The sequence below is a fragment of the Pseudomonas sp. F01002 genome (genome assembly GCF_004402115.1).
In the GTDB taxonomy this organism is placed as follows: Bacteria; Pseudomonadota; Gammaproteobacteria; order Pseudomonadales; family Pseudomonadaceae; genus Aquipseudomonas; species Aquipseudomonas frigoris.
The window spans coordinates 388,895-444,431 of record NZ_SOPU01000018.1 but is presented as its reverse complement, the minus strand read 5'-3'; the positions used below and the strand labels follow the sequence as shown (position 1 = coordinate 444,431).

Here is a 55,537-nt window from a genome sequence, read left to right as displayed (position 1 = left end):
CAGGAAGTTGGCCACGGTGCCGCCGAGGCTGATGACCATCACCGGTGTTGCCCGGCCGATGGCACTGGTGAAGCCGCGCAGGGCCATGAAGCTCAGGTAGCCGGGCAGGGCGAACGGCAGGATCAGCAGGAATTGCCCGGCCGCGTGGACGTTGGTTTCGGTCTGGCCGAACAGCAGCAACACCGGCTTGAGGTTCCACAGCAGCAGCCCGGCCACCAACGCCATCAACCACGCCAGCCATAACCCGGCCTGGGTCAGCCTGGCGGCGCCGACGATGTCGCCGGCACCCTGACGGATTGCCACGAGGGTGCCGACCGCGGCGATCACGCCAATGCAGAAGATCGACACGAACGAATAAGTTGCTGCGCCCAGACCGCCACCGGCCAGCGCCTCAGGACTCAGGCGCGCCATCATCAAGGTGTCGGTGAGGATCATCAGCATGTGCGCCAACTGCGAGGCAATCAACGGCCCCGCCAGCCGCAGGATGGCCCAGAGTTCGGTACGTGCTGGATGCTGCATGGTCATCACGCTCGATTATCAGAGAGGACAGGAAAGCGTCGATTCTCGGCGCTCTACGGGGTTTGCACAAAGGGATAAAAAGGATGGGTTGCATGATTCAAACTCATGCTGAAGAGTTTCTGCTAGGGTGACCGAATCCCGCTATAGGAGCTTTCCGAATGTCCCGTCGTCTTCCTCCCTTGTATGCCCTGCGCGCATTCGAAGCGGCGGCGCGGCACAGCTCGTTTACCCGTGCGGCCGAAGAGTTATCGATTACTCAAAGTGCGGTCAGTCGGCATATTCGTACGCTCGAAGAGCATTTTGCCTGTCGGCTGTTTCACCGCAGTGGGCGCAATCTGCAATTGACCGAATCGGCGCGGTTGATCCTGCCCGGTATTCGCGAAGGCTTCACCGCCCTGGAGCGGGCCTGCAATACCTTGCGCGCCGAAGATGACATCCTGCGCATGAAAGCGCCGTCAACCCTGACCATGCGTTGGCTGCTGGCCCGGCTCAGCCGCTTTCGGCACCTGCAACCGGGCAACGAGGTGCAATTGACCAGCGCCTGGATGGACGTCGACTCGGTGGACTTCAACCATGAACCGTTCGACTGCGCCGTCATCCTCAGCAATGGGCATTTTCCGCCGGACTGGGAGGCGAGTTTCCTGTTCCCGGAAGAGCTGATTCCAGTCGGCGCGCCGAATCTTTTGCAGGAGCAACCGTGGGATGTCGCACGGCTGGCCAATGCCGAACTGCTGCACCCGACACCGGATCGTCGCGACTGGCGCAGTTGGCTGGAACGCATGGGGCTGGCGGATCAGGTGTCGCTCAAGGGCGGGCAGGTGTTCGACACGCTGGAACTGGGCATGATCGCTGCCGCCCGAGGTTATGGCGTGTCCATGGGTGATCTGCTGATGGTAGCGGAAGATGTGGCTCAGGGACGTCTGAGTCTGCCGTGGCCGACGGCCGTCGCCAGCGGTGAGAAATATTACCTGGTCTGGCCGAAAACCCGCCCCGGAGGTGAACGTTTGCGCAGGCTCAGCGACTTCCTGCAAGGCGAAGCCCGAGCAATGGAATTGCCCGACGTTCAACACTTGAGCTGAATTGATAGAGCCGCCGCAATGGCGGCCTTGAGCCATATCCCGGCTAATTACTCAAGTATTCAGATTTTCCGCCGAAAATGCAGGTGGAACCTTCGTGCAGGTTCGACGCAATTCCCATTATTAGAATTTTGCTGAGTGTGCAGCCAGATCAAGGAGGATCCGGTCGCTCGGCCAGGAGCTGTCATGTCTCAACCTCGTGCCCGGATCGCCTCACAGCTTGGTCTTGCGCTTGCCGTGATACTGGCGATTGTCATCAGCGGCAGTACCGTGTTCGCCCTGCGTTCGCTGGACACCGCCAACCTCGCCACCCGCGAAGAGCACCTGGCCAGTGAAGCCCGGTTGCTGGCCGATCAGTTGAGCACCTTTCACGGCACGTTGCGTGAAAGCACCCAGCGCCTGAGCGGTCTGTTCGAGAAGCGCTTCAGCGCCGGTCTGAGCGTGCATCCGGATGAACCGGTGGCGGTAGCGGGCGCGCAGACGCCGGGCCTGCACCTGGGCAGCGAAGTGCTGAACAACAATTTCAAGGAAGTGGATGAGTTCAAGCAAATGACCGCCGGCGTGGCGACGGTGTTTGTGCGCAGCGGCGAAGACTTCATCCGGGTCAGCACGTCCCTGAGCAAACAGGATGGCACCCGAGCCATCGGCACGCTGCTCGATCACGCGAACCCGGCCTATGCCCGCTTGATGGCGGGGCAGGCCTACGTCGGTCGCGCCTTGTTGTTCGAACGCTCCTACATGACTCAGTACACCCCCGTACGTGACAGCGGCGGTAAGGTGATTGCCGTTCTGTTCGTAGGATTCGACTACACCGACGCGCAGAACGCGCAGTTTGCCAACCTCAAGCGCTTCCGTATCGGCCAGACCGGTTCCCTGGCGCTGCTGGATGAACAGAGCAAATGGCTGGTGCCGATCGCGGGCGTACAAGCGCTGGATCAAGCGACTCCGACCATCGTTGGCTTGGCGAAAACGCCGGGCAAGGGCGAGTTCTGGAGCGACAAGTCCGAAGATTTCTACAGCATTGCCGTACCGTTTGAAGGCGGCCCATGGTCGGTGGTGGCGAGCATGCCGAAAACCGAAATTCGTGCCGTGACCTGGAGTGTCGGCATTCAATTGGCGATTGGCAGTCTGCTGGCGATGTTGATCGCTGTGGGGGCGGCGGTCTGGTTGCTGCGCAGCAAACTCGCGCCGCTGGGTGATCTGGTGCGTCAGGCCGAAGCCTTGGGCGCCGGTGATTTGAGCGTGCGGCTGAACGTATCGAGCAATGACGAAATCGGTCAGCTGGCCCGTGCGTTCAACCAGATGAGCCAGGCGCTGTCGACCATGGTCGAGCACATCCGCAAGGCCTCGCAAGAGGTCAACAGCCGCGCCCAGGCCTTGTCCGGTCTGTCCGGCGGCGCCTATGAAGGGATGGAGCAGCAGTCGGGCGAAATCACCAGCATGGCCGGCGCCGTGGAAGAGTTCAGCGCCACTTCCCTGAATATTGCCGACAACATGGGTAACACCCAGCGTCTGGCTCAGGAAAACGCACAGCAAACCCAGATCGGTCGTACGTCGATGGACGAAGCGTCCTCGTCTCTGGAGCAAATCGCCGGCGCGCTGAACAGCACGGCGACGGTGATCAATACCTTGGGTCAGCGCTCCCAGGAAATCGGTGGCATCGTCGGTGTGATTACCTCGATTGCCGATCAAACCAACCTGCTGGCGCTCAACGCCGCCATCGAAGCCGCTCGTGCCGGCGAACAGGGTCGTGGCTTTGCCGTGGTCGCCGATGAGGTGCGTAACCTGGCTTCGCGTACCCGTCAGGCGACAGATGAAATTTCCGGCATGATTCAAAGCATCCAGCAGGAAACCGGTAACGCCATCAGCACCATGGAACAGGGCAATGTGTTGATGCAGGAAGGCCTGTCGCGCAACGCCAACGTCGCCAGTGCCCTGGCACGGATCGATGAGCAAAGCCATTCTGCCGGTCAGCAATTCGCGGCGATCACCACCGCGACTCAAGAGCAGAGCAGTACCGCCACCTTGCTGAGCAGCAACCTGCAAAGCATTGCCCTGGCGAACAGTGAGCAGCGCGAAGTGGTGTCCAATCTGGCGATCACTGCCAAAGAGTTGGAGAAGCTGGCGGCGGATTTGCGGCATGAGGTTGACCGGTTCCGCTGAGGCGCCGCCGCATTCTTTCTCTGCCATGAGCTGAGTTGTGTTGTTTTTAAGCTTGATGAATCGTTTCAGCAAGACTATAAAAACGACACAACTCCAAGAAAGGCTCCTGTCATGACTCCGCTCAAACTCATCATCGCTCTCGGTGCGCTGTCGGCTACCTCCCACGCCATGGCTTGGGACTACGTGTTGCTCGACACCGACAAAGCGGCCCAGAACTGGCAGATCACCAGTCAGCAACTCGGCATCAAAACCGGTAAACCCTTCTCGGTCACCCTGCGCACCTTGCACGGCGGTCGGCAGGAGGGCGTCAGCATCGTCGATATCGATAACGGCACCATGAAGCTCTCGGTGGTGCCGACCCGCGGGATGAACGTCCTGCAGGCGTCGGTCGGTGATTTGCGCATGGGTTGGGATTCGCCGGTCAAGGACGTGGTCAATCCGTCCTTCATTGAACTCAATGGTCGCGGCGGATTGGGTTGGCTGGAAGGCTTTAACGAACTGGTCGCCCGCTGTGGCTACGAGTGGGTCGGTCACCCCGGCATGGACAACGGTGAACTGCTGACGCTCCACGGCCGCGCCGCCAACATCCCGGCCAGCAAAGTCACGTTGCACATCGATGAAAAAGCGCCTTACACCATCAGCCTGCGCGGCGAGCTGAAAGAGCAGGCGTTCAAGAAAGTCGACTTCTCGGTGATGACCGAACTGGTCACCGAGCCCGGCAGCGCAGCGTTCGCCCTCAACGACACCCTCACTAACAACGGCGATTATCCAAAGGAATATCAGGCGTTGTACCACAGCAATTTCAGTACTCCATTCCTGGAGCAGGGCGCCCGTTTCGCCGCACCGGTGAAACAGGTCTCGCCGTTCAATGACAAGGCAAAAGGGGATCTGCCGGACTGGCAAACCTATCGCGCACCGACCAAGGACTACGACGAGACGGTTTACAACGTTGTGCCGTATGCCGACGCCAAGGGCGATACGCTCACCGTGTTGCATAACAAGGCCGGCAGCCTCGGGGTGTCGGTGGGTTTCAATACTCAGCAGTTGCCGGTGTTCTCCCTGTGGAAAAACACGGACACCCAAGGGCAGGGCTATGTCACGGGTCTTGAGCCAGGAACGAGCTTTTCCTACAACCGCCGGTATCAGCGGCCACTGAATCTGGTGCCAACGATTGCTGCCAAGGAGCAGAAGCAGTTCCAGATCAGCTACAGCTTGCTGGCGGACAAGGGGGCTGTGGATAACGCGTTGAAGCGAGTGAACGAGATTCAGGGCGGGCGGCAGACTGAGGTGCGGCAAACGCCGTTGGTGGATCTCACCAAGGAATAATCCCTGCTAATTTGTGCTCGGCCGGTATTGCAGCGCCTCGGCCAGATGCTCGCGGGTGATGCCATCGACATGCTCAAGGTCCGCCAGAGTGCGCGCCACTTTGAGCAGTCGATGTGCTGACCTTAGCGACAAGGTCAGTCGTTCACACGCTGTCTCCAGCCAGGTTTCGTCGGCTGTGGATAAGTTGCAATGGCGGCGCAGGCCTGGCAAATCGAGAAAGGCGTTGGCGCAGCCCTGGCGTTTGTGTTGCCGCTCTCGTGCATCGGCGACCAGAACAGCAGCAGTGGCCGTGTCGTCGCCGGCCTTCAACGCTGGATTCAAAGCCGTAGCTTCACGGGCGACGGTCAGGTGCAGGTCGATGCGATCCAGCAGTGGGCCCGACAGTTTGTTGCGGTAGCGCTGGACCATGTCTGGTGTACAACTGCATTTGCCGCTGGGTTCGCCAAGATATCCACAGGGACAGGGGTTCATCGCCGCTACCAATTGAAAGCGTGCCGGGAAGCGTACTCGATCCTTGGCGCGAGAAATCACGATGTGGCCGGACTCCAGCGGCTCCCTTAAAACCTCCAACACCTTACGATCGAATTCCGGAAGTTCGTCGAGGAACAGCACGCCATGATGGGCGAGGGTGATTTCGCCGGGCTGCGGCTTCGAACCGCCGCCCACCAACGCCGGGCCGGAGGCCGAGTGATGGGGTTGGCGGAATGGTCTTTGCGGCCAGTGGCTCAAGGGCACGCAACTGGTGACGGATTGAATGGCAGCGACTTCCAGCGCCTCGTTTTCGGCTAACGGGGGAAGCAGCCCCGGTAACCGACTCGCCAACAGTGTTTTCCCGGTCCCCGGCGGTCCGCTAAACAGCAGGTTATGAGCTCCAGCCGCCGCAATCAGCAATGCGCGCTTGGCCGAGATTTGCCCCTGCACTTCATTCAAGTCCGGATAGGGTTTACTTGCATAGAGCAACCCGTTGGAAACGTAGGGCTCGACTGGCGTATGTCCATTGAAGTGCGCAACGGCTTCCAGCAGGTGATCCACGGCAAAAACCTTCAACCCCGACGCCAGGCACGCCTCCTCGGCGTTCGCCCGCGGCACCATCAACGAACGCCCGGCCTTGCGTGCGGCGAGCGCAGCCGGCAACACGCCTCTCACGGCACGTACCGCGCCTGACAACGCCAACTCTCCCAGGCATTCAATGCCATCCAGCGTCAACGTTGGCACCTGCACACTGGCGGACAGAATCCCCAAGGCAATCGCCAGATCAAACCGTCCGCCATCCTTCGGTAAGTCCGCAGGCGCGAGATTCAGCGTGATGCGCCGCGCCGGAAATTGCAGGCCTGAATTGATGATCGCGCTACGTACCCGGTCCTTGCTTTCCTTTACTGCCGCTTCGGGTAAACCAACCATCGTCAATGAGGGCAAACCGTTGGCAAGATGGACTTCTACGGTAACGGCGGGCGCATCCACGCCAATCTGGGCGCGGCTGTGAACGATGGAGAGTGACATGGTCGTTCCTTGAGCTTTACGGGAACCGCTTCCTGCGGTTTTTTGAAGGGTAGTCGGGTAGTGCAGCGGCGCAGGTGCCAAACTTCCGCAGGATGTTGCGAGTGTCTTTCGGGTGGGGAAAAGCGTAAGGGAATGGGGATTGTCGACGTAATCAGTCGCGGGATGAGGTTGTTGTAGGACGTTGCCTGGATCGATGAAGGATGTCGGCGAAAGCTAAATCGAAGGCGAAAAAAAACCGCCTTGAGTAGGCGGTTTTTTATTTGCAGGCTTCGGTGAGGCCGAGGCCTGCGCTTCCTCAACGAAAACACTCACGATGGGAAGCCTATTCAAATTTGATCTTCCAGGCAAGCGTCAATAGCGATCTGCTTATGGTAGGAACCAATAACAGCGAGGAGATGGAAAGGACGTTCGCCACTTCATGATTTGATACAACTCGTTAGCAGATTTGAAAGGTAAGCATTGAAAGAACTGCGATAGCATTCGCCGCGATGAGGCTCGATGAGTGAGTGATTTCGAAGTGTGGCTGGGGGCGTAAAGATTTTCATGTTCCTCAACACGATGTGAGAGTCGTGCCGGCGCAGGTTTTGAGGAACCCACACCCGGCCGCCTCAGCGAACACACTCACATGTATTCCCAAAGGTGTGCGTACACCGGAAAGTGCACTGGAGGTTTGGCCTCACGCAAGGAGGGCCAAAGTATGTCTAAGTTTCTTAAACATATGTGGAGCCTCGTTAGAAACGCGCTATGGGCTTTTCGCCTGTACGAGTTTCTGCGGGACCGCTGGGATGATCCGCGGTAAGGATTGACCCGGCGGAAACCGCTCCAGCTTCGGCTGGGGCGGTTTTTGATCTGTACGAAACTTAAGAACTCCGCGTTTCGAGTAGGCACCGCTGCTCAACGCTGAATATTCATTCTTGGGGCAGGAGGCAATGGGGCGTGACGATTAAGAATGGTATGCGCCCGGTTCACCCCGGCGAGATCCTCAAAGAGGAATACCTGGAGCCTCTGAGCCTTACTGCTGCGGCTTTGGCCAGAGCATTGAGCGTTTCGACACCAACGGTGAACGACATCGTGCTCCAGCGTCGGGGTGTCAGCGCTGATATGGCTCTAAGGCTATCTATCTGTCTGGACACGACCCCGGAATTCTGGCTGAACCTGCAATCGACTTACGATTTGCGCAAAGCCGAGATTGAGCGAGGGGCCGCGATCCGGGATCAGGTTGAGCGGCTTCCGCACTGCGCCTGAGCCTCAATTCCTGAACGAACCCCACGCTGTAACGTGGGGTTTTTTTTGTCGTTCAGAATGCCTGGAGTATTCGGGAAGCACGCTTCCACCAAGGTGCATTGACTGCAGGCTGCGGCCGTTCACTATCCGCCAGCATCTGCGGAACATCCTGCAACCTAATCCACGGTTGGTTATTCCAGTGCAGCAAACTCAACGACATCTCTGGCCAGTTCAGCAGGCTCAGGATCGGGCGTTCGGTTGAGGTGGGTTGTTGGGCGTCTCTGAGGGCTGGCACTACGTTGTGGGTTAGCCATTCGCGCAGGCCTCGGTATTCGGGGCAATAGTGGTAGACGAGTAGGGCGTAGACGCCGGACTCGCTGATTAGCAGGGTGTTTTCGATGGTGCCGTGGGTGAGTATCCGTAATGACTGATGTTGGTCGGTGTCGAGTTTTCGGACGGCGCGTTCGTCGAGGTAGAGGCGTAGCAGGCGGCCCAGGTCGCGGGCGCTGAACCAGGGTTGGTTTTCCAGAAGGAGGGCGTGGAGGTGGAGTTTGTGGCGGGTGAAGACGTGTGTGGTCAGATAGTTTTCGTCCATGGTGCAGTACCCAAATTCGCTTGATAGATGACTGCCACTTATCGTCGCCAAACAATAAGGGTGGCAGCTGCGTGCGGGTTGGCGAACCGGCCAGGCGAATACCGGCAGACCCGAAGGTCTCCCACACGCAGCCGCCATAATTCGAATTGGGAGAGATATCCATAATCGAATGAGGTTGCGTGCATAGCTTGGTTCCAGGTCGCCAAACCCAGTGCTGAATATTCAGCAGAAGGTGAGCTTAGGAACCGGGGCTTTGCGGCGCAATCGGACGGCGGTGGTTTTCTTGTAGGACGCTGCCGGGGTTCTTGAGGGCTTAAAGATCAAAAGATCGCAGCCTTCGGCAGCTCCTACAGGGGTGGTCTGTCTCGTGTGGGATGGCTGGTAGACCGAGGCGACTCCATTCGCGGGCAAGCCCGCTCCCACAGGGAATGTGGTGTTATTCGGAAGGTGGATTGAGCTTCGCTTCCAGCTCCGCAACCTTCGCCTCAAGACTTTCCAACCGTGCACGAGTCCGTGCGAGCACAACCATCTGGCTATCAAACTCTTCCCGGCTCACCAGATCCAGCTTGCTGAAGCCGCTCTGCAACAGAGCCTTGAACTGGCTTTCGATTTCGCTTTTCGGCAGTGGGGTTTCGCCGCTGAAGAGGCGGGAGGTGGTGCCGCTCAGGGCATCGAGGAAGTCTTTGGGCGCGAGCATGGGTAATGTCCTGTCAACAATGGCGGGCAGTGTATCACGCAGTGTCTATAGTCAATCTCGCAGTCAGGGGTGCACGCTTTTCGCGCATGGGGACGGACGGCTGTGCACTGTTGTTGTGCGTATCCGTCGGGCCATTTTGCGCGAAGCCGCTTGCAGCAGCGGCTAAAGGCTTGAAATCAGTGGGTTTCGGCGAGATGGCAAGCTTTCTGCTTAGTCGGTAGTGACCCATGCACTGATGCAGTCGCTGTGACGAATGCAGTGCGCCAAGCGGAACGGGGGAAGTGTTTCGTGCGGAGTGGTTAGCAGGCGTCGGACGGGCAGGTAAGGCCGACGATGCGTTACAAAGCCAGGCACTGCGCTTAGACTTGAGTCGGGTTTGTTTTCCTGGGGCAAGTCCACCAATTCGGGAGAGAGTTTTCATGAAGCTAGTCACTGCCATCATCAAGCCGTTCAAACTGGACGACGTACGCGAGTCGCTGTCCGAGATCGGCGTGCAGGGCATTACCGTTACTGAAGTCAAAGGCTTCGGTCGGCAGAAGGGTCACACCGAGCTGTATCGCGGCGCGGAATACGTGGTCGATTTCCTGCCAAAGGTGAAGATCGATGTCGCCATTGACGACAAGGATCTTGACCGGGTTATCGAGGCGATAACCAAGGCTGCCAACACCGGCAAGATCGGTGACGGCAAGATCTTCGTGGTCAATCTGGAGCAGGCGATTCGCATCCGTACCGGCGAAACCGATACCGACGCAATCTAAGCCGCCACAAACCCAACGCCCCAGGAGAAAACAATATGACTCTGCGTAAATTCGCAGGGCTAGGAGCCCTGTTGTCCCTCGTAATGCCCGGCCTGGCCATGGCGGCAGACGAAGTGGCAGCCCCAGTCCTCAACTCCGGCGACACTGCCTGGATGATGACCTCGACAGCCCTCGTGCTGTTCATGACCATTCCCGGCCTCGCGCTGTTCTACGGCGGCATGGTTCGCTCCAAAAACATTCTTTCCGTGATGATGCAGTGCTTCGCCATTACCGGTCTGATCAGCATCCTGTGGGTCATTTATGGCTACAGCATCGCGTTCGACACCACCGGCATGGAACAGGGCGTCATCAACTTCAACTCGTTCTTCGGTGGCATGGGCAAGGCATTCCTCGCCGGTGTCACGCCAGCGAGCCTGACCGGGCCTGCGGCGCTGTTCCCTGAAGCGGTGTTCGTCACCTTCCAGATGACGTTCGCCATCATCACCCCTGCGCTGATCGTCGGTGCCTTCGCCGAGCGGATGAAGTTCTCCGCCATGCTGATCTTCATGGGCGTCTGGTTCACTCTGGTTTATGCACCCATCGCGCACATGGTCTGGTCCGGTAACGGCGGCCTGTTGTGGGACTGGGGCGTGCTGGACTTCGCCGGCGGCACCGTGGTGCACATCAACGCCGGTGTGGCCGGTCTGATTGCCTGCCTGGTACTGGGCAAACGTAAAGGCTTCCCGACCACCCCGATGGCGCCGCACAACCTCGGTTACACCCTGATGGGCGCTGCCATGCTGTGGGTTGGCTGGTTCGGCTTCAACGCCGGCTCCGCCGCAGCGGCCAACGGCACTGCTGGTATGGCGATGCTGGTGACCCAGATCGCAACCGCCGCCGCTGCACTGGGCTGGATGTTCGCCGAGTGGATCACTCACGGCAAACCAAGTGCCCTGGGTATCGCTTCGGGTGTTGTGGCCGGTCTGGTTGCAATCACCCCAGCCGCTGGCACCGTGGGCCCGATGGGCGCTCTGGTCATCGGTCTGGCTGCCGGCGTGGTGTGCTTCTTCTGCGCCACCACCCTGAAACGCAAACTCGGCTATGACGACTCCCTGGACGCCTTCGGCGTGCACGGTATCGGCGGTATCCTCGGCGCGATCCTGACCGGTGTCTTCGCTGCACCGTCGCTGGGTGGTTTCGGCACCGTCACCGACATCGCCGCACAAGTCTGGATTCAGTGCAAAGGCGTGGGCTTCACGGTGATCTACACCGCGATCGTCACCTTCATCATTCTCAAAGTGCTGGACGCCGTCATGGGTCTGCGTATCACTGAGGAAGAAGAGGCGGTCGGCATCGATCTGGCACTCCACAACGAACGCGGCTACAACTTGTAAGTACGCGCACAAAAAAACTTGCCCGGCTTGCCGGGCATTTTTTTGTCTGGAGTTTGTCAGTGAAGGAACTGCTGAAAGGTTTTTTCGTACACGTTTAGTGGCGTTTACGACGAGCGTTTTTCTGCGGCCAATGGCTTACATGATTGAAGGAATATTAGGGCCTTTGTTTTTTCCCAGAGCGCGCTAGAATGCGCCCCGAACGTGCGGAGAACTGTATGTGGCAACAGACTCTGATTACCCTGCGGGCGAGGCCCCGGGGCTTTCATCTGGTAACGGACGAGTTACTCGCCGGCCTGCCTGAACTCAAGGCATGTCGGGTCGGCCTGTTGCATTTGTGGCTGCAGCATACCTCGGCGTCGTTGACCATCAACGAGAACGCCGATCCGGCGGTACGTCGCGACTTCGAACGATTTTTCAATCGTCTGATCCCACAAGGAACAGACGGCTATGAGCATAACGACGAAGGCCTGGACGACCTCCCGGCGCACTTCAAGGCCAGCGTGCTTGGCTGTCAGCTCAGTTTGCCGATTTCGGCAGGCCGACTGGCGTTGGGGACCTGGCAAGGCGTTTATCTGGGCGAGCACCGTGATTTTGGCGGTGCCCGTAAAGTCCTCGCCACCGTGCACGGTGAAGAGGCATAAACCGCTGGTTGCCAGCGGTTGTAGAATTTTTTCCGGCGGCCTTCGACAGACGGCGAAGCTGGGCTATAACTAATCTGCTTTTCGCAAGTCATGAGGTAGAACATGAGCGACGATGATCTGGAAAACGACGACCTCGAAGTAGGCGACGACGACGAAACCGAAGAAGGTCTGGAAACAGCAGCGGAAGACGTTGCTGACGACGATGGCGGTGAAACGCCCGTTCCGACCGCCAAAGGCAAAGCCAAGGCAGCGGTATCGGTCGATGAACTGCCGAGCGTCGAAGCAAAAAACAAGGAGCGTGACGCTCTGGCGCGGGCCATGGATGAGTTCCTGGCCAAGGGCGGCAAGGTGCAGGAAGTGGAGGCCAATGTGGTCGCCGATCCGCCCAAGAAGCCTGACAACAAGTACGGCAGCCGGCCTATCTGAGCCTGCTACTTGCTTGCTGAAAAAGCCCGCCGTCGCTGCGGGCTTTTTTATGGGCAGTGTAAAAATCTGGAATTTGCAGTGATCCCCTGTGGGAGCGGGCTTGCTCGCGAAGGGGCCGTGTCAGTCAGCATTGATGTCGACTGACACACCGCTTTCGCGAGCAAGCCCGCTCCCACATTTGATTTTGTACTAAACAGGATCAATGTTGGGCGTTCCAGAGGGCCAACAACGCCGGCAACTCGCTCAGGCTGCGTATCTCGGCATCTGGTGCCTTCTCGGCTTCCCAAACTTTGCCCGTCGGGTTAAACCAGATCGCCCGCAAACCCGCCTGCTGGGCGCCGGCAATGTCGTCACCCGGATGATCGCCGATATGCACGGCCGTCTCGGCCGTCGCACCACCACGCTGCAACGCCTCATGAAACAGTCGCGCATCCGGCTTGCCGATGCCGATGTCTTCGGCGCACAAGGCAAACTTGAAGTAATCCGCCAGCCCTAACCGGCGCACATCGGCGTTGCCATTGGTGACCACGCCGAGCGCGTAGTGATTGGCCAGAGTCTCCAGGGTCGGTTGCACCTCCGGGAAGATGTCCAGCTGATGCCGCGCATGCAGAAACACTTCAAAACTCTTGTCGGCCAGATCTGAGGCCTGACCATGGTCGTAACCGGCCTCTTCCAGCGCGTGGAACAAGACTCGGCGGCGCAGGGCGCTGATGCGGTGCTTGAGGCCCGGCTCACCGCTCAGGATCCGTTCGCGAATCGCCCACAAATGCTCCACCGGCACGGCGCCCAGATTTGGTGCGTGTTCGGTCAGCCATTCACGCAATATGGCTTCGGCGCTGACGATCACCGGGGCGGTGTCCCACAGGGTGTCGTCGAGGTCGAAGGTGATCAATTGAATTCTCATGACTCATCGCCTTTGATGCGTTTGGCCCTTGGATGGGCGCTGTCGTAAACCGTCGCCAAGTGCTGGAAGTCCAGGTGGGTGTAGATCTGGGTGGTTTTGATGTCCGAGTGGCCGAGCAACTCCTGAACCGCTCGCAAGTCCTGGGAAGACTCCAGCAAATGGCTGGCAAAGGAGTGGCGCAGCATGTGCGGATGCAGGTTCTGTCCCAGTTCGCGCTCGCCAGCGGCTTTAACCCGCACCTGAATCGCCCGTGGGCCGAGGCGCCGGCCTTGCTGGCTGACAAACACCGCGTCGTCCGCCGGGTTGGTCATGGCCCGTAGCGGCAGCCACAGCTCCAGCGCTTCGCGAGCTTTTTTGCCGACCGGCAGCAGTCGGGTCTTGCTGCCCTTGCCGAGCACTTGAACCATGCCGTCGGCCAGGTCCAACTGATCCAGATTAAGTCCGGTCAGCTCCGACAGCCGTAAACCTGAGGAATAGAACAGCTCCAGGATCGCTTGATCCCGACGTGCCAGAAAATCATCTTCCACCGCGCCCTCAAGCAGTTGCAGCGCGCGATCGGTGTCGAGGGTTTTTGGCAGCCGACGTTCGCCCTTCGGCGGCGCCAGGCCGTTGGCCGGGTCATGGTCGCAGAGGCCTTCGCGGTTCAGATAGTGATAGAGCCCGCGCACCGCCGACAGCAGCCGCGCCAGGCTGCGCGAAGATTGGCCCTGTGAATGCAGACGAGCGATCAGGCTGCGCAGGCGCTGGATGTCCAGGGCCGCCCAACTGCTGATGTTCTGTTTGACGCACCAGCCCAGCACTTTGTCGAGGTCGCGACGGTAGGCATACAGCGTGTGAGGCGACACCTGCCGCTCACTGCGCAGGTGTTCGCAGTAAGCGTCCAGTTGCCGTTCCACGATCAGCGTACCGAGCGCAGGGAGGTGTTGACCCGTGGCAGCACGCGGCCCATGACTTCGGCGATGTAGCTGAGGAACAGCGTGCCCACCGAACTCTTGTAGTGCTGCGGGTCACGGCTGGCGATGGCCAGGACGCCGTGGATGCCTTGGTAGCTGATGGCGACGACGGCGGTGGAGCCGATCTGCTTGCGCTGTTCTTCGCCGAACAGGAAGTCCAGTTCGTGTTCACGCAGGCTGCCGCTGACGCTTTTGTCTTCCGAGAGCAAGCCGCCGATGGCCGTTTGCGCGTCGGCATGAGTGACCCAGCGGCCCACCGGCATCGGGTTGTCACCCAGCAGGATCAGGCTGACGAAGGGCACCTGGAAGTCCTGGCGCAGACTGTCTTCGACGCTGATCACCACGTCTTCCAGGCTGGTGGCGTCCATCAGCGCGAGAATCAGGCGGCGGGTCTTGTCGAAAAGACGGTCGTTGTCGCGGGCCACGTCCATCAAGTGCGAGAGGCGATGACGCAACTCGATATTGCGGTCGCGCAGGATAGTCATCTGGCGTTCGACCAGCGAAATGGTGTCGCCACGCTGGTGCGGAATGCGCAAGGTTGCGAGCAGTTCTTCGTGCTCGACGAAGAAATCCGGATGAGCCTCCAGGTACGCGGCAATAGCCGCCGCCTCAAGGCTTTCGGAAGGGGATTCGTCGGGCTGTAGGGCGGGAACCTGGGGCTTATCTTTCATGGATTCGACTCTCTCAAAGACGCACTTGTCCTTCATAAACGCGCACTGCCGGGCCGGTCATCATGACCGGTTGGCCAGGGCCTGCCCATTCAATGGACAAACGCCCGCCGGGCAGGTCGATCAAAAGCGGCGAATCCATCCACCCCTGGCTGATCGCGGCCACTGCGGCAGCGCAGGCGCCGGTTCCGCAAGCCTGAGTTTCCCCGGTCCCGCGTTCCCAGACGCGCAGCTGCGCGCGGCTCCGGTCGATGACCTGGAGAAAGCCGACATTGACCCGCGCCGGGAAGCGCGGATGGTTTTCGATTTTCGGCCCCAGTTCATGCACCGGTGCATTATTGATGTCGCTGACCCGCAGCACGGCATGGGGGTTGCCCATGGACACGGCGGCCAGTTCGACCGCAGTACCGTCGACGTCAACCTGATAACTCAGGGCCTGTTCCGGCGCGTCGAACGGAATGTCGGCCGGTACCAGGCGCGGTGCGCCCATGTTGACACCGATCTGCCCGTCGCTGCGGATATCCAGTTCGATGATGCCGCTTTTGGTCTCGACGCGGATCTGCCGCTTCGCGGTCAGGCGTTTGTCGAGCACGAAGCGTGCGAAACAGCGCGCACCGTTGCCGCACTGTTCCACTTCGGAGCCGTCGGCGTTGAAAATCCGATAGCGGAAATCCACGTCCGGGTTGCTTGGCGCTTCGACGATCAGCAACTGGTCGAAACCGATACCGGTATGCCGATCGCCCCATTGCTTGGCGTGTTTGGGCAGGATGTGCGCATGCTGGCTGACCAGGTCGAGGACCATGAAGTCATTGCCCAGGCCGTGCATCTTGGTAAAACGCAGCAGCATGGTTTTACTCCGGCAGCAGGCTTTCGCCAGCAAACAACTCGGCTACCGTCTCACGGCGACGCACTTCAAATGCCTGATCACCGTCCACCAACACTTCAGCGGCACGGCCGCGGGTGTTGTAGTTGGAACTCATGACAAACCCATAGGCACCGGCCGAATGCACGGCCAGCAGATCGCCTTCTTCCAGGGCGAGCTGACGATCCTTGGCCAGGAAGTCGCCGGTCTCGCAGATCGGCCCGACGATGTCGTAGGCACGGGCAGCGGAATTGCGCGGGCGCACGGCGGTGACGTCCATCCAGGCCTGGTACAGCGCCGGGCGGATCAGGTCGTTCATGGCCGCGTCGACGATGGCGAAGTCTTTGTGTTCGGTGTGCTTGAGGTACTCGACCTGGGTCAGCAGCACGCCGGCGTTGGCGACGATGAAGCGGCCCGGCTCGAACACCAGCGCCAGGTCACGACCGTCGAGACGCTCGCGTACGGCTTTGATGTAGTCGGCAGCCAATGGCGGCTCTTCATCGCGATAACGCACGCCCAAACCACCACCGAGATCGATGTGGCGCAGGTAAATGCCGCAATCGCCGAGGCGGTCGACCAGGCCCAGTAGGCGGTCGAGGGCGTCGATGAAGGGCGGCAGGGTGGTCAGTTGCGAGCCGATGTGGCAATCGACACCGACCACTTCCAGGTTTGGCAGTTGGGCGGCGCGGATGTACACGTCTTCGGCGTCGGCGATGGCGATGCCGAACTTGTTCTCTTTAAGACCGGTGGAAATGTACGGGTGGGTGCCGGCGTCGACATCCGGGTTCACTCGCAGCGAGATCGGTGCGCGAACGCCCAGCTCGGCGGCGACCACTTGCAGACGTTCCAGCTCATCGGTGGATTCGACATTGAAGCAATGCACGCCGACTTCCAGGGCGCGACGCATGTCGTCACGGGTCTTGCCGACACCGGAGAAGACGATCTTGTCGGCGCTGCCGCCAGCGGCCAGTACGCGTTCCAGTTCGCCACGTGAGACGATGTCGAAACCGGCGCCCAAACGCGCCAGGACATTCAGTACACCCAGGTTGGAGTTGGCCTTGACCGCAAAGCAGACTAGGTGCGGCATGCCGACCAGCGCATCGGCGTAAGCCAGGTACTGGGCTTCGATGTGCGCACGGGAGTAGACGTAGGTCGGTGTGCCAAAGCGTTCGGCGATGGCGGACAGGGCAACACCTTCCGCGAACAGCTCGCCGTCACGGTAGTTAAAAGCGTCCATGGCGTTCCCTTATTGGTAGACGTCGTGCTTGTGTGCTTTCGACGCAGGCTGCTTTTGCGAGGACTTGGCTTGCTCGGCAGGGTCCTGGCTATCGTCAGGCAGGTACAGCGGGCCTTTTTGACCACAGGCCGATAATAAGCTGACAAAAGCGACGAGCGAAGCGAGCGCAGCAAGGGAAGAGATCAGGCGCTTCATGGCGAAATCCTTGAAAATGCATTAATTGCGCCGGAGTATACCGGCCACCCGGCAGCTTGCCTATGCGACGGGGCTCCCGTCCGGCGGGGCTTGGCATGATGTCGGCGAGTTATATGCAATAGATGTGGGAGCGGGCTTGCTCCGGGCGGCGTTCCGACGAATGCGGTGGTTCAGTCAACAAACATGTTGGATGTGTCGGCCTCTTCGCGAGCAAGTCGGGTCGCCGCATCGCCGCTCCCACAGGTACAGCGCTACCATATCGATATCGACGCTTGATCGTTATCCTTTGCAATCACCGGGGCTCGCCCGTATCTTGCGGCGCTTGAGCGTGAGTAGACACTTTTTGAGGTTCCCGCAATGAGTTTGACTGAAGCCCGTTTCCACGATCTGGTCGATGCCACCCAGCAAGCGCTGGAGGATATTTTTGACGAGTGTGACCTGGATATCGATCTGGAGAGCTCGGCCGGTGTGCTCACCGTCAAGTTCGAAAACGGCAGCCAGTTGATTTTCAGCCGTCAGGAACCCCTGCGGCAGCTGTGGCTGGCGGCCGTGTCCGGCGGGTTTCACTTCGATTACGACGAAGAGAGCGAGCGCTGGATGTGCGACAAGAGCGAAGAGCAACTGGGCGAAATGCTCGAGCGCATCGTCAAGCAGCAAGCTGACGCCGAGCTCGATTTCGAAGGCCTGTGAGATCGTGACTCAGCCTGCGCCCGTTCGACCGCCAAAACCGCTCTACAGCAATGTCAGCCCGGCGGTAGCTTCGCCATGCAGCGGTGTGTGTCGGCTGGATGAACAGAAGGTCTGCCTTGGGTGTTTTCGCCATGTCGAAGACATCCGCGAATGGCGCTCGGCCGATGACGATCGGCGGCGAGTGATTTGCGCGCAGGCCACGCATCGCAAAATCACCGCAAATCCCCTGTAGGAGCTGCCGAAGGCTGCGATCTTTTGATCTTGCTCATCGGCAGTCTTCGGTGCCACCAAAAGATCGCAGCCTGCGGCAGCTCCTACAGAGGGGCGCAAAGCCGTCCGCCGCCCCTGACTTGTATATTTATTGAGCTGTGATAGTGTCGAGAAACGCCTCAACCCATCGAGGCTCGTGAAAACCCCGCCTTTTTCTGGCGGGGTTTTGCTTTTTCTGTGCAGAAGAAAGGAGTCTGCCCAAATCATGACCGCACCTTCAATCACCCTTACCCGTCTGGACGTGCAACGTCTGGAGCGCCTGATCGACAGCCTGGATGACACGCTGCCGGGCGTTATCGCGCTGCAAACCGAACTGGATCGCGCCGATACCCTGGTCGGTCACGATGAAGTGCCCGCCGATGTCGTAACCATGAATTCCCGTGTGCATTGCCGCGAAGAAGGCAGCGGCAAGGACTATCACTTGACGCTGGTTTATCCGAAGGATGCCAATGCCGACGAAGGCAAGATTTCCATTCTGGCGCCGGTCGGCAGCGCACTGCTCGGTCTCAAGGTTGGTCAGCACATCGACTGGCCGGCACCGGGTGGCAAGACACTGAAACTGACCCTGCTGGAAGTTGAATCGCAGCCGGCCGAGGGCGGCCACTTTCCGGAATAACCCCCTCAGACCTGCTCGAGCGCCTCGTTCAGTGCGCGCTCCAGGTCCGCCTTGTAGCGCAAATACAAAATGCTTGAACTCTGACCATCACCGAGCAGGCCCGACAGGTCCAGGTCGGTGATGTAGCAGCGATAGCGTTCGGTTTCACGGCGCTGCTCGACGATTTCCCGGGCGACCACGCTGAACAGTTGGTCGCCATGCTCCAGCTCTGAAAACTCCCGCTGATTGCAATACAACGTGACCTGCACCTGTCCCGGTGCGGCTTTACCGACAATCGCCTGCACGTCGTAGAACGGTTTGTTGACCGGGGTTTGCGGCGCTGGCCGAGCTTCGACCCGACGCGCCCGCACGGGGCCGGAGGGCAGCAGTTGGTAATACAAGATGTCCAGGCTCAGCGGCTGGGCGACGTCCATCGGCAGCAAGGCGTCGCGCCGGTACTGGATCGATTGCAGGAAACGTTGCAGCGGCACCAGCAGGCTTTGCTCGTCGTGGTAGGGCAAGCGCTGCTGCCACAGGGCATTGAATTCATCCAGCACGTACAGGTCGGCGCGGTACTCGTTGATCCGGTAGAACACCTGAATGCAATCGGGCTGGCCCATCGGCAGGACCAGCGCCAGGTCGTGGTCTTCCAGCGCCATCGGGTCCAGGTGCAGCGGGCTGTAGCTTGCCAGCTCTTCGCCCAGGTAATCGACCAGCGCCGGCAGCGTGGCGAGGGCGACATGATTGACCTGGCCGGGCACCAATTCCAGCACGTGGTAGTGCTGCTGGACCTGAATCAGGTAGCGATGATTGAGTTTGCTCAACAGCAGGTTCTGCGCGGTGTCGAGGATCTCTTCGACCCTCCGGGCGATGAACTGTGCGCGGTTGTGGCAGAAGCAACGAACCCGCAACGTGGGTTGTTGTAGCCCGCCGGGCAGGTTGTTGAGGTAATCGCGCACGCAGTCGAGCAGCGCGTGAGGGCCGTCGAAGCGGTTGACCAGCACTTCGTTCCAACTGTTGAGCGTGACCTGATCCAGGGTCAGCACCAGGTTTTCCCGGACGCCGGCGTAACTGAGGGAATCAGTGCGCTCGGTGGTCATCAGGATGTTCAGGTCGCGGTGGTGCTTGAGTGGATCGACGCCGACGTTCACCAGGATAAGCACTTCACTCGGCACGCTGGCGCGCAGTAACGGTTCTTCGGCGACGGTCGTCAGCGGCAGGGCGATGCTCTGTTGCAGGCTGCCGAGCAGGTTGAACAGTTCGAACTCGCTCAGGTCGCTGCTGCCGGGATGCAAGGCCAGGCGAGTGCTGCTGTCGATCACGCCATTGCGGTGACACCAGGTCAGCAGTTCCAGCAATTGGCGGCTGCGCTTGATCGGTGCGAAATGCTCCCATTCGAGGGCCGTCAGGCTACCGTTGTACAAACCCCACTGAGTTTGACCCGATTCTTTTTTGTTCGGCGCGTGCACCAGCGTGAGGGTATCTTCGGCCAGATCCGGGGCGATGCCAGGGTTGATGAACTCGACCTTGTCGGCCTTGCGCTCGAAGGCCGCGTACAACCGGCGACCCAGCACGTTGAGGTCGCGCTTGTTGATCAGGCTGACGGTCTGTTCGTTGCGGGCGAACTGGGTCAGGAAGCGATAGCTGTAATTGAGCTCGTTGACCAAGGCCCTGCGTTCAGAACCGACCTGACGGACTTTCCACTGGCTGCGGCTATCGAGCAGGGCCAGTTGACGATGATCCCACTGCCATTCGTGGGCCAGGCGTTTGAGCAACGAACGCTGCCAGCTCTGAGTGCGACTGTTGCTGCCGGTGAGTTTGCGATTGACCTTCAGGTACAACGCCCGGCGTACCAGCTCCAGCCGTTCCGGCTCGCCACGGGCGGTCAGGTATTCCTCGATGCGCCGGTAGACCACGACGTACGGATCCAGCTCATCAAGGTCGAGCCGATTGGCAAACACCGCTTGCTTGAAGCGCAGGCTCAGGCAATGAACCTTGGGGTGTTCGCTGGCATAGACCTCGATCAGCAGCAGTTTGAGGACCGATTTGTACGGCGATTCGATGCCCTTGAACAACTGCCAGAGTCCGGCGCCGATGAACTCCCCCGGCGGGATATAGGCCAGATGGCCCAGGTCCAGGGTTTCATCGGCACGGATGAAGCGCTTGGACATCAGCGTGTGGGTGTAACGGTCGTAGCTCGCTTCTTCGTAGACCGGCACCAACCACCAGATGGGCGTGCGTCCGGCCAGCCAGATTGCGGTGCGGTAAAACTCGTCCAGTAGCAGATAGTGCTGGGTGGTGCCGCAGTCTTCCGAGCTCAGTTGCGTATCACGTTCGCCGCGTACGAAACGGGTCGGGTCGATCAGGAAGAAATGCGCCTCGGCGCCCTGACTGGCGGCCCAAATTTCGAGGAGTTGGCATTTTTTGCGCAGTTCAGCGAGGTCGCTTTCGCTCAAGTCCGGCCCGTGACAAACCCACACGTCCATGTCGCTCTGGTCGGCCTGGGCGAGAGTGCCGAGGCTGCCCATCAGGAACAGGCCGTGAATCGGTCGCGGCGGATTGCTGCCGTGGCGGGGCTTATAGGAAAACGAGCGGGTCAGGCGTTGGGCTTCGGCGAGGGTGTTGGCGTCGGGTTCGTAATTCGACAGCCCGGCCGGCGTACTGCCCGAAACGTACCCTGGCAACAGCGGATGATTGACGTGGAAAAACAGCGGCAACAAGGTCAGCACCGCTTGCTGGCGGGTCGACAACCCTTCCATGGCGCGGGCCATACGGCCTTCATTGAGCTTCAGAAAACGTGCGCGCAGTTGGCTGAGAACCTTGCGGTCGATTCCCTCGTCCAGATCGGGGCGGATTTCATGGGTGCGGGTCATGTCAGCTCAAACCGGCTCGCAGGGCTCAGACGTGGGTGTCTGCGGATGAGGGGCAGTTTAGCGCCTCGGCTCCAGGACTTTTAAGCTGATTTTGTTTTTCTGGCGTCAGATTTTTATCGCGGGGCGACGGCAGGCAACAGGGCCGGTAACGAAATGTGCCCGCGGAAATCCCGTAGCAGGGGTTTCCGTGGGCGCTACGGTAATGCTCAGGCAGTTTCCCGGACGTTGAGAATGGTCAGAACGGTTTGCACATTTTGCGCGGCGTCACGACCGAGGCTGGTCAGATAACCACCATCTGGCTGGGTGATCAGTTCTTTGTCGAACAGTCTTTGGGCGGCGGCAATGGCTTTCGGGGCAGCGGTCTGATGAATTTTCAAACCTTCCTGGGAACTGTCCAGGTTGAAGAGTGCGAGGATTTCCAGTTCGGCAACCAACTCAGGGGTAAGCGACATAAGGACTCCAGACTTTCTAGGAATTGGACGATAGCGCCCCTAAGGTGATCCCACTCGGGCGGCATGTCCAGTGCTCGCGACAGGGTTTTTTCGCCTTGGGAAGCATTCCCCGGTGGGTGGTGCGGCAGCGGGGTGGATTCAGTGTAGTCAGGGTCTGAGAAACGGTTGCCTGAATTGAAAAAGATCGCAGCCTTCGACAGGTGCGATCTTTTGATTTTATTTCTTTTCCGGCGGCAACTCTGGCAATGCACGCAACGCAGCTTCATACCATTCGGAGTTGAACGCGCGGTCTTCTTCGAGGATCGCGTCAATTTCCACTGCCAGAACGTGGGCCATCAGATTGAGAATTTCTTCACGCTCGTAACCCACCAATGTCAGCTTGTTGAAGGTCGCCTTGGCGGCCGGCGGGTTGTCGCTTTCGATCTGGTTTTCGATGGCTTCGACCAGGGTATTTTCGGCGAACTCTTCTTCGTCGATGTCGATATCAGTTGGCTCGCTCATGGCAGGCTCCTCAAGTTAAGGCGGCCAGTTTACCTGCATTCAGCGCTGTGATGCTGCTGGCAAGAAACGTCGCGACGTTCTATAAAAGGCACCTGCCAACCCTGCCAACCCTGCACGGCCTGGAGGCTATGTGATGCTCAAGCTTTATGGATTTTCCGTCAGCAACTACTACAACATGGTCAAGCTGGCGCTGCTGGAGAAGGGACTGCCGTTCGAAGAAGTATTGTTTTACCCGGGGCCGAGCCCCGAGGCATTAGCCATCAGCCCGCGCGGGAAGGTGCCGGTGCTGGGTGTCGAACAGGGTTTCGTCAACGAAACCAGCGTGATTCTCGAATACCTCGAACACAGCCAGAAAGGCACGCCGCTGTTGCCAAGCGATCCCTTTGAGCGTTCGCAGGTCCTGGCACTGGCCAAGGAAATCGAGCTGTACATCGAATTGCCGGGGCGTGCCTGCTACGCCGAAGCATTTTTCGGCATGACTGTGCCGGATGCGATCAAGGACAAGACCAAAGCCGAGTTGCTGCTGGGGTTCGCTTCACTGGGCAGGCACGGCAAGTTCGCCCCTTATGTGGCAGGCGACAGCCTGAGCATTGCGGATTTGTATTTCCTCTACAGCGTGCCGCTGGCCTGTGCGGTGGCGCAGAAGCTGTTTGACCTGGATTTGCTGGCTGAGATGCCGGCGGCCAAGGCGCTGCTGGAGCGTCTGGAACAGAATCCGCATGTGCAGCGGATTGCGGCGGACAAGGATGCGGCAATGCCAGCGTTTTTGGCGATGGTCGCGTCCAAGAAGTAGGTATTTTTAGCGCCTTCAAGACCGCTTTCGCGAGCAAGTCGAATCGTCGCACCGCCGCTCCCACAGGGGAACGCATTCCAAATGTGGGAGCGGGCTTGCTCCGGGCGGCGTTCCGACGAAGCTTTTGACGGTTTAGCGGCTGGCGAGCAATGCCTGGCCGCGAGCCACAGCCTTCTTGACCTGTGCCGGCGCAGTCCCGCCGATATGGTCACGGGCATTCACCGAGCCTTCCAGGGTCAGCACGGCAAACACGTCCTGATCGATCTGGTCGCTGAACTTGCGCAGCTCTTCAAGGCTCATTTCCGCCAGGTCTTTACCGCTTTCCACGCCGTACTTCACGGCATGGCCAACGATTTCGTGGCAGTCACGGAACGGCAGGCCACGACGTACGAGGTAGTCGGCCAGGTCGGTGGCGGTGGAGAAGCCGCGCAGGGCTGCTTCACGCATCATCGTGTGCTTGGGTTTGATCGCCGGGATCATGTCGGCAAAGGCCCGCAGCGAGTCGCGCAACGTGTCGGCAGCGTCGAACAGTGGCTCTTTATCTTCCTGGTTGTCCTTGTTGTAGGCCAGTGGCTGGCCTTTCATCAGGGTCAGCAGCCCCATCAGCGCGCCGAATACGCGACCGGTCTTGCCACGCACCAGCTCCGGAACGTCCGGGTTTTTCTTTTGCGGCATGATCGAGCTGCCGGTGCAGAAACGGTCCGGCAGATCGATGAACTGGAATTGCGCGCTGGTCCACAGCACCAGCTCTTCGGAGAAGCGCGACAAGTGCATCATCGCGATGCTCGCGGCCGAGCAGAACTCGATGGCGAAGTCACGATCGGACACGTTGTCCAGCGAGTTACCGCCGACGGCGTCGAAGCCCAACAGTTGGGCGGTGAATTCGCGGTCGATCGGGTAGGTGGTACCGGCCAGTGCGGCGCTGCCCAGCGGCATGCGGTTAGTGCGCTTGCGGCAGTCGACCAGACGCTCGTAGTCGCGGCTGAGCATCTCGAACCAGGCCAGCATGTGGTGCCCGAAGGTTACCGGCTGTGCGGTTTGCAGGTGGGTGAAGCCCGGCATGATGCTGCCGGCTTCGCGCTCGGCCTGCTCCAGCAAGCCTTTTTGCAGGCGGGTGATTTCGCTCAGGATCAGGTCGATCTCGTCACGCAGCCACAGGCGGATGTCGGTGGCGACCTGGTCGTTACGGCTGCGGCCGGTGTGCAGCTTTTTACCGGTGACGCCGATGCGGTCGGTCAGACGCGCCTCGATATTCATGTGCACGTCTTCGAGGTCGATGCGCCAGTCGAACTGGCCGGCCTCGATTTCACCCTGGATGGTCTTCAGGCCATCAGTGATGCTGTCGCGCTCGGCATCGGTCAGCACGCCGACCTTGGCCAGCATCGTGGCGTGAGCGATCGAGCCCATGATGTCGTGGCGATACAGGCGCTGGTCGAAAGTGACGGAGGCGGTGAAGCGGGCGACGAAGGCGTCGACGGGTTCACTGAAGCGGCCGCCCCAGGACTGATTGGTCTTGTCAGTGCTCATGAATTCGCTCGTGTCGGCTGAAGAAAGATGGCGTAGAAAGCTGTCGCGGATAATAACAGGGTTGCCAATCCTGTCGCTGACACTGGTCGATACGTTTTTTTCTCATGCTGCGGTCCATACTCGAATCAACGCCGAGGGGATTTGCGCAACGATATTTTTCAATTGAGCAATATCGTGCCGGCAACCGTCTACAGTTGGACAATAGGATCAGCGCCGTTCCAGACGCTGCAGCTGACTATAAGAAGAGGGGGTGTTCATATTGTGTATCAACAAACCCTACGGCGATGCCTCGCCAACGCGGGCCTGGGCCGCCAAACGCACGACAGATGAAAATTTAGCCGTCGGTCGGGCGGCACTTTTTGGCCCTCGCGCTAGTCTTAGCGTGGATCGCGGTGACGGACGTCACTTCACCTGTCTACGCTATCCTTGTGCGAGACTCACGCAGGAATCCAGCGCAATATGAATGTCCTGATCGTTGATGACGAACCCCTTGCCCGCGAGCGCCTGAGCCGAATGGTTGGCGAACTCGAGGGATACAGTGTCCTGGAGCCTAGCGCCACGAACGGCGATGAGGCGTTGGCTCTGATCGACAGCCACAAACCCGATATCGTGCTGCTCGATATCGGCATGCCGGGCCTCGATGGCCTGCAAGTGGCTGCACGATTGTGCGAACGCGAAACCCCGCCCGCCGTGGTGTTTTGCACAGGGTCCGATGAATTTGCCGTGGAAGCCTTACAGGCCAGCGCCGTAGGCTATCTGGTGAAACCTGTGCGTACAGAACAATTGCATGAAGCGTTGAAAAAAGCCGAGCGGCCCAATCGCGTCCAGCTCGCGGCCCTGACCCGTCCCGCCGCCGAAAGTGGCAGCGGTCCGCGCAGCCACATCAGCGCCCGTACCCGTAAAGGTATCGAACTGATCCCGTTGGGTCAGGTGGTCTACTTCATTGCGGATCACAAATACGTGACCTTGCGCCACGAAGGCGGCGAAGTGCTGCTGGATGAGCCGCTCAAGGCCCTTGAAGATGAATTTGGCGACCGCTTCGTGCGAATCCACCGCAACGCGCTGGTCGCCCGCGAACGCATCGAACGCCTGCAACGCACGCCTCTGGGGCATTTTCAGCTGTTCCTCAAAGGCTTGAACGGCGATGCCCTGATCGTCAGCCGGCGGCATGTGGCCGGCGTGCGCAAGATGATGCAACAGCTTTAATCCGCCATTTACGGGCGGGTTTCATCCCGATTGCTGGATGTCTGAGGCCAGGGAGGCCACGCGGTTTCTGATACAAGTCAAAGTGGATTTGGCTGAGCTGTTATTATCCGCCGTATCTATTCAGTACGGATTGATCCATGTCCTCTCGCGAAATCCGCATCGCCACCCGTAAAAGTGCACTCGCCCTGTGGCAGGCCGAATACGTCAAAGCTCGTCTGGAAGAGGCCCATCCGGGTCTGCTCGTGACGTTGGTGCCCATGGTCAGTCGCGGTGACAAATTGCTCGACTCGCCACTGTCGAAAATCGGCGGCAAGGGCCTGTTCGTCAAAGAACTGGAAACCGCGCTGCTGGAAAACGAAGCCGACATCGCCGTGCACTCGATGAAGGACGTGCCGATGGACTTCCCCGAAGGCCTCGGTCTGTTCTGCATCTGCGAGCGAGAAGACCCGCGCGATGCCTTCGTTTCCAATACCTACGCCAGCCTGGACGAATTGCCGCAAGGCAGCATCGTTGGCACCTCCAGCCTGCGCCGTCAGGCTCAGTTGCTGACCCGTCGTCCGGACCTGGAAATTCGCTTCCTTCGCGGCAACGTCAACACTCGGCTGGCCAAGCTCGATGCCGGCGAATACGACGCCATTATCCTCGCTGCTGCCGGCCTGATTCGTCTCGGCTTTGAAGATCGGATTACCTCGGCCATCAGCGTCGACGACAGTCTGCCGGCCGGTGGCCAAGGCGCGGTGGGTATCGAATGCCGCAGCGTCGACAGCGAAATTCACGCGCTGTTGGCACCGCTGCACCATCAGGACACCGCCACCCGCGTGACCGCCGAACGTGCTCTCAACAAACATTTGAATGGCGGCTGCCAAGTGCCGATCGCCTGCTATGCCGTGCTTGAAGGCGAGCAGATCTGGTTGCGTGGTCTTGTCGGTGATCCGAACGGCGGTCTGCTGCTCAGCGCCGAGGCTCGTGCGCCACGTAGCGAAGCCGAAGCCTTGGGCGTGCAAGTGGCTGAAGACCTGCTGAGTCAAGGCGCCAACGACATCCTGAAAGCAGTTTACGGCGAGGCAGGTCACGAGTGACGGGCTGGCGCCTGCTGCTGACGCGTCCCTCGGATGAGTCGGCGGCGCTGAGCATTCTTTTGGCCGAAAAGGGGATTTTCAGCAGCAGTTTGCCGCTTTTGGAGATCGAGCCGATTCCTGCCTCTGACACAATGCGCGAGGTGATGCAGGGTCTGGATCGCTATTGCGCGGTGATCGTGGTCAGTAAACCAGCCGCCAGAATTGCTGTGGAACTGCTCGACAGGTATCGGCCGCAACCCCCTCGTTTGAAGTGGTTTAGCGTGGGCGCAGCCACCGCGCAGATCCTGGAGGATCACGGGTTGGACATCAGCTTTCCGGTGGATGGCGATGACAGTGAGGCCTTGCTTGAACTTCCTCAGTTGCGCGAGGCAATCGCGCGGCCCGGTCCACGCGTGCTGATCATGCGCGGGGAGGGCGGGCGCGAGTTGCTGGCTGAGCGTTTGCGCGAGCTTGGTGCTAGTGTCGAGTATCTGGAATTGTACCGCCGCGACCTGCCGCATTACCCGCCGGCGGCGCTGCCTGACCTGATCGAAGCGGAACGCTTGAACGGGCTGGTGGTCAGCAGTGGACAGGGTTTTGAGCACCTGCATCGATTGGCCGGCGATGCCTGGCCGCAATTGGCGCGGTTGCCGTTGTTTGTTCCAAGCCCCAGGGTCGCCGAGCTGGCATGTGCCGCCGGGGCCCAAACAGTTGTGGATTGTCGTGGCGCCAGTGCCGCGGCTTTGCTGGCGGCGTTACGGGAGCATCCCGGACCCGTTTTCTAATGCAAAGGATGGATACGTGAGCGAAACAGCCTTGCCTAAAGATGACGTCCAGCCAGTGCTCGATGCACCGGTTGAAGCACCGGTTGAAGCCGGACCACCTGCCGCAGTGCAGCGCCGAGGCAATGGGCTGGCAATCGTCGCGCTGCTGCTGGGCGCTGCCGGTGTCGCCGTGGCCGGTTGGGGAGTCTGGCAGGTGCGTCACCTGCAAGCCAATACTCAGCAACAGTTGAGTCAGGTCCAGGCATTGAACGATCAGGCACAGGACCTGAAGCTCAATGAACAACGCCTGACTGCTCGCCTGGAACAAATGCCTGCCGCCGCCGAGCTCGACGCGCGCAGTCGTTTGGTCACTCAACTTCAAGGTGATCAGCAACGCTTGAATCAACGTCTGGAAACGGTTCTCGGCGCCAGCCGCAAGGATTGGCGTCTGGCCGAGGCCGAGCACCTGCTGCGTCTGGCCAGCCTGCGTCTTTCCGCGTTGCAGGACATCAGCAGTGCCCAGGCTTTGGTGCAGGGCGCCGATGAAATTCTGCGAGAACAGAACGACCCGGGCTCCTTTGCCGCTCGCGAGCAAGTGGCCAAAACCCTGGTGGCATTGCGTAGCACCCAACAGCCGGATCGCACCGGTCTGTTCCTGCGGCTGGGGGCGCTACGCGATCAGGTAATCAGCCTCACCGAGCTGGCACCCGAGTACAAGGACCGTGGCGAATCCCTGTTGGGTCTCACCGCCGATGGCGACGGCGCCAGTCGCTGGGCGCAATGGTGGGATCAGGTCTCGCGCTACATCCGCATCGACTTCAACGCCGACAAGAATGTGCGTCCGTTGCTGGCCGGGCAGAGCCTGAGCCAGGTGCGCCTGGCCCTGAGCCTGGCGCTGGAGCAGGCGCAATGGGCCGCGCTCAATGGCCAGGCCACGGTTTATACCCAGGCGCTGGCCGAAGCGCGGGACGTGCTCAAGGGCAACTTCAACCCGGACAACCCTCAGAGCAAAGTGATGCTTGAGCAGGTTGGCGAGTTGAGCAAGCAACCGGTCACCGTCATCACGCCAGACCTGACCGGCACGCTGAGTGCGGTTCAGGGGTATCTGGCGCGGCGTAATGTCAACGCCGAGGACTCGATCAAACCGATGGCCAAACCTGCCGCGGACACCGCTCAGGAGGCGACGCCATGAAACGCCTCTATGTGATCGTGTTCCTGGTGATCGCCGCGGCTGCCGCGCTGGGGCTGGCGATTGCCGAGCATTCCGGTTACGTGCTGATCGCCTACAAAAGCTTTCGTTATGAATCGAGCCTGTGGGCAACCCTGGCGTTGGTCGCCGTGCTCTGGCTGGTGTTCTGGGGCATCAAGGCGTTGATCGAATTGGTGACGACCTCCAGCGGCGTGGTCAATCCCTGGTCGCGGCGCAATCGCAGTCGCCGTGTGCAGGTGGCAATTGAACACGGTCAGCTGGATCTGGCCGAAGGTCGCTGGGCCAGTGCGCAGCGTCATCTGCATCGGGCAGCGGAAGCCGAGCGCCAGCCTTTGCTTTACTACCTCGGCGCTGCCCGGGCAGCGAACGAACAAGGTCAATACGAGGAAAGCGACAACCTGCTCGAGCGCGCTCTAGAGCGACAGCCCCAGGCAGAGTTGGCAATTGCCCTGAGCCACGCACAATTGCAGACCGACCGCGGCGATACCGAAGGCGCCCTGGTGACCCTGCAAGCCATGCACGAGCGTCATCCTCATAACGTCCAGACCTTGCGCCAGTTGCAGCGCTTGCACCAACAGCGGGGCGACTGGTCTGCCGTGATTCGCCTGCTGCCGGAGCTACGAAAGGACAAGGTCCTGCCACCGGCCGAGCTGGCCGAACTGGAACGCCGGGCCTGGGGTGAGAACCTGTCCCTGGCGGCGCATCAGGAAGAAGACGGGACGGTCGGCTTGCAAGCGCTCAATCGCGCCTGGCAGCAGTTGACCTCAGCTCAGCGTCAGGAGCCGCAACTGGTGCTCGCTTATGCCGAGCAACTACGGCAACTGGGTGCTCAGGTCGAAGCCGAAGAGATCCTGCGAGCGGCGCTCAAGCGCAACTACGACAGTCATCTGGCGCGCCTCTACGGACTCGTTCGCGGCAGCGATCCGGCACGTCAACTGCACACCGCCGAGAGCTGGCTCAAGGAACATCCGGCTGACCCAAGCCTGTTGCTGACCCTGGGGCGCTTGTGTCTGCAAAGCAGCCTTTGGGGCAAGGCCCGGGACTATCTGGAAAGCAGCCTGCGAGTGCAGCGCAACCCGGAAGCCTGCGCGGAACTGGCGCGGCTGCTGGCGCAGCTGGGTGACACAGAACGCAGCAATCAGTTGTTCCAGGAGGGGTTGGGCTTGTTGGACGAGCGCTTGCTGGCGGCACCGTTGCCGGTTCCTGTTCACGCGTGATTCCTGCCCCTGTAGCAGCTGGCGCAGCCTGCGTTCGGCTGCGCAGCAGTCGCAAAACAGACACCACGGTTTGGTCAGGCGAGTCGCATAAACTTGGACGACTGCTGCGCAGCCGAACGCAGGCTGCGCCAGCTGCTACAGGGGGCGGGAATCGCTTCGAATCCGCCACTGTTTCAGCGTTGTAATCCTTCGCCGGCAAAGTCCTACAGAGGACTACACCTAATCCTCTCGTTCCTGTCGGGATTTCCCTACACTTCTGTTGAAGTGTCCCCGCTGGCCTGCCTTGAAAGGCTGCAGCGCTTTCCTCTACCGTAACCGCCTGTCTCTACTGTTACGGAAATGCCATGTCTTTGGCCTGCTCACGCTCCTTGTTTTTCATGGCTTTCATTGCCGGTGCCCTGGCCCTGGGCGTGTCCTATTACCTGGAATATGCGGTCGGCCTCAAGCCTTGCGGGTTGTGCCTGTTGCAGCGCTTTTGCCTCGCGTTGCTCACGGGTATCTGCCTGGTGGCTTCGGTGCATGGGCCGGGCCGCTTCGGGTCTTTCCTGTATTGGATGCTCGGGCTGTTTTGCAGTCTGGCGGGTACGGTCACGGCGTGGCGACAGGTGTTGCTGCAGAGCGATCCAATGCATCAGCTGTTGACGTGCTCGCCCAATCTGGCAGTTCAGTACGAGGACATGCCTTGGTTGTGTCAGGCCACGCAGATGTTTAAAGGGGAGGCGGAGTGCGCGGAGATTTCCTGGACACTGTTCGACCTGAGCATTCCTGAATGGAGTCTGCTGTTCTTCATGGCGATGACAATTCTGGGAATTTATCAGCTGCTGCGCGTTGTCTGGAAAGCCTGTCTGCGACCGCTCAGCGGCGGTTCGTCGCACCGGGCGCTGGCGGGTGATTAAACACTTGTATGAACTTTATCTCCTGCGTACCTTGAAGCCATTGTCGCGCGGGCATAATCTGGCCCGCACGTGTCATTGGAATTATGTTGCTCGAATGACGCTCTGCCTGGCCGATACTTGACCTTCAAGTGTGGCGACGGGTGTAGGGCAGCATGACCCACAAGGGAAGAGAGATCACCATGCTCGAAAGTTGTCAGAATGCTCAGGAACGTTGGGGTGGAGTGCATCTGCTGATCGATCGCTGGTTGCAGGAGCGTCACGAACTGGTTCGGGCCTATGATGCTCTCGGCGCCAAGCCTGAGGCACTGGGTGAGAACCGTAAGCCGTTGCAGGAATTCTGCGGCGTGCTGGTCGATTACGTGTCTGCCGGGCACTTCGAGATCTACGAACAGCTGACCGGCGAAGCCAAGGCGTTTGGCGACACTCGCGGGCTTGAGCTGGCCGAGACCATCTACCCTCGCATCGACGTCATCACCGAGAAGCTGCTCGCGTTCAACGACCTGTGTGATGCAGGTCAGTGCGTGGCGGAGAAATTCAAAGAGCTGGGCGGCCTGTTGCACGAGCGCTTCGAACTGGAAGACTGCTTGATCGAAGTGCTGCACACCGCTCACAAGGAAGAGGACTCGGTTCAGGCCTGAACCCCCTTCCTGCAAGACCTCCAAAAACGGTGCGCTATGCGCGCCGTTTTTCGTTTCCGGTATTCAGCTTGTAGCACCGCGCAATTCGACTTCGAATACCAGCGGTGTGAACGGTGCAATCAGGTCGCCGGCACCCTCGGCGCCATAGGCTTCGGCCGATGGAATCACCAGACGCCATTTTGCCCCGACCGGCATTTGCTGCAGCGCACTGCGCCATCCGCTGATCACACTGTCGAGACTGAACCACTGCGGCTGACTGTTCTGATCGAACACTGTGCCGTCGGGAAGGCGACCGATATACAGCACCTGGACTTTGCCGTTGGGGCCAGCTTTGACGCCAGTGCCTGGCACCAACTCCGTTAGCAATATTCCATCTGCCAGTTCACGAACGCCCGGTCTGGCTTTTTCCTCGGCGAGAAAGGCCCGCTCTTTTTCGAGGGCGATTTCACTTTGCGGCGTGCTCGGTTGCAAGGCGGCCTGGGCTTCGTGCTCGGCAAGTATCTGTTCGATTTGCTCATCTTTCAGCGCCAGGGGTTTGCCTTGATAGGCTTGTTGCAAACCTTCGATCAGCGCCTGAAGTTGCAGATCGGGAACCTCCTGGCGCAGGCGTTCGCCGAGACTTGCGCCCAGGCTGTAAGAGAGATCATGAGTGTCATTTTCTTTGGTTTTTTCGGCGGCCTGGGCCACGGAAAAAAACACGCACAGTGATAAAAAAAGGTAGCGCGACATGGGCACTCTCCGACCTGAGATGCGGGGGATTATGCCAGTGTGAATGTGCTCTACGGTGAACTGGTTTTGCGCAAGCGCAGAAGAATTTCAATCCGTTGCAACGCAGCGCTTTGGATACTGTCAACATGCCCTAGCGGCGGTAGCAGCAGAGGTCTAGTATGAGCCGCACCCACGTCAGCCAGGAGGTAAACCATGTCGGCCACCAAGAAGCCTGTAAATACTCCGTTGCACTTACTCCAACAACTCTCGGGCAGCTTGCTCGAGCACCTGGAAAACGCTTGTTCCCAAGCCTTGGCTGATGCTGAAAAACTGCTCGCCAAACTGGAAAAGCAACGCGGAAAAGCGCAAGAAAAACTGCACAAATCCCGTACCAAATTGCAGGACGCTGCGGCGGCCGGCAAGGCCAAGGCACAAGCCAAAGCCAAGGGCGCGGTGAAGGAGCTTGAGGACTTGCTCGATGCCCTCAAGGATCGTCAATCCGAAACTCGCAGCTACATTCTGCAACTCAAGCGCGATGCTCAAGAAAGCCTGAAACTGGCCCAGGGCATCGGTCGTGTACAAGAGGCTGTCGGCAAGGCGTTGTCCCTGCGTTCGGCCAAGCCTGCTGCGGCTCCTGCCAAGAAAGCCGCTGCCAAACCGGCTGCTGCAAAAGCACCCGTCAAGCCTGCCACCAAACCGGCCGCCAAAGCACCGGTGAAAGCCGCAGCAAAACCTGCCGCTAAACCTGCGGCAAAAAAACCAGTCGCTGCTAGCGCTGCAAAACCGGCTGCTAAAACAGCCACTGCCAAACCTGCCGCCAAGGCAGCCGCTGCCAAAACAGCTGCCGCTAAACCGGCTGCAAGAACCGCTGCTGCTAAACCCGCGGTGGCGAAAACTGCAGCGGCGAAAGCAGCTGCCAAACCGGCCGCAAAACCAGCTGCAAAACCAGCCGCAAAACCGGCTGCAAAAACTGCCGCTGCGAAACCTGCTGCCAAGCCTGCCGCGAAATCAGTCGCGACTAAAACTGCTGCCAAGCCAGCTGCAAAACCAGCTGCAAAAGCTGCAGCCAAACCGGCTGCCAAAACTGCTGCTGCAAAACCTGCCGCAGCCAAGCCAGCCACTGCTGCAAAACCTGCTGCAAAACCTGCTGCAGCGAAACCAGCAGCCAAACCTGCCGCTGCCAAACCAGCGGTGAAAAAACCGGTTGCCGCCAAGCAGGCCGCCGCGCCAGTTGCCAAGCCGGCCGCCGCGCCAGTTGCCAAGCCAGCCAACCCGGCTCCGGTAGCAACGTCTGCTTTAGCAGCAGCCACCTCGACAGCCACGCCAGCGCCAACGCCGGCCGCCGCATCGATCGCAGCAACCACCCCAACCAGCGCTTCCTAAGTGCTGCTTACCGCGACGCGCAGCTGATGCAGCGCGTCGCGGTCCAGGTGGGCGGCGCCTGCCGTTACACCTTCCAGCCAGGCCGATAGATCGGTCGCCTCACCTTGCGGCCAACTCTGCGCCGATCGTTCCAGTCGCAACAACAGATGTCGCTCGGCTTCCAGTTCGAGTGCCTTCACTTGCTCGCGCAAAGCATTCAGTTCGCCATCGTCGGCGGCGACGACTTTCCAATTCACCCGCAAGGCTCGCAGCGGACGCACCACGTCTGCGTCCCACGGCTCGGCCATGCTACGCAGTTGCTGCAATCGGTGTTCGTTACAGGCGACGCCACGTTCTCCCAGCCACAGCCCGCAGAGCAGCAAGCACACATTGATACCCGCCGACTGCAATTGCAGGCATGCGGGTTCAACGCCGGGACGGGCGTAAGTACTAAGGGAAAAGCTCCACAGGTCAGAGGACATAGTGCTACTCGCGCCAGTTGCGAGCGAAGCTGGTAGACTCCGCCGCCATTATGATTCGACTTCAGAACCTGACTTTACAGCGTGGCCCTCAACGTCTGCTAGAAGACGCCGAGCTGACCCTGCACGCCGGCCACAAAGCCGGCCTCATCGGTGCCAACGGCGCCGGCAAATCGAGCCTGTTCGCCTTGCTTCTGGGTGACCTGCACCCGGACTCGGGTGATTGCTTCCTGCCGGCGGACTGGCGCATCGCCCACATGCGCCAGGAGATCGACACCCTCGATCGCGTGGCGGTCGACTATGTGCTTGATGGCGACCTGCGCCTGCGCGAGGTGCAACGCGACCTCGCGGCAGCCGAAGCGGCCCATGACGGTACCGCTCAGGCCCGCCTGCACTCGGAACTCGACAGCGCCGACGGTTACACCGCCGATGCCCGGGCCCGAAAGCTGCTGGCCGGCCTTGGGTTTACCAATGAACAGATGGATCGCCAGGTAGGAGATTTCTCTGGAGGTTGGCGGATGCGTCTGAACCTGGCGCAGGCTTTGATGTGTCCCTCGGACTTGTTGTTGCTCGACGAACCGACCAACCACTTGGACCTCGACGCCATCATCTGGCTCGAAGAATGGCTGAAAAGCTATCCCGGCACCTTGATGCTGATTTCCCACGACCGGGACTTCCTCGATGCCGTGGTCGATCACGTGGCCCACGTCGATCAGCGCAAGATCACTCTGTACCGCGGTGGTTACAGCGCCTTCGAACGCGCCCGTGCCGAACGTCTGGCCCAGCAACAGCAGGCTTACGAGAAGCAGCAGGCGCAACGTGCGCACATGGAAAGCTACATCGCCCGCTTCAAGGCCCAGGCCACCAAGGCCCGTCAGGCCCAGAGCCGGATCAAGGCGCTGGAGCGGATGGAAGAGCTGTCCGCCGCTCACGTTGATTCGCCATTCGATTTCGTTTTCCGCGAATCAGTGAAAATCTCCAGCCCGTTAATCGACCTCTCCGACGCCCGACTGGGTTACGGCGAGCGAGCCGTGCTGGAGAAGGTCAAGCTGCAACTGACCCCCGGTGCGCGGATCGGTTTGCTTGGCCCGAACGGTGCCGGTAAATCGACCCTGATCAAAAACCTTGCCGGTGAACTTGAGCCGTTGTCCGGCCGACTGACCCGCGGCGAGAACACCGTCGTTGGCTACTTCGCCCAGCATCAGCTGGACTCACTCGACTCCAAGGCCAGCCCGTTGCTGCACATGCAGCGCCTGGCGCCGACCGAGCGCGAGCAGACGCTGCGCGACTTCCTCGGTGGTTTCGACTTCCGCGGCGCGCGGATCGATGAGCCGGTGCTGAACTTCTCCGGTGGCGAAAAGGCGCGCCTGGCGCTGGCGCTGATCGCTTGGGGCCGGCCGAACCTGCTGCTGCTCGACGAACCGACCAACCACCTGGACCTGGAAATGCGCCTGGCGCTGACCATGGCCCTACAGGAATTCAGCGGCGCGGTACTGGTGGTCTCCCACGATCGCCATTTGCTCAAAAGCACCACCGACAATTTCTATCTGGTGGCGGACGGCAAGGTCGAGGAGTTCGACGGCGACCTGGAAGACTACACCCGTTGGCTGGTGGACTACCGCCAGCGCAACGCCCCGGTCAGCAATACGCCGGTCAATCCGGACAAGACCGACAAGAAGGCCCAGCGTCAGGCCGCCGCTGCGTTGCGTCAGCAACTGGCGCCGCACAAGCGCGAGGCTGACAAGCTCGAAGCCGAGCTGGGCAAGCTGCACGAGAAACTGGCGAAGATCGATACCAGCCTCGGCGACAGCGACATTTACGAGCCGGCGCGCAAGAACGACTTGCGTGATCTGCTGGCCGAACAGGCCAAGCTGAAGGTCCGTGAAGCGGAGCTGGAAGAAGCCTGGATGGAAGCGCTGGAACTGCTCGAAAGCATGCAGGCGGAGCTAGAGGCTCTGTCCTGATGGAAGCCTTCAAGCTGCCATTGCCTGCCGTGTTGATCGAGCCGATCTGGCTCTTCGTGCAGATCCTGCTGATTCTGTTGGCCGGATATGTTGCCCAGCGCTGCGTCGCCAAGTGCCTGACTCGCCTGGGTGAACGTTATCCGTTGCCGCCACAATTGCTGATGCCGCTGCGCGGTGGTCTGCGCTGGCTGATTATGGGCAGCGCGCTGATCTTCGTGCTGGAGCGCCTCGGGGTATCGGCAACGGTGCTCTGGACCGCATTGTCCGGGTTTGTCGCGGTAGCGGCAGTGGCGTTCTTCGCCATGTGGAGCGTGCTCTCCAATCTGCTTTGCGCAATCCTGATCTTCACCGTCGGCCCGTTTCGCCTCGGCGACGTGGTCGAGTTGGTGGACACCACCGACAAGCCAGGCGTCAAAGGCCGGGTGGTGGCGATCAATCTGCTCTACACCACGCTGATCGAAGCCGAAGAACTCGGCACCGGCAGCGCCATGGTGCAAGTGCCCAACAGCCTGTTCTTCCAGCGCTCGGTTCGACGCTGGCGCGGCAGCGATGTATTCCCTTCCAACGGTTTTGAAAAGTAAGACTTCTGTTGCCTGATAGACCGCTTTCGCGAGCAAGCCCGCTCCCACATGGGATCTGCGGCGTACACAAATCAAATGTGTGTGGAGCTTGCTCGCGATAGGGCCGGCAGCCATAAACGCTGGTCGGCAGTCCGCCCTGTCCTGCAAAAAATCGGTAGTCATCGGCCCAAAGCCGCATTAGCTTAGACGTCTGTCACGAGTCTGAGTCGAGGTGTGCGATGGTGCTTCAAACATGGCTGGCGTTTTTTGCCGCCTGCTGGGTGATCAGTCTGTCTCCCGGTGCCGGCGCCATTGCGTCGATGTCTAGTGGTCTGCGATACGGTTTCTGGCGCGGTTACTGGAACGCCCTGGGCCTGCAACTGGGTCTTGCGTTACAGATTGCAATTGTCGCCGCCGGCGTCGGTGCAATCCTCGCGGCGTCGGCCACCGCTTTCTACGCGATCAAATGGTTTGGCGTGGCCTATCTGGTTTACCTGGCGGTCAAGCAATGGCGCGCGCTGCCCCATGACATGAGCGACGACGCGGCCGTCCGGCAAATCGGCAAGCCGCTGGCGCTGGTGTTCCGGGGTTTCCTGGTGAACGTCAGCAACCCCAAGGCGTTGGTGTTCATGCTCGCGGTGTTGCCGCAATTCATTGATCCGCATGCACCGTTGGTGGCGCAGTACCTGATCCTCGGTGTGACCATGATCTGCGTCGACCTGATTGTCATGGCCGGTTACACCGGGCTGGCTTCCAAGGTGTTGCGCCTGTTGCGCACGCCCAAGCAGCAAAAACGCATGAACCGCACCTTTGCCGGGCTGTTCATCGGTGCGGCGGCGTTCATGGCGACCCTTCGCAAAGCAGTGGTGTAAAACCGGCAGGCACAAAAAAGGCGACCCTTGGGGTCGCCTTTTTAGTTTCAGGGTTCAGCGAGACACGGATGTCCCGATGGTTCATTAGCTTGGTGTCCTGACCTTCGTCCATCCACTCGGCCAGATCAACGTCAATCAATTGCGGGCTGAATTTGTAGAAGACGTCCTTGTAGTCGCTAATGCGCTTGACGATCGAGCTGATCGAACCTTCGATACGGTATTTGGCGGCGATCATGTTGCCAGTCTTGGCCATCGTGTTCTTCTTGATGTTGGCCTCCTGCCAATTCCTCAAAACAAGAGGAACCGCACAACAAAGCTTGAGTGAAAGTCATTGGAAGTGAACAATGTGTTACTTCGTATTTCCAATTGAGATTCATTCATGACTGCCCCGTCCCGTTTCCTGGCCTGGCTGGTATTGCCGCTGTTTGCCCTGTGCAGTTTCAACCTGCTGGCCGACACCGTGGAAGGCGCGCCGCAAGCGCTGCATTTGCTCGATTACATCGGCGCGGATTACCCGGAAACGGTGCAAGCGGGCAAGGTCATTAATGAGTCCGAGTACCAAGAGCAGTTGGCATCCATCAAGGCGCTGCAAGGCTTGATCGCCGCGATGCCGGCCAAACCGGAAAAAGCCGGGCTGGAGCAGGACGTCAGCACGGTGCGCAACGCGATCACTGCGCGTCAGGACGGCGCGGATGTCGGCCGTCAGGCACGGCAACTCGGCGCCAAGTTGGCCGTGACCTATGAAGTCACCCAGGCACCGATCATTACGCCGGATCCGACCCGTGGTGCGCCGCTGTACGCTCAGCATTGTTCGGTTTGCCACGGCGACGCGGGTGCCGGGGATGGTCCGGCGGGTGTCGGTCTGACGCCGCCGCCGTCCAATCTGCGTGATGCGGCGCGGCTGGATCACCTGAGCCTCTACGCGATCTACAGCACCTTGGGCCTCGGCGTCGAAGGCACCGACATGCCAGCCTTCGCCGATCAGCTGGACGATCGTCAGCGTTGGGACCTGGCGACCTACATCGCCAGCTTCAGCGCCGATCCGGCTGCTGCAAAATCCGAAAAGACCTACAACATCGCCGACCTGGCCCGTCAGACTCCCGCAGAAGTGCAGGTTGCCGAGGGGCCGCAAGCTGCGGCGACCTTCCGTGAGCAGCGAGCGCAACCGCCGCAGGTCAAGCGTGGCCCGGCGCAGTTGCTCGACTACACCGCCGCAACGCTGGACAAGAGCATCGCTGCTTATCGTACGGGTGATCACGATCAGGCCTATGACCTGTCGGTGGCGGCGTATCTGGAAGGTTTCGAACTGGTCGAAAGTTCTCTGGATAATGTCGATGCCAACGTGCGCAAAGACACTGAAAAATCGCTGATGGCTTACCGTCAGTCGTTGCAGGACGGTTTGCCGGTGGCTCAGGTCCAGCAGCGTCTGGACGCGGCCAAGGCCAAGTTGAAGACGTCTGCCGGCCTGCTGGGCAGCGATGGCTTGAGCTGGTCTTTGAGCTACATCTCCGGTTTGTTGATTCTGTTGCGTGAAGGTCTGGAAGCGATTCTGGTGCTGGCGGCAGTTCTCGCGTTCCTGCGAAACACCGGCCAGCAATCGGCGGTACGCAGCGTCAACGTCGGCTGGGGTCTGGCGCTGCTGGCCGGTCTCGGGACTTGGGCGTTGGCGGCGTATGTGATCGATGTCAGCGGCTCGCAACGCGAATTGCTGGAAGGTGCGACGGCGTTGTTTGCCAGCGTCATGGTGCTTTGGCTCGGCGTGTGGATGCATGACCGTCGTCACGCGGCGGCCTGGCAGGATTACATCAAGAGCAGCCTGGTGGGTGGCGGTGGGCGTTTCGGGTTTGCGACGTTGGCGTTCTTCTCGGTGTATCGCGAGCTGTTTGAAGTGATTTTGTTCTACGAGACCTTGTGGCTGCAGGCAGGTCCAGCGGGCCATAACGCGGTACTGGCAGGTGGTGCGACGGCGTTGGTGTTGCTGGTCGGTCTGGCTTGGGTGATTCTGCGTGGCTCGGCGAAGCTGCCGCTGTCGCTGTTTTTCAGTATCAACGCCGGCCTGCTGTGTGCGTTGTCGGTGGTGTTTGCCGGGCATGGCGTGAAGGCGTTGCAGGAAGCCGGGATTTTCGGCACCCGGCCTGTGCCGTTCTTTGACTTCGACTGGCTGGGGATTCATGCGGATGCGTATTCGCTGACTGCGCAGGCGGTGGCGATTATCGCGATCATCGTGCTGTATAGCCGTAGTCGGCTGGCTGAGAAGCGTCGGGTGCAGGTTTCTTAAAAGCATTCGCTGCGCTCACAATCGCGAGCAAGCTCGCTCCCACAGGTTTAGCGCTAACCTTGTGGGAGCGGCGGTGCGGCGATCCGACTTGCCCGCGATGCTTTTCAACAGAGGAAAACACAATGCGTGTGTGGATCGATGCCGACGCCTGCCCGCGGGCGGCCAAGGATCTGGTGGTGAAGTTCGCCCTCAAGCGCCAGTTCGAAGTGGTGTTGGTGGCCGGACAGCCGCAGATCAAGCCGGGCTTGGCCCTTGTGAAGCTGATCGTGGTGCCGAGTGGTCCGGATGCCGCCGACGACTATCTGGTGGAATACGCGGTCCCCGGCGAATTGGTGATCTGCAGCGATGTGCCGCTGGCCGACCGTCTGGTGAAAAAGGGCGTTGCGGCGCTGGATCCACGGGGCAAAGAGTTCGATGCGCAGAACATGGGCGATCGATTGGCGGTGCGTAACCTGTTCACCGATTTGCGTGAACAGGGGCAGATGAGCGGCGGGCCGGCGCCGTTTGGTGAGCGTGAGAAGCAGGCGTTTGCCAATGCGCTGGACCGGATCCTCACGCGACTTTCCCGAAAAGCCTGAGCCTTGCCCAGTTCAATGTGGGAGCGGCGGTGCGACGATTCGACTTGCTCGCGAATGGCGGTGTGTCATTCAGCATTGATGTCGACTGATACACCGCATTCGCGAGCAAGTCGAATCGTCGCACCGCCGCTCCCACATTAAATCGGGTCAGGCGTCGTTTTCGTGGGTCAGTTCGAGTACCCGGTCGACCAGTTTGTTGATGCCCGAAGCCGCTTCACTGATGCTCTGCGCCAGCATGTACGCCGGGGTGCTGACCAGTTTGCGTGCTTTGTCTTCAACGATGTCAGTTACCGCGCAGTCTGCGTGTGTAGCGCCCATCTTGTTCATGGCGGCAGCAGTATCGGCGTCGTTGCCGATGGTGCAGGTCACGCCCGGTCCATAGATCTTCGCCGCGAGCGCCGGTGAGATGCAGATCAGCCCGACCGGTTTGCGGGCCTCGGCAAAGGCTTCAGCCAGCGCCAGGACTTCCGGTTGCACGGTGCAGCCGGCGCCTTCGACGGCGAAGTTCGACAGGTTCTTGGCTGCCCCGAAACCGCCCGGAACAATCAGCGCATCGAAGTCTTCGGCGTTGGCTTCGCGGATATCCTTGATGTTGCCTCGGGCGATCCGCGCCGATTCCACCAGTACGTTGCGCGACTCGGGCATTTCTTCGCCGGTCAGGTGATTGATCACATGTAGCTGCGCGATGTTAGGTGCGAAACACTGCACCTGAGCCCCCCGCTGGTCCAGGCGCAGCAGGGTGATCACGCTTTCGTGGATCTCGGCGCCGTCGTACACGCCACAGCCGGATAGGATCACTGCAATTTTTTTGCTCATGGGCTTTTCTCCAGATTCATGGCGTTAAATGTCCACTAATTTGTCACTCGTTGCCATAGGGTTAATTCGCGGCTACACATAGGATCTGTCCTCAAGATTCCGATCAGGGCGCGTCATGGACTTCATTCTGTATGCGGTGCCGTTTTTCTTTGTGCTGATTGCCGTCGAACTGCTGGCCGACCGTTGGCGCGGAGTGAGCAATTATCGTGTGGCTGACGCGATCAACAGCATGAGCACCGGCGTGCTGTCGACCACCACCGGCCTGTTGACCAAAGGCGTCGGCCTGGTGACGTATGCATTTGCCCTCAAGCACCTGGCGCTGTTTGAACTCTCCGCCGACAGCGTTTGGGTCTGGATTTTCGCCTTTGTCCTCTACGACTTCTGCTACTACTGGCTGCATCGCATGGGCCACGAACGCAACATCCTCTGGGCAGCGCACTCGGTGCATCACCAGAGCGAGGATTACAACCTGTCCACGGCGTTGCGCCAGACCAGTACCGGCTTCCTGTTGAGCTGGATCTTCTACCTGCCGATGGCCGTGCTCGGCGTGCCGCTGCTGGTGTTCATAAGCGTCGCCTCGCTGAACTTGCTGTACCAATTCTGGGTGCATACCAAACACATTCCCAAGCTCGGCTGGTTCGAGTGGTTCTTCGTCACGCCGTCCAATCATCGGGCTCACCATGCACAGAACGCTCTCTACATGGATCGTAACTACGGCGGGGTGTTCATTATTTGGGACCGTCTATTCGGCTCGTTCCAGGAAGAGGACGATAACGAACCGGTGATTTTCGGTGTCACTACGCCGCTCGCGAGCTGGAATCCGGTGTGGGCGAACGTGCAGTTCTACGCGCAGCTGTGGGATGACGCGCGGCGTGCGCAAAGCAAATGGGACAAGCTGCGCATCTGGTTCATGCGCACCGGTTGGCGGCCGGCGGACGTGGCGGCCAGGTACCCGATGAACAAGCCAGACCTGAGTCAGTTCCGTAAATTCGAAGTGCCGCTGGACGGGCGTCAGCATTTGTATGTCGTGTTGCAGTTCTGCGTCTACATCGCGCTGGGTAGCTATTTGATGAACCTGGAGCACAGGTTGCCAACCGCCGCGCTGGTGCTCGGCTGGAGTGCCGTGGCGTTGGGTTTGTTTACGTTGGGCGTGGCCCTGGAGAATCGTCCGTGGGCGCTGAAGCTGGAGCTGCTGCGCCTGGCGTCGAATGTGCCGCTGGTGTGGCTGGCGCCGGTCGTTGGACTGTGGCCTGCCAGCGCGGCAGGCTGGGTCGGCCTGCTGAGTTACAGCCTGCTCAGCGGAATCGGTCTCTACTGTTGCAGAAACCGTTTCACTCGCCTGGCGTCTTAGTCTCGGCAGATTTGGCCAGTTCAGCCTGCTCGTCGGCGTAGATCTTCTTCGCCAGACGGGCGTTCTTGAAGCGTCGGCGCAACCACAGGAAAAAACCAAGTATCAGTAGGGCGCCGAGCACCCACAGCTCGTACTTCTTGACGCTGCCAAGCAGGCCTTCGAGCACCGCCCCGAAGTGATAAGCGGCAGCAGCCAGTGCCGCGGCCCAGATCGCGGCACCAATCCCGTTGAGCAGCAGATAACGTCCTGGCGGATAGCCCGACAGGCCGATCGCCACCGGCATCACCGTGCGCAGGCCATAGACAAAGCGGAAGCTCAGCACCCAGATGTCCGGGTGCTTGCGGATGTGTTCCAGTGCCCGATCACCCATCATTTGCCAGCGCGGTTTGCGCGCCAGCAACTTGCGGCCGTGCTTGCGCCCCAGGAAATACCAGAGCTGATCACCGGCATAACTGCCGAGGAACGCCACGATCATGACCACTTTGAGGTCCATGTATCCGCGGAACGCGAGGAAGCCTGCGAGCACCAGAATGGTTTCGCCTTCGAAAAACGTGCCGAGAAAGAGGGCGAAGTAGCCGAATTCCTGAAGAAATTGTTGGAGCATTGTCTGGATGCTGGCGAAATGAACGCGCAGCCTAACCCTTCGGGAACATTCATGAAAGTGTCCAAATGTGTCTCGACGTGAACATTTCCTACAAGGACAATGGAATGCGGCTGCGTGTCACAGGGCTAAGCACAACTGTCATCTGTTCGTCATAATGCCCGCTTATAACTGTCACGCTCGCCCGCCAGTGCGGGCTCAGGAGTCTGCCGTGAGCTTTACCCCCGCCAACCGTTTGTTTCCTGCAACCCGCCTGCGTCGCAATCGCCGTGATGATTTTTCGCGTCGACTGGTCCGTGAAAACGTTCTGACCGTCGACGATCTGATCCTGCCGGTGTTCGTGCTGGACGGTGAAAACCGTCGCGAAGCGGTGGCGTCGATGCCAGGCGTCGAGCGCCTGACCATCGATCTGTTGCTTGAAGAAGCGGCCAGGTGGGTCGAGCTGGGGATTCCGGCCTTGGCGTTGTTCCCGGTGACGCCGCCGGAGCTCAAGTCCCTGGACGCCGCCGAAGCCTGGAACCCGAACGGGATTGCCCAGCGCGCCACCCGCGCATTGCGGGCGCAGTTTCCTGAACTGGGTGTGATCACTGACGTCGCCCTGGACCCGTTCACCACCCACGGGCAGGACGGTATCCTCGACGAAGAAGGCTACGTGCAGAACGACATCACCGTCGACGCACTGGTCAAGCAGGCGCTGTCCCACGCCGAAGCCGGCGCTCAGGTGGTGGCCCCGTCGGACATGATGGACGGTCGCATCCAGGCGATCCGCGAAGCGCTTGAACTGGCCGATCACGTCAACGTGCGGATCATGGCCTACTCGGCGAAGTACGCCAGCGCCTATTACGGCCCGTTCCGCGATGCGGTCGGTTCGGCGCTGAACCTGGGCAAGGCCAACAAGGCCTCCTATCAGATGGACCCGGCCAACAGCAACGAAGCCCTGCACGAAGTGGCGGCGGACTTGTCAGAAGGCGCGGACATGGTCATGGTCAAGCCAGGCATGCCGTATCTGGACATCCTCTACCGGGTCAAAGAAGAATTTAAAGTGCCGACCTTTGTTTATCAGGTCAGCGGTGAATATGCCATGCACATGGCGGCGATCCAGAATGGCTGGTTGAGCGAAGGGGTTATCCTCGAATCCCTGACCGCTTTTAAACGTGCAGGCGCTGATGGCATCCTGACTTACTTTGCCGTCCGTGCCGCTCAATTGTTACGAGAGCAAAAATAGCCCTCCCAGGAACATTCGATGAATACCGAAGGACTCACTGAAGTTGCCGTAAAAGATGCTCAACCTGTGGTGGAGCAAATCGCCGAAACCCCGCCGGAACTGGAGCCTGCTCCATCCGCGGTGGTGGCCGAGACCGCAATAGCGGCGCCAGCGATTGCCATTCCCGGCCTGGATGACAGCAGCCTGTACATCCATCGCGAGCTCTCGCAACTGCAGTTCAACATCCGCGTGCTGGAGCAGGCGCTGGATGAGTCCTACCCGTTGCTGGAGCGGCTGAAGTTTCTGCTGATCTTCTCCAGCAACCTGGACGAGTTCTTCGAAATTCGTGTGGCCGGCCTGAAGAAGCAGATCACCTTCGCCCGTGAACAGGCTGGCGCCGATGGCCTGCAACCGCACCAGGCCCTGGCTCGCATCAGCGAACTGGTGCACGGTCACGTCGACCGCCAGTACGCGATCCTCAACGACATTCTGTTGCCGGAACTGGAAAAGCATCAGGTTCGCTTCATCCGCCGGCGTCACTGGACCACCAAGATCAAAACCTGGGTGCGCCGCTATTTCCGCGACGAGATCGCGCCGATCATTACCCCGATCGGCCTCGACCCGACGCACCCGTTCCCGTTGCTGGTCAACAAGAGCTTGAACTTCATCGTCGAGCTCGAAGGTATCGATGCCTTTGGCCGCGATTCCGGTCTGGCGATCATCCCGGCGCCACGTTTGCTGCCGCGCGTCATCAAGCTGCCGGAAGAAGTGGGCGGCTCGGGCGACAACTACGTGTTCCTGTCGTCGATGATCCACGCTCACGCCGATGACCTGTTCCAGGGCATGAAGGTCAAGGGCTGCTACCAGTTCCGTCTGACCCGAAACGCCGACCTCGCCGTCGACACCGAAGATGTAGAAGACCTAGCCCGCGCCCTGCGCGGCGAGTTGTTCTCGCGTCGCTACGGTGACGCGGTGCGTCTGGAAGTCGCTGACACCTGCCCGAAACACCTGTCCGACTACTTGCTCAAGCAGTTCAACCTGCACGAGACCGAGCTGTATCAGGTCAACGGTCCGGTCAACCTGACCCGCCTGTTCAGCATCACCGGTCTGGACAGTCAGCGAGCGCTGCAATACACGCCGTTCACCCCACAGATCCCGAAACTGCTGCAGAACAGCGAGAACATCTTCAGCGTGATCAGCAAGCAGGACATCCTGTTGCTGCACCCGTTCGAGTCATTCACCCCGGTGGTCGACCTGCTGCGCCAGGCTGCCAAGGACCCGCATGTATTGGCGGTCCGTCAGACCCTGTACCGCTCCGGCGCCAACTCGGAAATCGTCGATGCGCTGGTTGATGCTGCGCGTAACGGCAAGGAAGTCACTGCGGTGATCGAGTTGCGTGCGCGGTTCGACGAAGAGTCCAACCTGCAACTGGCCAGCCGTCTGCAAGCGGCCGGTGCGGTGGTAATTTACGGCGTGGTCGGTTTCAAGACCCACGCCAAGATGATGCTGATCTTGCGTCGTGAGGCTGGCGAGATTGTCCGTTACGCCCACTTGGGTACCGGCAACTACCACGCGGCCAACGCCCGTCTGTACACCGACTACAGCTTGCTGACCTCGGATGACGCCTTGTGTGAAGACGTTGGGAAACTGTTCAGTCAACTGATCGGCATGGGTAAAACCCTGCGCATGAAGAAGCTGCTGCACGCGCCGTTCACGTTGAAGAAGGGCATGCTCGACATGATTGCCCGGGAGACCCAGTTCGCCCTCGATGGCAAACCGGCGCACATCATCGCCAAGTTCAACTCGCTGACCGATCCGAAGATCATCCGCGCGCTGTACAAGGCCAGTCAGTCCGGGGTGCGTATCGATCTGGTGGTGCGCGGCATGTGCTGCCTGCGTCCGGGCATTGCCGGGGTTTCCCACAATATTCACGTGCGCTCGATCATCGGTCGCTTCCTGGAGCACACCCGGGTCTTCTACTTCCTCAATGGCGGCGAAGAGCAGATGTTCCTGTCCAGTGCCGACTGGATGGAGCGCAACCTCGACAAGCGCGTCGAGACTTGCTTCCCGGTCGAGGGCAAGAAGCTGATCATGCGGGTCAAGAAAGAGCTGGAGCTTTATCTCACCGATAATACTCACAGCTGGAGCCTGCAGGCGGACGGCCGTTACATCCGCAACACGCCGACGGGTAACCAGAACCCGCGTAGCGCCCAGGCGACTTTGCTGGAACGTTTGGGCAGCCCGATTCTGACCGTGCGTTAATACGCAAAACCTGTGGGAGCGGGCTTGCTCGCGAAAGCGGAGTGTCAGTCAATACTGATGTCGACTGACACACTGCATTCGCGAGCAAGCCCGCTCCCACATGGGGATTGCGTCGTCTGCTGAATTGCGGGCACAAAAAAGGCCTTCCGAAGAAGGCCTTTTTCAATTTCAGCGAACGTTAAGCACAAAGCCGACGCGGGTCAGCCACTCCGCTTCCAGGCCGAAGTCAGCCTGAGTCAGCTGGTTTTCGTCCAGCCAGTTTTCCGGGAACAACACATCCAGGCTGTCGCCATTGGCCTGTAGGACGACCTGGGGCATTTCCTGGGTGCCGCGGATGTGATGGAACAGAATCGCAAAGCGCAGCAGCACGCACAGGCGAATCAGCTTGATGCCTTCATCTCCGAAGTCGGCAAACTTGTCCCGGGGAATATTGCGTCGGTGGCCACGCACCAGTAGCGCGAGCATCAGTTGATCTTCGCGGGAGAACCCGGCCAGGTCCGAGTGCTCGATCAGGTAGGCGCCGTGCTTGTGGTAGTGATAGTGAGCGATGTCCAGGCCCACTTCATGGACCTTGGCTGCCCAGCCGAGCAATTCGCGCCAGACGCCGTCATCCAGCTCCCAATCCTCAGCCACTTGATCGAAAGCATGCAACGCCTTGCGCTCAACGCGCACCGCTTGTTCCAGATCGACGTGATAGCGCTCCATCAACGAGCTGAGGGTGCGCTCACGGACGTCTTCGTGATGATGACGGCCCAACAGGTCATAGAGCACGCCTTCGCGCAGGGCGCCTTCACAGTGGTCCATGCGTTGCAGCTCGAGCGCGTCGAAGATCGCTTCGAGAATCGCCAGGCCGGCAGGGAAGATCGCCCGGCGGTCGGGCTTGATGCCTTCGAAATCGATCTTCTCGACGTCGCCGAGTTTGAACAGCTTGCGTTTGAGCCAGGCCAGGCCTTCGGCATTGACCTCGCCGGTGCCGTGTCCGCCCGCCTTGAGCGCCAGACCGATGGCGCGAATGGTGCCCGAGGAGCCGATGGCTTCATCCCAGGTCAGGCGGTGAAGGGCGTGTTCGATGCTCATGATCTCCAGCCGCGCCGCGGTGTACGCCTGGGCGTAGCGGGCCGGGGTGATCTTGCCGTCCTTGAAATAACGCTGGGTGTAGCTGACGCAGCCCATTTGCAGGCTTTCTCGCAGCAGCGGTTCAAAGCGCTGGCCGATGATGAATTCGGTACTGCCGCCGCCGATGTCGGCCACCAGGCGTTTGCCCGGGGTGTCGGCGAGGGTGTGGGAAACGCCGAGGTAAATCAGGCGTGCTTCTTCACGACCGGAGATGACTTCCACCGGGTGGCCAAGGATTTCTTCAGCGCGGCGGATAAATTCGCCACGGTTACGGGCTTCACGCAGGGCGTTGGTGCCGACGATCCGCACGGCGCCGGGCGGCATACCGTTGATCAGTTGGGCAAAACGCTTAAGGCAATCGAGCCCGCGTTGCATGGATTCTTCACTGAGCTGGCGCTCATCGTCGATGCCTGCGGCCAGCTGAACCTTCTCCCCGAGACGCTCGAGAATACGGATTTCGCCGTTCTGGGCCTTGGCCACGACCATGTGAAAGCTGTTGGAGCCCAGGTCGATTGCGGCGATCAGGGACAGATTCTTGGCTTGGGATTGCGGCATGGTCAGGGGGTCTCGGTCGATAACCTCGACATCGTGCCACGATCAAACGCTGCCGCCAACGCGTAGGAGCTGCCGAAGGCTGCGATCTTTTACCGCGGGAATATTTGCGGTGTTGCTGATGGCCCCTTCGCGAGCAAGCCCGCTCCCACATTCAACCGAGTACCTCAGTAAGAACGCGGTCAACTGTGGGAGCGGGCTTGCTCGCGAAAGCTGCCTCGCAGGCGCCGAAGATCGATCAGCCCGCCGCCTCAACCGTCCCGATAAAATTCGCCAGCTCCGCCGTCTGCGGATTCGCGAACAGAATCTTCGGATTCCCGACCTCATGCACCTTGCCCTGATGCATGAACACCAACTTATCCCCAACCTCCCGGGCAAAGCGCATCTCATGGGTGACCATAATCAACGTCATCCCTTCCTTGGCCAGTTGCCGGACCACGCTCAGCACTTCATTGACCAGTTCCGGGTCCAGCGCCGAGGTAATCTCATCGCACAGCAAGACCTTCGGCGACATCGCCAGCGCCCGGGCAATCGCCACCCGCTGTTGCTGCCCGCCAGACAAGCGATCCGGAAAGGCATCGAATTTTTCCCCCAGCCCGACCCGTTCCAACATCTCTCGCGCCAGTTCGGCCGCTTTGGCTTTTGGCACTTTCTGCACCACTTGCGGCGCGAGCATCACGTTCTCGCCGACCGTCAGGTGCGGGAACAGGTTGAACTGCTGAAACACCATCCCGACTTTCTGTCGCAAGCTGCGCAGATCGGCACGAGCGGCGTCGAGGTATTCGCCGTCGACTTCAATCACGCCGTCGTTGATCGATTCCAGGCCATTGAGGGTGCGCAACAAGGTGGATTTGCCCGAGCCGCTGCGGCCGATGATCGCCACCACCTGGCCTTCCTCGACGCTCAGGTCGATGCCTTTGAGCACATGGTGGTCGCCGTAATATTTATGCAGGGCCGAAATTCTAAGCAGAGGCATGCAGTCTCCTTTCCAGATAGCGCGCACTGAGGGACAAGGGGTAGCAGAGCAGGAAGTAACCGAGGGCCACGAGGCCGTAGACCATGAACGGTTCAAAGGTCGCGTTGGCGAGCATGCCGCCGGTCTTGGTCAGTTCGGTGAAGCCGATGATCGAGGTGACGGCGGTGCCTTTGACCACTTGCACGGAGAAGCCCACGGTCAGCGCCACGGCGATTCGAAGCGCTTGCGGCAGGATCACGTAGCGCAGTTGCTCCAGCGGGTTCAGCGCCAGGCTCGACGAGGCTTCCCACTGGCCGTTGGGAATTGATTCGACGCAACCACGCCAGATCTCCGCCAGGTAGGCGCTGGTGAACAGCGTCAGGGCAATCGCCGCGGCCATCCACGGCGAAATCTCCACCCCGGCCAACGCCACACCGAAGAACACCAGAAACAGCTGCATCAACAGCGGCGAGCCCTGGAACAGCTCGATGTAGGTGCGTGCGAAGCTGCGCGGCAGGGATTTCTTCGAGATGCGCATGACCATGATCAACAAACCGATCAGTCCGCCACCGATAAACGCCACCAGCGACAGCGCCAGGGTCCATTGCAGGCCGGTGAGCAGGTTGCGTACGACGTCCCAGAATGTGAAATCGCTCATTGGCTGCTCCGGGATATGTAGCGGCGACCAATCCAGTTCAGCAATTGGCGGATCATTAGCGCCATGCACAGGTAGACCAGCGTGGTCAGCGCATAGGTTTCAAAGGCGCGGAAGTTGCGCGACTGAATGAAGTTGGCGGCGAAGCTCAGCTCTTCGGTGGCGATCTGCGAGCAGACCGCCGAACCCAGCATCACGATGATGATCTGGCTGCTCAATGCCGGCCAAACCTTGCCCAGCGCCGGCAGCAGCACCACGTGGCGAAAGGCTTCGAAGCGCGTCATTGCCAGCGCCGCAGCGGCTTCAAGCTGTCCTCGAGGGATTGCTTGGATGCCGGCGCGGATGATCTCAGTGGAATAGGCGCCGAGGTTGATCACCATCGCCAGCACCGCCGCCTGCCATTCCGAAATCTGCACACCCAGTGACGGCAGGCCGAAGAAGATGAAAAACAACTGCACCAAAAATGGCGTGTTGCGGATCAACTCGACGTAGACCCCAAAAATGCCGGCGAACGGGCGGATGTTCCACGCCCGCACCAGCGCCCCGACGGTGCCCAGACCCACCCCGAGCACCGCGCCGATGGCCGTCAGTTCAAGGGTGAACAGCGCACCGCGCAGCAGCAGGTCGGTGTTTTGCACCACCGGTATGAAATCGAACTGATAAGCCATGTTCAGTCTCCGCAACGACGATCAGAGATCGGCCGGCAGCGGCTCTTTGAGCCAGGTACGGGAGTTCTTCTCCAGCGCGCCGTCGGTCTTGGCGGTGGCGAGGATCTGGTTGACCTTGTCCAGCAGCGCCGGCTCGTTTTTGTTCACGCCGACGTAGACCGGCGAATCCTTGAGCTTCACTTTCAGCGCCGGAATGCGTTTCGGGTTGCGCTCGCTGATGGTCACCATCACCACATTGCCGCTGGCGATCAGATCAACTTGCCCGGCGAGGTAAGCGGCGATGGTCGAGTTGTTGTCTTCGAAGCGCTTGATGTTCACGCCTTCGGGCGCGACTTTGGTCAACTCGATGTCTTCGATGGCACCCCGGGTGACGCTGATGGTTTTGCCCTTGAGGTCGTCCAGGCTTTTGATGCTGGCGTCTGGCGGACCGAAAACGGCAAGGTAGAACGGCGCGTAGGCACGGGAGAAATCGATGACCTTCTCGCGCTCGGGGTTCTTGCCGAGGCTGGAGATCACCAGATCGACCTTGCCGGTGGTCAGGAACGGAATGCGGTTGGTGCTGTTGACCGGCGTCAGCTCGAGTTTGACCTTGAGTTGGTCGGCCAGCAGTTTTGCCGTATCGATGTCCAGGCCGCGCGGTTTCATGTCCGGGCCGACCGAGCCGAAGGGCGGGAAGTCCTGAGGCACGGCAACCTTGAGGACGCCGCGCTTGACCACATCCTCCAGACCGTCGGCGTGGGCGGGCGCCTGGCTCAGCATCAGGCTGGCAAACAGGGCTGCGAGGAGGGCGCTGTAACGCTGGGTCATGGCAAATCTCCGAATCGGCGAGAAGTGAATTCTGCGGATCGACAGAGCACGGGCCATGCCAACATCGGGTTTTGGGGGCGCAAGGCCACGGTTTTGCTGGTGTTACTCGGTCTTACTGGTCTGAACAGTCGTGCGCGGTTTCGCACCCCGATAGCGCATCGCTGGAATTCGCCGAACCCCCATGGGGCACGACTTGCCGGGCGTCGCGAATAGCTTTACAACTAGCCGCTCATTAGCCCGGTTTCTCTGAAAAACCATGAACTCGATCTCCCGAGCCGTACCTGAAGTGGCGTTGCAAGCCATCCGCAAACTAATCACCGAGCAAGGTTTCGGGCCGGGCGATGCCTTGCCCTCGCAACGGGATTTGGCGGTGCAATTAGGGGTCAGTCGGGCGTCGCTGAGAGAGGCGTTGTCGTCGCTGAGTGCGCTGGGCGTGATCAGCATCCAGCCGGGCAAAGGCGTGTTCGTGCAGTCGCCGGTTGATTTGCCGCGATGCGATGCGGGGCTGAGTTGGCCGTTCGCGGCCCAGGCCTCGCCGCTGGACATCTTCCAGTTGCGCTATGCCCTGGAAGGCTTCGCTGCTGGTTTAGCGGCGGTGACCCTGAGTACTCACGAGCTCGATGCACTGGAAGATAACGTCGCCGCCATGCGCATCGAATTGAAGGCCGGCGACTTCGAGGCCGCGGCGCGACTGGATTTCGAGTTTCACCGGCGCATCCTGCTGGCGAGCGGCAATCAGGCGATGCTGAGCATTCTGACGGCCAGCGCCGACATTTTTCTAGAGAGCCAGAAACTACCGTTCATCCGGGCAGAGCGGGCCATGGAAACCTGGCAGGAACACCGCAAAATCCTCCGCGCACTGGCCCGGCGGGCGTCCGGCGCAGCGCAGAAGGCCATGCACGAACATGTGCGTAACGCGGCACTGCGCACAGGAATTGCCTTCGTCGCTCCCGCCACCTCGTGACTTGGGCTATACCCAAACTCATGCGGCACCATAGCGAGACTCAATCATCTGCACCTTCCTGAACGAGGGAAGGGCGGCTATGATGGGCCACGTTTTTTTGCTTACAACCTGGAGACTTCCATGAGCAGCGATCTTATTAAACACGTCACCGACGCTAGCTTCGACGTCGACGTCCTCAAGGCCGAAGGCGCTGTACTGGTCGACTACTGGGCTGAATGGTGCGGCCCTTGCAAAATGATCGCTCCTGTTCTGGACGAAATTGCTGAAACCTACAAAGGCAAGCTGACCGTTGCCAAACTGAACATCGACGAAAACCAGGAAACTCCGGCCAAGCATGGCGTGCGTGGTATCCCGACTCTGATGCTGTTCAAGAACGGCAACGTTGAAGCCACCAAGGTTGGCGCGCTGTCGAAGTCGCAACTGGCTGCCTTCCTCGACGCCAACATCTAAGCGTCGTTTAAAGCGTCATCAAAAAGGCCCCGCACATCGCGGGGCCTTTTCGTTATTGAGGGCTAGACGCTCCGAAACTCAGGTGGTACATTCGGCCCCGCACTGGTTTCTCCACTGCCCCCTGCTAGCCGTCGCCGACGCACTCCTTTTCGAATAAGTACGCGATCCTGTCGCCTTCTCTGCGGCGCGGCCTCATTAAGCCAAAAGCTTAATTTCCCCCCCTCCATAAATGATTACGTCATTCCTATATGAATCTGACTGAACTCAAGCAAAAGCCGATTACCGAACTGCTCGAATTGGCCGAACAGATGGGCATAGAAAATATGGCCCGTTCGCGCAAGCAGGACGTGATTTTCTCCCTGCTCAAAAAGCACGCTAAAAGCGGCGAGGAAATCTCCGGTGATGGCGTGCTGGAGATTCTCCAGGACGGCTTCGGCTTCCTTCGCTCCGCTGACGCTTCCTATCTCGCCGGCCCAGACGATATCTACGTCTCGCCGAGTCAGATCCGTCGCTTTAACTTGCGCACCGGTGACACCATCGTTGGCAAGATCCGTCCCCCAAAGGAAGGCGAGCGTTATTTCGCGCTGCTCAAGGTCGACACGATCAACTACGATCGTCCCGAGAACGCGAAAAACAAGATTCTCTTCGAGAACCTGACCCCGCTGTTCCCGACCGTGCGCATGAAGATGGAAGCCGGCAACGGTTCCACCGAAGACTTGACCGGTCGTGTCATCGACCTGTGCGCCCCAATCGGCAAAGGCCAGCGCGGTCTGATCGTTGCACCGCCGAAAGCCGGTAAAACCATCATGCTGCAGAACATCGCAGCCAACATCGCGCGTAACAATCCTGAAGTTCATCTGATCGTATTGCTGATCGACGAACGTCCGGAAGAAGTGACCGAAATGCAGCGCACTGTGCGCGGCGAAGTGGTTGCCTCGACGTTCGATGAACCGCCAACCCGCCACGTGCAGGTTGCCGAAATGGTGATCGAGAAGGCCAAGCGCCTGGTCGAACACAAGAAGGACGTGGTGATCCTGCTCGACTCCATCACCCGTCTGGCTCGCGCCTACAACACCGTGATCCCGAGCTCCGGCAAAGTACTCACCGGTGGTGTCGATGCCCACGCCCTGGAGAAACCGAAACGTTTCTTCGGCGCCGCGCGGAACATCGAAGAAGGCGGTTCGCTGACCATCATCGCCACCGCGCTGGTTGAAACCGGCTCGAAGATGGACGAAGTGATCTACGAAGAATTCAAAGGCACGGGCAACATGGAACTGCCGCTGGATCGTCGTATCGCCGAAAAACGCGTCTTCCCGGCCATCAACATCAACCGTTCCGGCACCCGCCGCGAAGAGTTGCTGACTGCCGACGACGAGTTGCAACGCATGTGGATCCTTCGCAAGCTGTTGCACCCGATGGACGAAATCGCTGCCATCGAATTCCTGGTCGACAAGCTGAAAACGACCAAGACCAACGATGAGTTCTTCCTGTCGATGAAACGCAAGTAAGTCGATAAGGGCTGTGCCCTGTGTGGCTGTCTCGTTAGTTCAAATTCGGATGCCGCAGGATATGAGCTTGCGGCGCCGAAGTTGACTAACAGAGACAGCCATACAGGGCACCAGAGCCGGGGAAACCCGGCTTTTTGCTATCTGATTTTTGATGAACCGGCAGTTCGTGGTTCTGAATAGAGGGGTTCGGCGCTAAACTGCCACCCCCGAACGGCTCGGCCAACACGAGGCTCACGCATGCAGTATCGCGACTTGCGCGACTTTATCAGCGGCCTGGAAAAGCGCGGCGAACTCAAGCGCATCCAGGTTCCGGTGTCCCCAGTGCTCGAAATGACCGAGGTCTGCGACCGCACCCTGCGTGCCAAAGGTCCGGCTCTGCTTTTCGAAAAGCCCACGGGTTATGACATCCCGGTGCTCGGCAATCTGTTTGGCACCCCTGAGCGCGTGGCGCTGGGCATGGGCGCAGAGGCGGTCAGCGAATTGCGCGAGATCGGCAAGCTGCTGGCGTTCCTCAAGGAACCCGAGCCACCGAAAGGCCTGAAAGATGCCTGGTCCAAGCTGCCGATCTTCCGCAAGATCATCGCCATGGCTCCGAAGGTGGTCAAAGATGCGGTCTGCCAGGAAGTGGTCATCGAAGGCGACGACGTCGACCTCGCGATGCTGCCGGTGCAGACCTGCTGGCCGGGCGACGTCGGCCCGCTGATCACCTGGGGCCTGACCGTCACCAAAGGGCCGAACAAGGATCGCCAGAATCTCGGTATCTACCGTCAGCAAGTGATTGGCCGCAACAAGGTCATCATGCGCTGGCTGAGCCATCGTGGCGGCGCGCTGGATTACCGCGAGTGGTGCGAGAAGCATCCTGGTCAACCGTTCCCGGTGTCCGTGGCGCTCGGCGCCGACCCGGCGACCATTCTTGGCGCTGTAACGCCTGTGCCGGACAGCCTTTCCGAATATGCTTTCGCGGGTCTGCTGCGCGGCAATCGCACTGAGCTGGTGAAGTGCCGTGGCAACGACCTGCAA

Annotated in this window: 54 protein-coding genes and 3 pseudogenes (2 of these 57 cut by a window edge); 33 read left to right on the top strand and 24 right to left on the bottom strand. The window is 59.9% G+C overall.

Features of this window, described 5'->3' with window-relative positions; translation table 11 throughout:
• Positions 1-519: pseudogene (locus E3W21_RS15925) on the bottom strand (NorM family multidrug efflux MATE transporter); it reaches 881 nt to the left of the window's first position.
• A 158-nt stretch (positions 520-677) separates the two neighbouring features.
• Between E3W21_RS15925 and E3W21_RS15920 the strand changes: the two are divergent.
• The 3 genes from E3W21_RS15920 (at position 678) to E3W21_RS15905 (ending at position 5,084) form a co-directional block, all read left to right on the top strand.
• Positions 678-1,598 carry a LysR substrate-binding domain-containing protein gene (locus E3W21_RS15920; RefSeq protein ID WP_134420889.1) on the top strand — a complete coding sequence of 307 codons (921 nt, stop codon included), beginning with the start codon at positions 678-680 and terminating at the stop codon, positions 1,596-1,598.
• A gap of 183 nt (positions 1,599-1,781) precedes the next feature.
• Positions 1,782-3,758, top strand: a complete 1,977-nt coding sequence (locus E3W21_RS15910; RefSeq protein WP_134420887.1) for a methyl-accepting chemotaxis protein — start codon at positions 1,782-1,784, stop codon at positions 3,756-3,758.
• A gap of 111 nt (positions 3,759-3,869) precedes the next feature.
• The gene (locus E3W21_RS15905; RefSeq protein ID WP_134420885.1) at positions 3,870-5,084 is read left to right on the top strand and encodes an aldose 1-epimerase family protein; all 1,215 of its coding nucleotides are present in this window, start codon (positions 3,870-3,872) and stop codon (positions 5,082-5,084) included.
• Positions 5,085-5,090: 6 nt separating this feature from the next.
• Here E3W21_RS15905 and E3W21_RS15900 read toward each other — a convergent pair whose 3' ends face one another.
• Positions 5,091-6,584, bottom strand: a complete 1,494-nt coding sequence (locus tag E3W21_RS15900; protein WP_134420883.1) for a YifB family Mg chelatase-like AAA ATPase — start codon at positions 6,582-6,584, stop codon at positions 5,091-5,093.
• Between the two features lie 954 nt (positions 6,585-7,538).
• On the opposite strand from E3W21_RS15900, the gene E3W21_RS15895 reads away from it, so the two are divergent.
• On the top strand, positions 7,539-7,829 hold the full coding sequence (locus E3W21_RS15895; protein ID WP_134421242.1) for a HigA family addiction module antitoxin: 291 nt from the start codon (positions 7,539-7,541) through the stop codon (positions 7,827-7,829).
• A 52-nt stretch (positions 7,830-7,881) separates the two neighbouring features.
• Here E3W21_RS15895 and E3W21_RS15890 read toward each other — a convergent pair whose 3' ends face one another.
• Positions 7,882-8,403 carry a Bro-N domain-containing protein gene (locus E3W21_RS15890; protein WP_134420881.1) on the bottom strand — a complete coding sequence of 174 codons (522 nt, stop codon included), beginning with the start codon at positions 8,401-8,403 and terminating at the stop codon, positions 7,882-7,884.
• A gap of 436 nt (positions 8,404-8,839) precedes the next feature.
• A complete protein-coding gene (locus E3W21_RS15885) occupies positions 8,840-9,100 on the bottom strand; it encodes an accessory factor UbiK family protein (RefSeq protein WP_134420879.1) in 261 nt (86 codons plus the stop codon).
• Between the two features lie 419 nt (positions 9,101-9,519).
• Between E3W21_RS15885 and glnK the strand changes: the two genes are divergently transcribed.
• The 4 genes from glnK to sutA all read left to right on the top strand — a co-directional run bounded on the left by glnK (position 9,520) and on the right by sutA (position 12,298).
• Positions 9,520-9,858, top strand: coding sequence for a P-II family nitrogen regulator (gene glnK, locus E3W21_RS15880; protein ID WP_002555808.1), 339 nt, complete (start codon positions 9,520-9,522; stop codon positions 9,856-9,858).
• Between the two features lie 35 nt (positions 9,859-9,893).
• The gene (locus E3W21_RS15875; RefSeq protein ID WP_033060693.1) at positions 9,894-11,231 is read left to right on the top strand and encodes an ammonium transporter; all 1,338 of its coding nucleotides are present in this window, start codon (positions 9,894-9,896) and stop codon (positions 11,229-11,231) included.
• Between the two features lie 215 nt (positions 11,232-11,446).
• Entirely contained in the window at positions 11,447-11,872 is a 426-nt protein-coding gene (locus E3W21_RS15870; protein WP_008030499.1) for a secondary thiamine-phosphate synthase enzyme YjbQ, read from the top strand.
• Positions 11,873-11,974: 102 nt separating this feature from the next.
• Positions 11,975-12,298, top strand: a complete 324-nt coding sequence (gene sutA, locus E3W21_RS15865) for a transcriptional regulator SutA (RefSeq protein WP_129440056.1) — start codon at positions 11,975-11,977, stop codon at positions 12,296-12,298.
• 199 nt (positions 12,299-12,497) lie between these two features.
• Here the strand turns inward: sutA and E3W21_RS15860 are convergent, their stop codons facing one another.
• From E3W21_RS15860 to E3W21_RS15835, 6 genes are read right to left on the bottom strand one after another with little or no spacing between them, the layout of a single operon-like run.
• Entirely contained in the window at positions 12,498-13,202 is a 705-nt protein-coding gene (locus E3W21_RS15860; protein ID WP_134420877.1) for an HAD family hydrolase, read from the bottom strand.
• On the bottom strand, positions 13,199-14,098 hold the full coding sequence (gene xerC / locus E3W21_RS15855) for a tyrosine recombinase XerC (RefSeq protein ID WP_008150257.1): 900 nt from the start codon (positions 14,096-14,098) through the stop codon (positions 13,199-13,201). Before xerC ends, E3W21_RS15860 begins: the two co-directional genes overlap by 4 nt.
• Positions 14,099-14,100: 2 nt before the next feature.
• On the bottom strand, positions 14,101-14,826 hold the full coding sequence (locus E3W21_RS15850; protein WP_129440062.1) for a DUF484 family protein: 726 nt from the start codon (positions 14,824-14,826) through the stop codon (positions 14,101-14,103).
• A gap of 13 nt (positions 14,827-14,839) precedes the next feature.
• Positions 14,840-15,670, bottom strand: a complete 831-nt coding sequence (gene dapF / locus E3W21_RS15845; protein ID WP_134420875.1) for a diaminopimelate epimerase — start codon at positions 15,668-15,670, stop codon at positions 14,840-14,842.
• A gap of 4 nt (positions 15,671-15,674) precedes the next feature.
• Positions 15,675-16,922, bottom strand: a complete 1,248-nt coding sequence (gene lysA, locus E3W21_RS15840) for a diaminopimelate decarboxylase (RefSeq protein WP_129440064.1) — start codon at positions 16,920-16,922, stop codon at positions 15,675-15,677.
• 9 nt (positions 16,923-16,931) lie between these two features.
• Complete coding sequence (locus E3W21_RS15835) at positions 16,932-17,117, bottom strand: lipoprotein (RefSeq protein ID WP_129440066.1); 186 nt, start codon at positions 17,115-17,117, stop codon at positions 16,932-16,934.
• Between the two features lie 357 nt (positions 17,118-17,474).
• Here E3W21_RS15835 and cyaY point away from each other — a divergent pair, with 357 nt between their 5' ends.
• The 3 genes from cyaY to rnk all read left to right on the top strand — a co-directional run bounded on the left by cyaY (position 17,475) and on the right by rnk (position 18,693).
• Positions 17,475-17,807 (top strand): iron donor protein CyaY, encoded by a 333-nt coding sequence (gene cyaY / locus E3W21_RS15825; protein WP_129440070.1) that lies wholly within the window; start codon positions 17,475-17,477, stop codon positions 17,805-17,807.
• A 4-nt stretch (positions 17,808-17,811) separates the two neighbouring features.
• Positions 17,812-18,039: a DUF1289 domain-containing protein gene (locus tag E3W21_RS15820; RefSeq protein WP_134420873.1), complete on the top strand. Its 228-nt coding sequence runs from the start codon at positions 17,812-17,814 to the stop codon at positions 18,037-18,039.
• A 243-nt stretch (positions 18,040-18,282) separates the two neighbouring features.
• Positions 18,283-18,693, top strand: coding sequence for a nucleoside diphosphate kinase regulator (gene rnk / locus E3W21_RS15815; protein WP_046045088.1), 411 nt, complete (start codon positions 18,283-18,285; stop codon positions 18,691-18,693).
• Positions 18,694-18,698: 5 nt separating this feature from the next.
• Here rnk and E3W21_RS15810 read toward each other — a convergent pair whose 3' ends face one another.
• The 3 genes from E3W21_RS15810 to E3W21_RS15800 all read right to left on the bottom strand — a co-directional run bounded on the left by E3W21_RS15810 (position 18,699) and on the right by E3W21_RS15800 (position 22,498).
• On the bottom strand, positions 18,699-21,545 hold the full coding sequence (locus E3W21_RS15810) for a class I adenylate cyclase (protein WP_134420871.1): 2,847 nt from the start codon (positions 21,543-21,545) through the stop codon (positions 18,699-18,701).
• A gap of 206 nt (positions 21,546-21,751) precedes the next feature.
• Entirely contained in the window at positions 21,752-21,997 is a 246-nt protein-coding gene (locus E3W21_RS15805; RefSeq protein ID WP_008150272.1) for a TIGR02647 family protein, read from the bottom strand.
• Between the two features lie 216 nt (positions 21,998-22,213).
• Complete coding sequence (locus E3W21_RS15800; protein WP_129440076.1) at positions 22,214-22,498, bottom strand: hypothetical protein; 285 nt, start codon at positions 22,496-22,498, stop codon at positions 22,214-22,216.
• Positions 22,499-22,631: 133 nt separating this feature from the next.
• Here E3W21_RS15800 and E3W21_RS15795 point away from each other — a divergent pair, with 133 nt between their 5' ends.
• The gene (locus E3W21_RS15795) at positions 22,632-23,291 is read left to right on the top strand and encodes a glutathione S-transferase family protein (protein ID WP_134420869.1); all 660 of its coding nucleotides are present in this window, start codon (positions 22,632-22,634) and stop codon (positions 23,289-23,291) included.
• Positions 23,292-23,423: 132 nt separating this feature from the next.
• Here E3W21_RS15795 and argH read toward each other — a convergent pair whose 3' ends face one another.
• On the bottom strand, positions 23,424-24,818 hold the full coding sequence (argH, locus tag E3W21_RS15790; protein ID WP_134420867.1) for an argininosuccinate lyase: 1,395 nt from the start codon (positions 24,816-24,818) through the stop codon (positions 23,424-23,426).
• Between the two features lie 143 nt (positions 24,819-24,961).
• Between argH and E3W21_RS32370 the strand changes: the two are divergent.
• From E3W21_RS32370 to E3W21_RS15755, 8 genes and pseudogenes are all read left to right on the top strand, one after another.
• Positions 24,962-25,281, top strand: a pseudogene (locus E3W21_RS32370) (sensor histidine kinase); the annotation flags it as partial.
• Entirely contained in the window at positions 25,278-26,024 is a 747-nt protein-coding gene (locus E3W21_RS15785; RefSeq protein WP_129440082.1) for a LytTR family DNA-binding domain-containing protein, read from the top strand. The pseudogene E3W21_RS32370 and the gene E3W21_RS15785, both read left to right, overlap by 4 nt.
• 137 nt (positions 26,025-26,161) lie before the next feature.
• The gene (gene hemC / locus E3W21_RS15780) at positions 26,162-27,103 is read left to right on the top strand and encodes a hydroxymethylbilane synthase (protein ID WP_129440084.1); all 942 of its coding nucleotides are present in this window, start codon (positions 26,162-26,164) and stop codon (positions 27,101-27,103) included.
• A complete protein-coding gene (locus E3W21_RS15775; RefSeq protein WP_134420865.1) occupies positions 27,100-27,867 on the top strand; it encodes a uroporphyrinogen-III synthase in 768 nt (255 codons plus the stop codon). Before hemC ends, E3W21_RS15775 begins: the two co-directional genes overlap by 4 nt.
• Positions 27,868-27,883: 16 nt before the next feature.
• Complete coding sequence (locus E3W21_RS15770; RefSeq protein WP_134420863.1) at positions 27,884-29,038, top strand: uroporphyrinogen-III C-methyltransferase; 1,155 nt, start codon at positions 27,884-27,886, stop codon at positions 29,036-29,038.
• On the top strand, positions 29,035-30,273 hold the full coding sequence (locus E3W21_RS15765; protein WP_134420861.1) for a heme biosynthesis protein HemY: 1,239 nt from the start codon (positions 29,035-29,037) through the stop codon (positions 30,271-30,273). The genes E3W21_RS15770 and E3W21_RS15765 overlap by 4 nt, the downstream gene beginning before the upstream one ends.
• Before the next feature lie 344 nt (positions 30,274-30,617).
• Positions 30,618-31,169: a disulfide bond formation protein B gene (locus E3W21_RS15760; RefSeq protein ID WP_129440092.1), complete on the top strand. Its 552-nt coding sequence runs from the start codon at positions 30,618-30,620 to the stop codon at positions 31,167-31,169.
• 179 nt (positions 31,170-31,348) lie between these two features.
• Complete coding sequence (locus E3W21_RS15755; protein WP_046045098.1) at positions 31,349-31,807, top strand: Rsd/AlgQ family anti-sigma factor; 459 nt, start codon at positions 31,349-31,351, stop codon at positions 31,805-31,807.
• Between the two features lie 63 nt (positions 31,808-31,870).
• Here E3W21_RS15755 and E3W21_RS15750 read toward each other — a convergent pair whose 3' ends face one another.
• Positions 31,871-32,536, bottom strand: a complete 666-nt coding sequence (locus tag E3W21_RS15750) for an FKBP-type peptidyl-prolyl cis-trans isomerase (RefSeq protein ID WP_129440094.1) — start codon at positions 32,534-32,536, stop codon at positions 31,871-31,873.
• A 192-nt stretch (positions 32,537-32,728) separates the two neighbouring features.
• On the opposite strand from E3W21_RS15750, the gene E3W21_RS31425 reads away from it, so the two are divergent.
• Positions 32,729-33,898 carry an AlgP family protein gene (locus tag E3W21_RS31425; RefSeq protein WP_134420859.1) on the top strand — a complete coding sequence of 390 codons (1,170 nt, stop codon included), beginning with the start codon at positions 32,729-32,731 and terminating at the stop codon, positions 33,896-33,898.
• Here E3W21_RS31425 and E3W21_RS15740 read toward each other — a convergent pair.
• Positions 33,895-34,359, bottom strand: a complete 465-nt coding sequence (locus E3W21_RS15740) for a TIGR02444 family protein (protein WP_134420857.1) — start codon at positions 34,357-34,359, stop codon at positions 33,895-33,897. The two genes, E3W21_RS31425 and E3W21_RS15740, sit on opposite strands and share 4 nt — an antisense overlap.
• Before the next feature lie 50 nt (positions 34,360-34,409).
• On the opposite strand from E3W21_RS15740, the gene E3W21_RS15735 reads away from it, so the two are divergent.
• The 3 genes from E3W21_RS15735 (at position 34,410) to E3W21_RS15725 (ending at position 37,752) form a co-directional block, all read left to right on the top strand.
• On the top strand, positions 34,410-36,320 hold the full coding sequence (locus tag E3W21_RS15735; RefSeq protein WP_046045102.1) for an ATP-binding cassette domain-containing protein: 1,911 nt from the start codon (positions 34,410-34,412) through the stop codon (positions 36,318-36,320).
• Complete coding sequence (locus tag E3W21_RS15730; protein WP_134420855.1) at positions 36,320-36,901, top strand: mechanosensitive ion channel family protein; 582 nt, start codon at positions 36,320-36,322, stop codon at positions 36,899-36,901. The genes E3W21_RS15735 and E3W21_RS15730 overlap by 1 nt, the downstream gene beginning before the upstream one ends.
• 218 nt (positions 36,902-37,119) lie before the next feature.
• Positions 37,120-37,752: a LysE family transporter gene (locus E3W21_RS15725; RefSeq protein WP_134420853.1), complete on the top strand. Its 633-nt coding sequence runs from the start codon at positions 37,120-37,122 to the stop codon at positions 37,750-37,752.
• 88 nt (positions 37,753-37,840) lie between these two features.
• On the opposite strand, the pseudogene E3W21_RS15720 reads toward E3W21_RS15725, so the two are convergent.
• A pseudogene (locus E3W21_RS15720) lies at positions 37,841-38,050 on the bottom strand (penicillin-binding protein activator LpoB); the annotation flags it as partial.
• 81 nt (positions 38,051-38,131) lie between these two features.
• On the opposite strand from E3W21_RS15720, the gene E3W21_RS15715 reads away from it, so the two are divergent.
• Both E3W21_RS15715 and E3W21_RS15710 read left to right on the top strand, forming a co-directional pair.
• Positions 38,132-40,030, top strand: a complete 1,899-nt coding sequence (locus E3W21_RS15715) for a cytochrome c/FTR1 family iron permease (protein ID WP_134420851.1) — start codon at positions 38,132-38,134, stop codon at positions 40,028-40,030.
• Positions 40,031-40,152: 122 nt separating this feature from the next.
• Positions 40,153-40,608, top strand: a complete 456-nt coding sequence (locus E3W21_RS15710; protein ID WP_033060654.1) for a YaiI/YqxD family protein — start codon at positions 40,153-40,155, stop codon at positions 40,606-40,608.
• Between the two features lie 147 nt (positions 40,609-40,755).
• Here the strand turns inward: E3W21_RS15710 and elbB are convergent, their stop codons facing one another.
• Positions 40,756-41,424 carry an isoprenoid biosynthesis glyoxalase ElbB gene (elbB, locus tag E3W21_RS15700; RefSeq protein WP_134420849.1) on the bottom strand — a complete coding sequence of 223 codons (669 nt, stop codon included), beginning with the start codon at positions 41,422-41,424 and terminating at the stop codon, positions 40,756-40,758.
• Between the two features lie 115 nt (positions 41,425-41,539).
• On the opposite strand from elbB, the gene E3W21_RS15695 reads away from it, so the two are divergent.
• Entirely contained in the window at positions 41,540-42,775 is a 1,236-nt protein-coding gene (locus tag E3W21_RS15695) for a sterol desaturase family protein (protein ID WP_134420847.1), read from the top strand.
• On the opposite strand, the gene E3W21_RS15690 is transcribed toward E3W21_RS15695, so the two are convergent.
• On the bottom strand, positions 42,756-43,379 hold the full coding sequence (locus E3W21_RS15690; protein ID WP_129440109.1) for a DedA family protein: 624 nt from the start codon (positions 43,377-43,379) through the stop codon (positions 42,756-42,758). The genes E3W21_RS15695 and E3W21_RS15690 overlap by 20 nt on opposite strands.
• Before the next feature lie 208 nt (positions 43,380-43,587).
• On the opposite strand from E3W21_RS15690, the gene hemB reads away from it, so the two are divergent.
• Entirely contained in the window at positions 43,588-44,601 is a 1,014-nt protein-coding gene (gene hemB / locus E3W21_RS15685) for a porphobilinogen synthase (RefSeq protein ID WP_134420845.1), read from the top strand.
• Positions 44,602-44,619: 18 nt separating this feature from the next.
• Positions 44,620-46,842 (top strand): polyphosphate kinase 1, encoded by a 2,223-nt coding sequence (ppk1, locus tag E3W21_RS15680; protein WP_129440111.1) that lies wholly within the window; start codon positions 44,620-44,622, stop codon positions 46,840-46,842.
• A 168-nt stretch (positions 46,843-47,010) separates the two neighbouring features.
• On the opposite strand, the gene ppx is transcribed toward ppk1, so the two are convergent.
• The 5 genes from ppx to E3W21_RS15655 form a co-directional block, all read right to left on the bottom strand.
• Positions 47,011-48,513, bottom strand: a complete 1,503-nt coding sequence (gene ppx, locus E3W21_RS15675) for an exopolyphosphatase (protein ID WP_129440113.1) — start codon at positions 48,511-48,513, stop codon at positions 47,011-47,013.
• A gap of 235 nt (positions 48,514-48,748) precedes the next feature.
• The gene (locus tag E3W21_RS15670) at positions 48,749-49,486 is read right to left on the bottom strand and encodes an amino acid ABC transporter ATP-binding protein (protein ID WP_134420843.1); all 738 of its coding nucleotides are present in this window, start codon (positions 49,484-49,486) and stop codon (positions 48,749-48,751) included.
• Complete coding sequence (locus E3W21_RS15665) at positions 49,473-50,123, bottom strand: amino acid ABC transporter permease (protein ID WP_134420841.1); 651 nt, start codon at positions 50,121-50,123, stop codon at positions 49,473-49,475. The genes E3W21_RS15670 and E3W21_RS15665 overlap by 14 nt, the downstream gene beginning before the upstream one ends.
• On the bottom strand, positions 50,120-50,788 hold the full coding sequence (locus tag E3W21_RS15660; RefSeq protein WP_134420839.1) for an amino acid ABC transporter permease: 669 nt from the start codon (positions 50,786-50,788) through the stop codon (positions 50,120-50,122). Before E3W21_RS15660 ends, E3W21_RS15665 begins: the two co-directional genes overlap by 4 nt.
• A 21-nt stretch (positions 50,789-50,809) precedes the next feature.
• On the bottom strand, positions 50,810-51,595 hold the full coding sequence (locus E3W21_RS15655; RefSeq protein WP_129440119.1) for a transporter substrate-binding domain-containing protein: 786 nt from the start codon (positions 51,593-51,595) through the stop codon (positions 50,810-50,812).
• Positions 51,596-51,851: 256 nt separating this feature from the next.
• On the opposite strand from E3W21_RS15655, the gene E3W21_RS15645 reads away from it, so the two are divergent.
• The 4 genes from E3W21_RS15645 to ubiD all read left to right on the top strand — a co-directional run.
• Positions 51,852-52,559: a FadR/GntR family transcriptional regulator gene (locus tag E3W21_RS15645; RefSeq protein ID WP_134420835.1), complete on the top strand. Its 708-nt coding sequence runs from the start codon at positions 51,852-51,854 to the stop codon at positions 52,557-52,559.
• 120 nt (positions 52,560-52,679) lie between these two features.
• A complete protein-coding gene (gene trxA / locus E3W21_RS15640) occupies positions 52,680-53,009 on the top strand; it encodes a thioredoxin TrxA (protein ID WP_008150340.1) in 330 nt (109 codons plus the stop codon).
• Between the two features lie 248 nt (positions 53,010-53,257).
• Positions 53,258-54,517: a transcription termination factor Rho gene (gene rho, locus E3W21_RS15635; RefSeq protein ID WP_007942421.1), complete on the top strand. Its 1,260-nt coding sequence runs from the start codon at positions 53,258-53,260 to the stop codon at positions 54,515-54,517.
• 237 nt (positions 54,518-54,754) lie between these two features.
• Positions 54,755-55,537, top strand: partial view of a 4-hydroxy-3-polyprenylbenzoate decarboxylase gene (ubiD, locus tag E3W21_RS15630; RefSeq protein ID WP_056738783.1) — the 5' portion only. 684 nt of this gene lie beyond the right edge of the window; the window shows 783 of its 1,467 coding nt (coding positions 1-783); the start codon lies at positions 54,755-54,757; its stop codon lies off the right edge, out of view.

What these genes read in the sequence shown, in the direction of transcription:
- dapF (WP_134420875.1), bottom strand. Translation starts at nt 15,670, where the DNA reads ATGCTGCTGCGTTTTACCAAGATGCACGGCCTGGGCAATGACTTCATG.
- E3W21_RS15760 (WP_129440092.1), top strand. Translation starts at nt 30,618, where the DNA reads ATGTCTTTGGCCTGCTCACGCTCCTTGTTTTTCATGGCTTTCATTGCC.
- argH (WP_134420867.1), bottom strand. Translation starts at nt 24,818, where the DNA reads ATGAGCACTGACAAGACCAATCAGTCCTGGGGCGGCCGCTTCAGTGAA.
- E3W21_RS15765 (WP_134420861.1), top strand. Translation starts at nt 29,035, where the DNA reads ATGAAACGCCTCTATGTGATCGTGTTCCTGGTGATCGCCGCGGCTGCC.
- E3W21_RS31425 (WP_134420859.1), top strand. Translation starts at nt 32,729, where the DNA reads ATGTCGGCCACCAAGAAGCCTGTAAATACTCCGTTGCACTTACTCCAA.
- E3W21_RS15905 (WP_134420885.1), top strand. Translation starts at nt 3,870, where the DNA reads ATGACTCCGCTCAAACTCATCATCGCTCTCGGTGCGCTGTCGGCTACC.
- rho (WP_007942421.1), top strand. Translation starts at nt 53,258, where the DNA reads ATGAATCTGACTGAACTCAAGCAAAAGCCGATTACCGAACTGCTCGAA.
- E3W21_RS15670 (WP_134420843.1), bottom strand. Translation starts at nt 49,486, where the DNA reads ATGCCTCTGCTTAGAATTTCGGCCCTGCATAAATATTACGGCGACCAC.
- E3W21_RS15870 (WP_008030499.1), top strand. Translation starts at nt 11,447, where the DNA reads ATGTGGCAACAGACTCTGATTACCCTGCGGGCGAGGCCCCGGGGCTTT.
- E3W21_RS15785 (WP_129440082.1), top strand. Translation starts at nt 25,278, where the DNA reads ATGAATGTCCTGATCGTTGATGACGAACCCCTTGCCCGCGAGCGCCTG.
- E3W21_RS15890 (WP_134420881.1), bottom strand. Translation starts at nt 8,403, where the DNA reads ATGGACGAAAACTATCTGACCACACACGTCTTCACCCGCCACAAACTC.
- sutA (WP_129440056.1), top strand. Translation starts at nt 11,975, where the DNA reads ATGAGCGACGATGATCTGGAAAACGACGACCTCGAAGTAGGCGACGAC.
- E3W21_RS15850 (WP_129440062.1), bottom strand. Translation starts at nt 14,826, where the DNA reads ATGAAAGATAAGCCCCAGGTTCCCGCCCTACAGCCCGACGAATCCCCT.
- E3W21_RS15715 (WP_134420851.1), top strand. Translation starts at nt 38,132, where the DNA reads ATGACTGCCCCGTCCCGTTTCCTGGCCTGGCTGGTATTGCCGCTGTTT.
- E3W21_RS15810 (WP_134420871.1), bottom strand. Translation starts at nt 21,545, where the DNA reads ATGACCCGCACCCATGAAATCCGCCCCGATCTGGACGAGGGAATCGAC.
- E3W21_RS15740 (WP_134420857.1), bottom strand. Translation starts at nt 34,359, where the DNA reads ATGTCCTCTGACCTGTGGAGCTTTTCCCTTAGTACTTACGCCCGTCCC.
- E3W21_RS15860 (WP_134420877.1), bottom strand. Translation starts at nt 13,202, where the DNA reads ATGAGAATTCAATTGATCACCTTCGACCTCGACGACACCCTGTGGGAC.
- E3W21_RS15800 (WP_129440076.1), bottom strand. Translation starts at nt 22,498, where the DNA reads ATGAGCGAGCCAACTGATATCGACATCGACGAAGAAGAGTTCGCCGAA.
- E3W21_RS15735 (WP_046045102.1), top strand. Translation starts at nt 34,410, where the DNA reads ATGATTCGACTTCAGAACCTGACTTTACAGCGTGGCCCTCAACGTCTG.
- lysA (WP_129440064.1), bottom strand. Translation starts at nt 16,922, where the DNA reads ATGGACGCTTTTAACTACCGTGACGGCGAGCTGTTCGCGGAAGGTGTT.
- elbB (WP_134420849.1), bottom strand. Translation starts at nt 41,424, where the DNA reads ATGAGCAAAAAAATTGCAGTGATCCTATCCGGCTGTGGCGTGTACGAC.
- E3W21_RS15690 (WP_129440109.1), bottom strand. Translation starts at nt 43,379, where the DNA reads ATGCTCCAACAATTTCTTCAGGAATTCGGCTACTTCGCCCTCTTTCTC.
- E3W21_RS15920 (WP_134420889.1), top strand. Translation starts at nt 678, where the DNA reads ATGTCCCGTCGTCTTCCTCCCTTGTATGCCCTGCGCGCATTCGAAGCG.
- E3W21_RS15695 (WP_134420847.1), top strand. Translation starts at nt 41,540, where the DNA reads ATGGACTTCATTCTGTATGCGGTGCCGTTTTTCTTTGTGCTGATTGCC.
- E3W21_RS15885 (WP_134420879.1), bottom strand. Translation starts at nt 9,100, where the DNA reads ATGCTCGCGCCCAAAGACTTCCTCGATGCCCTGAGCGGCACCACCTCC.
- glnK (WP_002555808.1), top strand. Translation starts at nt 9,520, where the DNA reads ATGAAGCTAGTCACTGCCATCATCAAGCCGTTCAAACTGGACGACGTA.
- trxA (WP_008150340.1), top strand. Translation starts at nt 52,680, where the DNA reads ATGAGCAGCGATCTTATTAAACACGTCACCGACGCTAGCTTCGACGTC.
- E3W21_RS15755 (WP_046045098.1), top strand. Translation starts at nt 31,349, where the DNA reads ATGCTCGAAAGTTGTCAGAATGCTCAGGAACGTTGGGGTGGAGTGCAT.
- E3W21_RS15655 (WP_129440119.1), bottom strand. Translation starts at nt 51,595, where the DNA reads ATGACCCAGCGTTACAGCGCCCTCCTCGCAGCCCTGTTTGCCAGCCTG.
- rnk (WP_046045088.1), top strand. Translation starts at nt 18,283, where the DNA reads ATGACCGCACCTTCAATCACCCTTACCCGTCTGGACGTGCAACGTCTG.
- E3W21_RS15710 (WP_033060654.1), top strand. Translation starts at nt 40,153, where the DNA reads ATGCGTGTGTGGATCGATGCCGACGCCTGCCCGCGGGCGGCCAAGGAT.
- hemC (WP_129440084.1), top strand. Translation starts at nt 26,162, where the DNA reads ATGTCCTCTCGCGAAATCCGCATCGCCACCCGTAAAAGTGCACTCGCC.
- E3W21_RS15875 (WP_033060693.1), top strand. Translation starts at nt 9,894, where the DNA reads ATGACTCTGCGTAAATTCGCAGGGCTAGGAGCCCTGTTGTCCCTCGTA.
- ppk1 (WP_129440111.1), top strand. Translation starts at nt 44,620, where the DNA reads ATGAATACCGAAGGACTCACTGAAGTTGCCGTAAAAGATGCTCAACCT.
- E3W21_RS15900 (WP_134420883.1), bottom strand. Translation starts at nt 6,584, where the DNA reads ATGTCACTCTCCATCGTTCACAGCCGCGCCCAGATTGGCGTGGATGCG.
- E3W21_RS15750 (WP_129440094.1), bottom strand. Translation starts at nt 32,536, where the DNA reads ATGTCGCGCTACCTTTTTTTATCACTGTGCGTGTTTTTTTCCGTGGCC.
- E3W21_RS15805 (WP_008150272.1), bottom strand. Translation starts at nt 21,997, where the DNA reads ATGTCGCTTACCCCTGAGTTGGTTGCCGAACTGGAAATCCTCGCACTC.
- E3W21_RS15795 (WP_134420869.1), top strand. Translation starts at nt 22,632, where the DNA reads ATGCTCAAGCTTTATGGATTTTCCGTCAGCAACTACTACAACATGGTC.
- E3W21_RS15910 (WP_134420887.1), top strand. Translation starts at nt 1,782, where the DNA reads ATGTCTCAACCTCGTGCCCGGATCGCCTCACAGCTTGGTCTTGCGCTT.
- ppx (WP_129440113.1), bottom strand. Translation starts at nt 48,513, where the DNA reads ATGCCGCAATCCCAAGCCAAGAATCTGTCCCTGATCGCCGCAATCGAC.
- E3W21_RS15645 (WP_134420835.1), top strand. Translation starts at nt 51,852, where the DNA reads ATGAACTCGATCTCCCGAGCCGTACCTGAAGTGGCGTTGCAAGCCATC.
- E3W21_RS15665 (WP_134420841.1), bottom strand. Translation starts at nt 50,123, where the DNA reads ATGAGCGATTTCACATTCTGGGACGTCGTACGCAACCTGCTCACCGGC.
- E3W21_RS15660 (WP_134420839.1), bottom strand. Translation starts at nt 50,788, where the DNA reads ATGGCTTATCAGTTCGATTTCATACCGGTGGTGCAAAACACCGACCTG.
- E3W21_RS15725 (WP_134420853.1), top strand. Translation starts at nt 37,120, where the DNA reads ATGGTGCTTCAAACATGGCTGGCGTTTTTTGCCGCCTGCTGGGTGATC.
- E3W21_RS15895 (WP_134421242.1), top strand. Translation starts at nt 7,539, where the DNA reads ATGCGCCCGGTTCACCCCGGCGAGATCCTCAAAGAGGAATACCTGGAG.
- E3W21_RS15730 (WP_134420855.1), top strand. Translation starts at nt 36,320, where the DNA reads ATGGAAGCCTTCAAGCTGCCATTGCCTGCCGTGTTGATCGAGCCGATC.
- cyaY (WP_129440070.1), top strand. Translation starts at nt 17,475, where the DNA reads ATGAGTTTGACTGAAGCCCGTTTCCACGATCTGGTCGATGCCACCCAG.
- E3W21_RS15835 (WP_129440066.1), bottom strand. Translation starts at nt 17,117, where the DNA reads ATGAAGCGCCTGATCTCTTCCCTTGCTGCGCTCGCTTCGCTCGTCGCT.